A 56,502-nucleotide genomic window follows, 5' to 3' on the forward strand; every position below is an offset into this window, starting at 1 on the left:
TTAGAGGAATGTATTTTTAAGAAAACCTGGTTTTGTATGATTTTCTATTCTATAAATATCCTAGTATAGAAAAAAAAAAATTTTCTTTTGCGTTCTGATTCCATAAATCTTGACTGGAAGGATGAAATTATTAAATGTTGAACCTCTAAATATTAATTAGTGAAATAAAGGATTTGTTAAATTGTTATAAAATTCAAAAAATGGTTTGACATTAGTAAAAATGGAAGCTTATAATCAACGTAAGATTTCAAATTCAAAAACCGAGTTTTATATTATAGAACAAATTACTATTAAAAGTAATCGTTTAAAAAGTCATAAATCAACTTGAAAAACGCAATTAGAGGTGAAGTGTTTTCCTTACTCCGAATAAAACAAAAACGGAGTTTTATATTATAAAACAAAATAATTTTGGCTTATACAAGGGTGAGGAGAAGTTATTAAGATAGGTCACAAATGATAACGCTTACAAAAAACTTTTGGGAGGGTTTTTATTGAAAAAAAGAAAGCTTTTTGTATTATCCACAAGCTTAACTCTAGCAATGGCATTCCTTTTATCAGGATGTGGTGGAGGCGAGGGAGAAAAGACCAGTGGATCTGGAGTTGAAAAGAAAACGATAAAAGTGGCAAATTATTTTGCTGAAAATCATCCTCAAAACATTGCATTGAAAGAAAAATTCAAAAAAATGGTTGAAAAGGAGAGTAATGGTGAACTAGAGGTTCGGATTTATGCGAACAGTACATTAGGTGCAGAAAAGGAATTTTATGACGGCGTCAGAAATGGAACGATTGAAATGGGTGTTCCAGGACTAATTATGCAGTCGGACATTCCTAAAATGGGTGTTCCGGAATGGCCCTTCCTATTTAGGGATTACGACCATGTAAAGAAGGTATTGAATGGACCTATCGGAGAGGAATTGACAGAAGAGCTTGATCCAAAACATGGAGTGACACCGCTTGCTTGGAGTGCAAATGGATTTAGGATGTTTTCGAGTAATCGTCCAATAAAGAGTATGAAAGATTTTGATGGACTTCGACTCAGAATGCCGAACATCCCGAATTACATAAAATTAGGTGAATCATTGGGAGCGAACGTTAGCCCATTACCTATTTCAGAAGTTTTTACCGCACTTGAACAAAAGGTAGTTGATGCTCAAGATAATCCAATTGCCACGCTGAGATCCTCGGGGTGGAATGAAGTTCAAAGTGATGTACTGGAATCCAAGCATATGTTCAGCCCCAATATTTACATTATCAATAGCAAATTCTATAAAGGGCTAACAAAGGAGCAACAAAAAATCATACAAAAAGCAGCAAAAGAGTCGGCAGCATATGAGTTTGAATTGATGGAAAAAAGTTATGAAGATGACAAAGCATATCTTAAGGATAATGGAATCAAATTCACTACGCCTGACGAAGACTTTTTAGAAAAAATGTTAAAAGCATCTCAACCTGTTTATGATGACGTCTTTAAGGAAAATGACTGGGCGGAGGAGCTCGTCGGAAAAATAAAAGCAGAATGAAGCAGGCGCTCTAGATAGGAAGGGGGAGATGTATAGGTGAATAAAATATCCAGAATCTTGGAAAATTCGTTAAACATTATTATGGCAGCTGCTTTAGCAATAATGGTCGTGCTCGTGTTTGGTAATGTAGTTCTTCGTTATTTCTTTAATTCAGGAATTACTTGGTCAGAAGAAATGTCAAGGTATCTCTTTATTTGGTTGACGTTCCTCGGCGCCATCGGAGCTTTCAAAAACAAAGAACACTTAGGTGTCGACATGGTCATTAAACGGCTCCCGAATAAAATGAAAAAAGTGGTACTTGTTATTAGTGATTTGATGATGTTATTCGTTCTTCTCTTAATCCTGGATGGAAGCTGGAAAATGACTATGATAAACATTGATAGTGCTGCACCGGCCACTGGAATGCCACTGGCTTTTGTATATGGTACAGGTATTCTTGTAAGTATTTCAATGGGCAGTATGATCATTTTCAATTTGTATCGGATTTTCTTCAATAAAATTAAAGACGAAGAATTGGTGATGATAAGTGAGTCAGAAGAGCTAATTTCCCTCCATGCTGATGATTTTGAGTCAGATATTAGGATAGTTAAGGAGGAGAAGCAGGGATGATAGGTGTATTTGTCGGATCTTTACTGGGAGCCATGGGACTTGGAATACCTATTGCATTTGCCTTACTTGTTAGTAGCGTAGTGCTTATGTACTTTCTTGGTATTTTTGATAGTCAAATTATCGCACAAAACCTAATCAGTGGCGCGGATAACTTTCCTCTAATGGCTATACCGTTCTTTATGCTGGCAGGAGAGGCGATGAATCGGGGCGGTTTATCACGGCGTATCGTTGAGATGGCAATGAATTTGGTTGGCCATATCAAGGGAGGCCTTGGCTATGTTGCGATCATTGCGAGTGTGTTGTTTGCGAGTTTATCAGGATCTGCTGTTGCCGATACGGCAGCGCTTGGGGCTATATTAATTCCAATGATGGTGAAGTCTGGTTATGATGTGAACCGTTCAAGTGGGTTGATTGCATCAGGTGGTATCATTGCCCCGATCATTCCGCCAAGTATTGGCTTTATCATTTTCGGTGTCGCGAGTGGTGTGTCCATTACAAAGCTGTTCATGGCAGGAATCGTTCCAGGTATTTTACTAGCGGTTGGACTTACGGTTACCTGGGCCATTGTTGCACGAAAAGATAAAGTCGCCGTTAACCCCCGAGCTTCAGCAAAAGAAATACTTACTTCTTTTCGTCAAGGCATTTGGGCTCTATTCCTGCCCGTCATTATCATTGGTGGATTGAAATTCGGTTTATTTACACCTACTGAAGCGGCAGTGGTGGCTGCAGTCTATGCAATATTTGTCGGTCTTGTAATCTATCGCGAAATGAAAGTGAAAGATTTGTATGAGGTCTTTGTCCATGCAGGAAAAATGACGAGTGTTGTCATGTTTCTAGTCGCTGCAGCACTCGTGTCATCCTGGCTGATAACTGTAGCCGATTTACCTGGTCAGGTAATTGGATTGCTTGAGCCATTTATGGATCATCCATTCCTTCTATTAATAATGATAAACCTATTGGTTATCGTAGTCGGAACTGCTATGGATATGACGCCGACAATCCTTATTCTAACACCTGTCTTGATGCCATTGGTGGTCGCTGCAGGTATTGATCCAGTTTACTTTGGTGTCCTGTTTATCCTGAATAACGCCATCGGTTTACTTACACCACCTGTCGGAACCGTTTTAAATGTCATGTGCGGCATAAGTAAGATCAGTATGGAAGATATCATGAAGGGGATTTGGCCTTTCTTGCTCGTTGAAGTGATTGTATTGATCTTGTTGATTTTGTTTCCTTCCTTAGTGCTGGTTCCTCTAGAATGGTTTACCTCCTAAAGGAATTTATCAAGTAATTGGTCTGTATGCTGATATTCAACTTATTTAATAGGAGGAAATGAAAATGAATAATTTGTTCAAACGTTTGGCGGTTGGAGTTTTACTGCCGGCAGTACTGCTATTAAGTGCTTGCGGAAGCGGACAAAATGAAAGCGCTTCAGCTGACGGTATTCAGAAAAGAACAATCAAAGCAGGGATCGGAAATAGTAAAATGCATCCACAAGGAAAAGGAATGGAGAAATTTAAAGAACTGGTTGAAGAAAAAAGCGGGGGGAAAATGAAAGTCCAAAACTTTTTTGATGCCACCCTCGGAGATGATCAGAAAATGACAGAAGCTCTTCAAGGTGGCTTACAGGAAGTAACTGTTCCTTCAACCTCACCACTTGTTGGTATGATTAAGGAATTTGGAATTTATGACTTCCCATTTGTCTTTAATAATGAAGAAGAAGCTTATACAGTACTTGATGGTGCAGTAGGCAAAAAACTTTTGGATAAATTACCGGAACATGATTTAGTAGGTTTGGGATACTGGGAAAATGGTTTCCGAAACTTAACCAACAGCAAACACCCTGTAAAAACGGCTAACGATTTCAAAGGTCTTAAACTTCGTACCATGCAAAATGAAGTGCATTTAGATGCATTTTCAAAGTTAGGGGCGAATCCATCGCCGATGGCCTTCTCTGAAGTATTTACTGCACTGGAAACAGGCACTGTTGATGGTCAGGAGAATCCACTCGCAACAATTCAAACGCAAAAATATAATGAAGTGCAAGAATACTTAAGTCTTACAAATCATGTTTATACACCATTTGTATTCCTTGTAAGTAAAAAGTTCTGGGATGACCTATCAGAACAAGAGCAAGAAATCATGAGTGAGGCCGCACAAGAGGCTGGAAAGTATCAACGGGAAGTTAACCAAAAAGAAAATGAAAAAGCACTTAAGTATCTAAAAGAAGAAGGAATGAAAATCAATGAAGTAAAGCCGGAAGAAATTGAAAAAATGAAGAAAATCATCCAACCAGTGACGGACGAATATGCTCAAAAATTCGGGCCGGATCTTGTAGAGGAAATGATGAGCGAAGTTGAAAAAGTACGCGGTAAATAATCCAGACTGTTTGGAGGATTGAAAATGGACATTATCTCTGAACTTTTACGTGAAATCCAATTACCGAAAATGGTCAAAGTGAGGCAGAAATTTCATACACCTCAAATCGCTGATGTAGCTGGTGAGGTGAAGAAGGCGATAAAAGAAGCAGGTGTTTTATCAAGAATAAATGAAGATGACAGGGTGGCAATTGCAGTAGGAAGCAGAGGGGTGGCGGACCTTCCTACTCTAGTAAGAGAAACGGTGGCTGCCGTTAAGGAGGCTGGCGGCAATCCTTTTATAGTCCCTGCAATGGGAAGCCATGGGGGGGCTACAGCGGAAGGACAAATCGATGTGTTGCTTCAGCTGGGTATTTCAGAAGAATCGGTTGGAGCGCCAATACTGTCATCGATGGAAGTTATTAAACTGGATGAATTGCCAAATGGGCTCCCTGTCTATATTGATAAGCTTGCATATGAATCAGATAAAATCATAGTCATTAATCGGATAAAACCACATACGGCATTTCGTGGACCGGTTGAAAGCGGACTAATGAAAATGATTACAATCGGTTTAGGCAAGCAAAAGGGAGCCGAAGCTGCACATGCATACAGCTTTAAGTATATGGCGGAACATGTCCCTGAAATGGCGAAAATCTCTTTAGCAAAAGCTCCTATCATATTTGGTCTTGCGACTATTGAAAATGCCTATGATAAACCAGCGAAAATCGTCGCAGTCCCCGCAGAGGAACTGGAGGAAGTGGAACCGGGACTATTGCTTGAAGCAAAATCAATGATGCCAAAAATCCATTTCGATTCGATCGACGTACTTATTGTAAATGAACTCGGAAAGGATATTTCGGGGGATGGAATGGATCCGAATATTACGGGTAACTTCGCCACTCCATATGCTACCGGGGGGCCAGACGTTAAACGGACCGTTGTACTTGGACTTACTGAAAAAACTCACGGTAATGCAAACGGCATTGGCATGGCTGATATGACGACGAAGGCCGTCATGAATGAAATCGAATGGGAAAAAGGCTATGCCAATGCACTCACAAGCACAGTGACAGATGTAGTAAAGCTCCCAATGTTTTTAGATACGCAGGAATTGGCTGTTAAAGCTGCTATCAAAACGTGCAATGCCTTCGATTTGAATAAAGTGAGAGTGGTAAGAATAAAAAACACGCTTGAAATCGGTGAAATTTGGATTTCTGAAAGCATGAAGGAAGAAGCTTTAAAAAACAAAAATATAGAGCTCCTTTCAGAACCAGAAGAATTGGCACTAGACTAAAAACCTTCGTTAATATTTTTAGAGAATGGAAGAATCCATTTGAAATCAGAAAAGGAGTGCTGAAATGACACACCTATATCCACTAATTGATAACGAAATAAACCCTTACCGCGATAATGTACAGGGAAAAGCAAATGAACCCATTACGGTTGCGGGTCTGTTGGACCGTTCGAAGCTGACGCTTGGCTCCACATATGAAGGGGGGAAGCCTGATTGGACGCTTGAAGAAATTTATATGCGGCTCGAGAGGAATGCCCCGCGTATCGCAATTATCGGTGGTTCGTCCGATCATCCGGCCCATATAATGGATTATCAAACGTCGGCACGGGCAGCAATCCGCATCTGGCAAAACGGCGGCGTGCCGTTTCATTTCTCGACACCGGTAATGTGTGATGGAACTGCGCAAAACAATCAAGGAATGAGTTACTCTCTCCAGAGCCGAAACGCGGTTGCACAAATGGTTGTCAACCAGCTAGAAGCTCACAGTTATCATGGTGCATTCGTCATTCAAGGGTGTGATAAGCAGCCTCTTGGTGTTGTAAGTGCACTCGCACATGTTGATCGTGTTCGCCGAAACCGTGGTGAAGCTCCCTTTTTCGCAACATTCGCGCCTGCTCACGTATTAGAAGGCGGTTCGATTCCAGCTGACGTGATCGAGGAATTGGAAACTCTTGCGAAAAAAGCGGAAAATAAAGGAGCTACTGATGTAGCCGTTGATTTACGAGATACGATGGCATATATATTGCAATGTTCATCGAATACTGCATTTCAGGGTGTGTTTGAAAGGGCGTATGAACGTGGAATATTGACGAAGGAACAGCATAAATATTTTGAAATGAGACTTGCTGTCGCAACATGTGACGGACAGGGAGGTGTATGTGCCTTCAATGGTACGGGTAATAGTTCACGTCATTTAGTGGCAGGCATGGGTCTCGTTCATCCAGCCGTGGAGCTGTTAACCGATCCACCAACACAACGCCAGATTAACTCGGTGCTTGATAGCTTTGCCGGCATGATAAATGAAGAGCGCTACGGCGTGGCCAACATTGTCGCTGCGAACATAAAAAATGCAATCCGTATTCACAGCGCCTCGGGTGGTTCTACTAATTTAATGATGCATATTGTTGCAGGCATGCTTTATGCAGGATTCAAATTCAGCTTATGGGACCTTGACCGCATACATCATTCACATCCAATTCCTGACTTATTTGATTACAGTTTGACAGAAGGAAGGGACATTTATTCACTTGCGATGCAGTGTTGCAGCGGGACAAGCAGGGGAATGGAAACACTTTTTTATGAACTTATCGAGAATGGTGTACCAATGGATCAGGATGCGCCGACTGTCGCAGCAAAAACCTGGAAAGAACGTCTTTCGATTACAAGTAGCCTAAAAGCGGTTAATGTAAAGAAAAATCAGGTCATTTTATCCAATCCACGCCGTGGATTCAGCGGTGTAGATGTATTAAAAGGAAACTTCTTTGAAAGCGCCGTTGTTAAAATCAGCGGAATGCCGACACCTCAGCTTGACCAATTCGATGATAAGCTGGCATTTGTCCTTTATTATGAAAATGAAGATGATGCAAATAAAAGCCTGCTCGATTCAAATCTGCTTTCAAAAATAAAAGAGCAAAGGCTTTTTGAACATAATCTATTGCTAGAATCTCTTAAATACAACAATGAGCCGGAATGGTCTCTTCTAAAAACTGCTTCCTATGGGGAGTTATTTGACAGGATGGTTGAAGAAGGCACATTGAAAATTGCCGTCATTATCTCAGGGCAGGGGCCAGTAGCATTCGGAATGCCGGAAATGTTTACACCAATGCAACACATCAATGCAAATCGTGTTATGAAAAAAATCGCTACAATCATAAGCGACGGCCGCTATTCAGGAGTCACATATGGTGCTGCTATAGGACATATGACACCGGAATCGTATGAAGGCGGCGGTATTGGTTTACTTAAATCAGGGGATGTAATTCACCTTCAGCTTCGTAATCGACGGATTGATTTTGTAGATGCTACTCAACTTCATTCAGGAAAGGTTGTTCATGATTTTGCAGATCATTTTAAAGAAGAAAGACAATCATTGGCAGCTGAACGTAAGCAGCGGATGAAAGTTAGACAAAAAATGGTTGCGGCCAGCAACAGGATGTTTGGAAATACAGATGCAGCAAATGGTGTTGTTCCAATCGCTGTAATTGAGGATGCGGTACTTGATTATGAACAGGATATATTACTCCAAGGAAAAAAAGTTGAAATAAAGTGAGGAATGCTCGTCATAAATCCGATAAGATAAAGGTAGACAGAATTATAAAAGGAGTGAGGAACGATGCCTATCATCCAATCGGTGGAGCGTGCCTTGAAAATATTGGATTTATTTGATGAGCGTGAGCGCGAACTAACTATCACAGAGATAAGCAAGCGAATGAATTTACATAAAAGTACGGTTCATTCACTATTAAAAACTTTACAGGAGCATCACTATATTTCACAAGGCGAAGAAAATGGAAAATATTCGCTAGGATTAAAGCTATTGGAGAGGGGAAGTGTTGTTGTGACCCATCTCGATTTGCGCAACGTAGCAAGAAAACATCTTGAATGGCTTTCAGCAACAACGAATTTAACACTGCACCTTGTCATATTAGACGGGCAGGAAGGCGTCTATGTTGATAAAGTGGAGGGCACTGGGGTAACGGTCCTCTATTCCCGTATTGGCCGACGTGTTCCGATTCATACGAGTGCAGTTGGCAAATCTCTTGTTGCAACCAAAACGGATAGTGAAATGGATTTGCTCTTGGACGGCTATGATTATACGGGACCGACCGAAAAATCGATTAGATCCAAGGAGCAGTTTTTAGCGGAAATCAAAAAAGCCCGCATTAATGGCTATTCAATGGATAATGAAGAAAACGAACCGGGCATTTACTGTCTTGCTGTACCGATAAGAGATTATTCAGGAAAGGTAATCGCTGCAATGAGTGTATCGATGCCTGCTTCGAAAGTAAATGAAGAAACACATGAGTATTATGTACGTCTCTTAAAGGAATGCAGCAGTAAAATTTCGCAGGAGCTCGGTTATGAATATCAAAAAATATAAATGAGGCCTGCCATTTAGGAGGAACTAGAAAATGAGAATTATTCGCTATGTAAAGGAAAATCAGAAACAACTTGCTGCCGTGACAAACGAAAACAATGTGGTGGATCTTCCATTTACAGATTTTATGTCGTTGATTACAGCGGCACGCCATGATAACAGAACGGCGTTTGACATTGTAAAACAAATTGTCGCCGAAGGGGAAAAGCGGCCGTTGGAAGGTCTTCAATTAACAACGCCTATCGATGCACCGGAAGTATGGGCATCTGGCGTTACGTATAAGAAAAGCAAGGAAGCACGTAACTACGAAGCAACACAAGGAAAGCTGGACCGCCAAACTTTCTATGACAAAGTTTATGATGCAGTGCGTCCTGAGATTTTCTTTAAATCGACTGCAGCAAGAACCGTGGGCCCGAATGATCCAGTATACTTGCGTTCTGATTCAAAATGGCAAATTCCGGAGCCGGAGCTTGGTCTTGTCATAGATAAAGAGGGAACGGTACTCGGATATATCGCAGGTAATGACATGAGCTGCCGTGATATTGAAGGTGAAAATCCGCTTTATCTTCCACAGGCAAAAGTATGGAAAAACTCTTGCTCCATTGGACCGGCCATCTTGTTAAAAGAGGCTGTTCCGGATCCATATGAGCTTAAAATCATGTGCCGTATTTATCGAAATGAAGAAAAAGTATTTGAAGGTGAAGCGAAAGTAAACCAACTGAAACGAAAATTGGAAGAGCTTGTCGACTATTTAGTCTTAGATAACACTGTTTTTGACGGATCAGTGTTACTTACAGGTACATGCGTGGTTCCGCCAAATGAATTTACATTGAAAGGCGATGACCGAATCGAAATCGAAATACCAGGGATTGGAGTATTAAACAATCCGGTTATCCAAAGTAAAGCAGTTCAAACAATTTAAGGGGTGACAAAATGGGCGAGTATAAAACACTTTACTTAAGTACGAAAGATAGTGTAGCTGTCGCTTTATCCGAAATCCCTGCAAACACATCAGTAGTTGTGAAGGCAGACCTTGAAGAACTTGTCGTACCCATTCTTGAACCGATTCGTTTTGGACATAAGTTCGCAGTCAAAGCCATCGAACAAGGAGCAGACATATTTAAATATGGGGAAGTCATAGGGGCAGCCTCAGCTTTTATTCCCGCTGGTGCACATGTTCATGTACACAATTTAGAAGGTAAAAGAGGAAGGGGTGACAAAATTGCTGAATGAAAAAATGCAGTTTTGGGGCTACCGCCGTCCGGATGGCCGCGTCGGAGTCCGGAATCATGTACTGATTTTGCCAACGATAACATGCGCAACCCAAACTGCACAGCGCGTCACAGAATTGGTGAGCGGAACCGTCACATTCATTCATCAGCATGGCTGTGCGCAAGTGGGCTCTGATTTTGATCAAACGGCCAGAACCTATGCGGGAATGGGGATGAATCCAAATGTATATGGTGTCATAGTACTCGGTCTTGGCTGTGAAACACATCAGGCGCACCGTATTGGAGATGAAATTGCTAAATGCGGTAAACCAGTGGAAACTGTATCGATTCAGGAACATGGCGGCACTCTTCAAACCATTGCCGAAGTAGCTAAAATTGCGGTCAAAATGGTCCAGGATGCCTCAATGGTGCAGCGGGAATTATGTGATTTTAGCGAGCTGATTGTCGGCACGGAATGCGGTGGGTCTGATGCATGTTCCGGCTTATCGGCTAACCCGGCAGTCGGACGTACAAGCGATTTGGTTGTTCAGCAGGGGGGAACCGCAATATTAGCGGAAACGACTGAACTTATCGGTGCAGAGCATTTGATCGCTAACCGGGCGGCAAACGACCAGGTAGCCAAAAAAGCTTATACGGTTATTAAAATGATGGAAGACCGCTCGATTCAAATGGGCGTAGACATCCGCACCGGAAACCCGAGTCCGGGAAACATTGAGGGAGGTCTCAGCTCAATCGAAGAAAAATCACTGGGGGCAGCGACAAAATCAGGCACAACCAGGCTGGAAGAGGTCATTGATTATGCCCAGGTGCCCACAAAAAAAGGGCTCGTATGGATGGATACGCCTGGCCACGACATTGAGCAATTGACGGGTATGGTCGCAGGCGGTGCCCAAATCGTTCTCTTTACAAGTGGAAGAGGGACGCCAACAGGTTCTCCTATAACACCCGTCATAAAAATCTCAACTAATACTCCAATGTTTGACAGGATGAATGAAAATATGGATTTAAATGCAGGTACGATTGTTGATGGTTTAGAAACCGTTGATGAGGTGGGAAGTCGCATCATGCAAGAAATTCAACATGTTTCAAACGGAAAACTAACAAAAGCGGAGATCTTAAAGCAGCATGACTTTGGTATTTGGAGAATTGGACCGACATTCTAAAACGAAAAAGGAGCTAAAGATTATGATATCAACTACATTTGCAACGAAGACATATAAAAATTTCATTAATAATGAGTGGGTGGATGCATCTTCTGGAAATACAATCGAAAGCATTAATCCTGCGGACAAAGAACCGGTTGGCTACGTTCAAAGCTCAACCGGAGATGACTTAAACAAGGCTGTAGCTTCTGCGCATAAGGCAAAGAGGGATTGGCGCAGGCTCGGGCAGTCTGCACGTGGGCAAATCCTTTTCAAAACGGCTAATATATTGGAAGAAAATCTAGATGAAATTGCCGAAACCATGACTCGCGAAATGGGTAAAACGTTACCTGAAGCAAAAGGGGAAACGGCACGAGGTGTTGCGATCCTCCGTTACTATGCTGGTGAAGGGATGCGGAAAGACGGCGATGTTATACCATCATCCGATAAAGATGCCCTAATGTTTACAAAACGCTCCCCACTTGGTGTTGTCGGGATAATCACACCATGGAACTTCCCGGTTGCAATTCCCATCTGGAAAATGGCTCCAGCTCTTGTATATGGCAATACAATCGTATGGAAACCCGCTACGGAAGGGGCCGTTACAGCAGCGAAAGTCATGGAATGCTTTACCAAAGCAGGCTTCCCAGAGGGTGTTGTGAATTTTATTACCGGTAAAGGATCAATCATTGGCCAGGGGCTCATCGATCATCCGCTTTTAAATGCAATCACCTTTACCGGTTCTGAAAGTGTCGGTCAGAGCGTCGCAAAATCAGCTTCCGCCCGCGGCATAAAATATCAGCTTGAAATGGGAGGCAAGAATCCAGTCATCGTGACGAAAGATGCAAACATCGACCAGGCAGTCGAGGCGGTCATCAACGGTGGATTTCGTTCCTCCGGCCAAAAATGCACAGCTTCTAGCCGTGTGGTTGTTGAATCATCGGTCTATGATGTATTTAAACAAAAACTAGTTGAAGCAGCAGCGGAAATAACGGTTGGCAACGGCCTTCAAGAGGGAATTTGGATGGGTCCATGTGCAAGCGAAAGCCAGTTCAATACGGTGAAAGAGTACATTGAAAAAGGCAAGCAGGAGGGTGCAAAACTCATACATGGCGGGGAGATATTAACTGGCGGTGACTATGATAGGGGCTTTTTCATTACACCAGCGATTTTTGAAGATGTGACGACGGATATGGTGATAGCGCAGGCAGAAATTTTTGGACCAGTTATCGCGCTTATGAAAGCTAGCGATCTTGTCGAAGCGATAGACATGGCAAATAATACGAAATACGGATTGAGTGCTTCAATCTTCACATCAAATATTAGCTCGATTCTGGAATTCATCGATGAAATTGAAGCAGGGCTTGTCCGTATTAACGCAGAAAGTGCGGGCGTGGAATTGCAAGCCCCATTCGGAGGCATGAAAGCATCGAGCACGGGTTCGCGAGAGCAAGGTGAAGCGGCGAAAGAATTTTATACAGCCATAAAAACGGTTTTTATTAAAGGTTCTTAATAAGAGTAAGAGAGGTTTCCATGTTTGAAAATCTCTCTTTCTTCCAAAAAAACAATGCGAGGTGCTTGATGAAAATCATAAAAATTTCTTTATACAAAGTTCCACCCCGCTGGCTGTTTTTAAAAATCGATACGGATGAAGGCATTTCCGGCTGGGGAGAGCCTGTCGTGGAAGGCCGTGCTGAAACGGTTAAAGCAGCAGTTAACGAATTGACCGATTATTTGATTGGGAGAAATCCGAACGACATTGAAGACATCTGGCAAACACTTTATCGAGGTGGATTTTACCGTGGGGGGCCAATTTTAATGAGTGCCATTTCTGGCATTGAGCAGGCACTATGGGATATAAAAGGAAAATACTTCAATATTCCTGTATACCAAATGCTCGGCGGTAAAGCACGCCAAAAAATTAAAGTGTACTCATGGGTCGGAGGAGATCGACCAGTGGATGTCGTTGCTGCTGCAATCGAAAAACAGAAGGAGGGCTTCCTTGCTGTCAAAATGAACGCATCAGAAGAAATGAATTACATTGATAGCTTTTCGAAAGTAGAGGCGGTCATCGAACGCGTTGCATCAATTAGGGAAGCGGTTGGCAAAGACTTTGGCATTGGTGTGGATTTCCATGGAAGGATTCATAAAACGATGGCAAAGGCGATTGTGAAAGAACTTGAACCGTACCATCCAATGTTCATTGAAGAGCCGGTGCTTCCGGAAAATAATGAAGCACTTCGTGAGATTGCCTGGCATACTACGTGCCCGATTGCGACGGGTGAAAGGATGTATACACGCTGGGGCTTTAAGCAGCTTCTTCAAGATGGCTATGTGGATATTATTCAGCCGGATCTATCCCACACAGGTGGTATTTTAGAAGGAAAAAAAATTGCCGCGATGGCAGAAGCCTATGATGTAGCGATCGCTCCGCACTGCCCGCTCGGTCCGATGACTCTCGCTTCATCAATTCATTTGGACGCAACGACACCGAATTTCATTATTCAAGAGCAAAGCCTTGGTATTCATTACAACGAAGGCATGGACATTCTCGATTATATGAAAAATCCAGAATTATTCGACTATGAAAATGGTTATGTGAACATTCCGGATAAACCGGGTCTTGGTGTGGAAATCGATGAGGAAAAAGTGAAGCAGGCAGCAGAAACCGGACATGATTGGAAAAACCCCATCTGGCGTAATGAAGACGGGAGTATCGCTGAATGGTAATAAAAGGAGGAAAAACAATGGACTTTCATGGCATCATTCCACCGGTAGTCACCTTATTTGATGAAACGGGAAACTTAGATATGGCGCTGAACAGAAGCTATATCGACCTATTAATCTCACGGAATATAGACGGTATTTTATTGATGGGAAGTTCAGGTGAGTTCTCATCGCTTACAACAGAAGAAAGAAAATTATATGTACGCGAAATGATAAAGCATATTAACAACCGAGTGCCTGTTATGGTCGGGGTGGGGCATACCGCATTAAAAGAGGTGCAAGAACTGACTTCTTATGCAGAAAAGCATGGAGCGAACGGCGTTCTCGTAGTCAACCCATATTACTGGAAGCTGTCTGACGAGCAATTATACCGACATTTTTCCAGTGTAGCGAATCATACTAATCTGCAAGTTTTCATTTATAATATACCGCTCCTGACAGGTCAAAATTTATCAATCGAATTGATTAAAAAATTAGCTGAAGATCATTCAAACATTGCTGGAATTAAAGAGACGGTCAGTGATTTCGGGCACCTTCGTCAAGTGCTGGCGGAAGTGAAGAAAGTTCGCAGTGATTTCCGCGTCTTCTCTGCATTTGACGAACACTTGCTTCCGGCTCAAATGATTGGTGCAGCGGGAAGCATTAATGGAAGCGCTGTCTTTGCGCCGGAAATTTCCGTTGATTTATATCAATCGTATCATAAAGGTGACCTTGCTGAAGCACAGAAAAAGCATCAAGTGATTTCAAAACTGATGGATGTGTACAATTACGGTCCGACATTTTTTACTGCCATGAAAGAAGCAGTTCATCAGCGCTGGTTTGATGTTGCGGCTGGACACCGTGCACCCTGCGACGTATACCCTGCTGATTTGAGCGACAAAGTAGCTGCTCTTTTAAAAAATATAAATATGAAAGAAGGCGTCCAAAAATGAAAGAATCACGAGACTTGCTCGAACAATTAGGCTACCCATCAACTGATCTTAAAGACCTTCCTACATCAACGAAAACATTTCCAGACGGTGCTCAATACCGCATTGAACTCCCAAGCGTAGAAGGTCCAATAGCACTAAAAGAAACATTGAAAGAAATTGACCGACTCGGCTTGACTATTCACCGAATATCTCAAGGCAGCGGTATCATGCTTCAAACGGATGAAGAAATTATAGAAATGTGTAAAATGACAGCAGAGCGAGGCATGGAACTGAGTTTGTTTGTCGGTCCCAGGGGTTCATGGGATGTCAGTGCGGGACCGCTTACGCCAGGAGGCAAATCTCAGGGAATCCGCCATGAGGGCTCCGATCAGCTTGTTTATGCCATGGAAGACCTGAAAAGAGGGGCTGCACTAGGTCTTCGCGGTGCGTTAGTTGCGGATGAAGGACTCCTTCTTTTAACGAAAGAAATGAAAAAATACGGACATCTTCCGGAAGACTTTGTTGTTAAAGTATCGGTTCAAATGGGGTCAGCCAATCCAGTATCCGTCAAATTAATGGAAGACATCGGTGCGGATACCTACAACGTGCCACCTGCATTAACGCTGTCTAAACTTGCAGCGATCCGACAATCAATAGACATTCCAATTGATTTATACGTTGAAGTTCCGGATACCTTCGGAGGCTTTCTTCGCTATTATGAAATACCGGAAATAATCCGTGTGTTGGCGCCTGTTTACATCAAATTCGGCCTTCGTAATCACCCAGATGTATACCCCTCAGGGAAACAATGGGAAAGTACGAACATCTCACTCACAAAGGAACGTGTACGCCGTGCCGCAATTGGTATTCAAATGATCGAACGATACTATCCAGAAGCAAAAACATCGAAACTCGGTGCAAAAGGACTCGGAATTGCGAAAATTGAAAAGGCAGCAGCGAAATAGATGATATTAACGTGAGGGATCCCCTCTGATATTCACGTATTTGTTACTAAAAAGGAGTTGGGCACAAATGTCCTTTAAAATATTATTAACGGATTACGAATTTGAACATTTGAAATATGAAGAAGAGATTTTTCAAGAAAGCGGTCTTGAAATCGAATTCATCAAAGCGCAATGCAAAACTGAAGAAGAAGTAATGGAGCAGGCAAAAGAAGTGGATGCAATTTTAAATCAATATGCTCCTATCTCACGCCGAGTTATTGATTCGCTTGAAAACACGAAAATCATTTCCCGTTACGGTGTTGGCGTCAATACAATTGATCTCAATGCGGCTAAGGAAAAGGGGATTACTGTCGCCAATGTACCGGATTATGGCATAGAAGAAGTATCGAATCATGCATTGGCACTTTTACTTTCTTCGGCGCGGAAAGTGACACTGTTAAACAAGGAAGTGAAAAAAGGTAACTGGGACTTTAAAGTGTGTGTCCCGATTCATCGCTTTAACGTGCAAACTGTTGGGGTTCTAGGCTTTGGCCGGATTCCGCGCCGTTTCATTGAAAAGGTGAAACCGCTCGGCTTTAAAACTGCTGCTTACGATCCTTTCGTATCGGCGTCCGACATGGATGCGGTTGGGGTTCAAAAAATGGAACTCGACGAAATTATAGCAGAAGCCGATTATTTGTCGATCCATGTGCCCTTAATTGATGATACATACCATCTGATTAATGAGGAGCGCCTTAAACAAATGAAGAGAAATGCGGTTATCATTAACACGGCACGTGGACCGATAATCGATGAAAAAGCACTTTCTGATGCACTTGAAAAAGGAGTAATTGCAGGTGCAGCACTTGATGTGACAGAGAATGAGCCGGTCAGCACCGATAGCCCGCTGCTCACAATGGACAATGTCATCATTACGCCTCACAGCGCCTGGTATTCAGAGGAAGCAATGGTTGAACTTCGTCAAAAGGCAGCGAGAAATATCGTTCAGGTGCTAAACGGAGAAATAACACCATACGCTTTGACTTAGGAAGGGGGAAAAAATATGAAAATAGCGACTTTTTCCGTACAAACCGAACAGCACATCGGTCTTGTTAAAAATGATCAAATTATTAGTTTAACGGCTCTCGGTCCAGAAGAATTTCCAGCTTGCATGAAAAAATTCATAGAACGAAGCAGCGAGTTAAGAACACGTGCTGAACAGTTAATTGAGCAACGGGTTAATGACGATGCAATATTCAATCTGTCAGAAGTAAAAATCCTCCCGCCAATCGCAAAGCCGGATAAAATCATTTGCGTAGGACTTAACTATTTTGATCATTGCAAGGAAACGGGGATGGAGCCTCCTGAATCACCGGTCATTTTTTCAAAATATTCAAATGCCATTGCCGGTCATAATGATGCGATTGAAATTCCAATTAATTCAACCGCGGTCGACTTTGAAGCAGAGCTTGCATTTGTCATTGGAAGAGAAGCGAAACATGTATCAGAAGAAGAAGCGAATGACTACATCTTTGGCTATACAATCATGAATGATATTAGCGCCCGAGACTTGCAATTTCAGGATGGCCAGTGGTCGAGAGGCAAAACGGCGGACACATTTGCTCCATTTGGTCCTGTTATCGTGACACAAGATGAAGTGGGTGACCCCCACAATCTAGCGATTTCGCTTGAATTAAACGGTGAAATTATGCAGGATTCAAATACAAGCAACCTAATTTTTACGGTTCCGAAAATCATATCATTTTTATCACAGTCCATGACACTAATGCCAGGTGATTTGATTGCAACTGGCACGCCACCAGGCGTTGGAATGGGAAGGAATCCGAAAATCTGGTTGAAAAAAGGTGACCGGATGAACGTCAGTATTGAGAAGATCGGTACGCTTTCTAATCACGTAATAGCATGACAAGAGAAAGTAGGTGATGATATGGATGTTGTAACCATCGGAGAAACAATGACAGTGTTTACCCCGAACGAAGAAGGTCCACTTCGCCACGCCCGTTCTTTTTCAATGAAGTTTGGCGGTGCGGAATCCAATGTCGCGATCGGGTTAAGCCGACTCGGTCATAGGTCACGCTGGATTAGCCGTCTCGGCGAGGATGAATTTGGCGATGCCATGCAATCGTTCATTCGCGGAGAAGGCGTTGATGTCTCTTATGTAACAAGAGACCCAGATGCGCCTACCGGAGTTTTTTTTAAAGAATTCAGACGGCTGAATGATACTAGAGTTTATTATTACAGGAAAGATTCGGCAGCTAGCAAAATGACAGCGGAATTACTACCTGATCTTGCCATCCAAGACGCAGCTTATCTCCATATTACCGGAATTACCCCTGCACTAGGGAATTCGTGTCAGTCGCTCTTGGATAAAGCGATCCGCATTGCTAAAGAAAACGGAACAAAAATCGTCTTCGATCCGAATATTCGCTTGAAAATATGGACGGATGAAAATGAAGCACGTCACATCATAACAAAGTACGCCTCGAAAAGTGATATCGTCATGCCCGGGGTGACCGAAGCCGAATTTTTATTCGGCTCCCATACTCCGGAGTTATTTGTCGATCATTTTCATGAACTCGGTGTCGAAACAGTTTTACTTAAATTGGGCAAAGAGGGCTCTTTAATTTCAGCCCCGACTGTACCGAAAACATACGTTCCTGGATTCTTTGTGGAACGGGTCGTGGATCCCATCGGTGCTGGTGATGCTTTTGCATCCGGTGTACTTTCCGGCCTGCTTGATGGACTGCCGCTAGATGAAGCTGCAAGGCGTGGAAATGCCATGGGAGCAATGGCAACGATGGTAAATGGCGATGTTGAGGGTTTGCCGGTCCGTGCCGACCTCGCTTTGTTCATGAGTGGCGGCACTGATGATGTGACGAGGTAGAAAGGTGGAAAAAATGACTAAACTTGAAGAGCTTAAACATGGGAAGCTGGTCGCCGTCATTCGCGGTGCACGCCCAGATCAAATTATACCAATTGCCCGGGCCCTGAAAGAGGGCGGCATCCGAACGCTAGAAATAACAGTGGAAACTCCCAAAGTGTGCCATTTAATTGAAAGAGTGAAAGAGGAGTTCGGTGATGATATCATAGCGGGTGCCGGTACAGTATTGGATCCTGAAACGGCCCGTGCGGTCATCATGGCAGGGGCGGAATTCATCTTTTCTCCAACCGTCAATGTCAAAACGATTAAAATGGCGAAGCGCTATGGCGTTATTAGTATTCCTGGTGCGCTCACACCAACCGAAATATTGACTGCTTATGAGCATGGAGCTGACATTATCAAAGTTTTCCCGGCAGATGCACTGGGTGTTAGCTACTTTAAAAATCTTAAAGGACCGCTTCCTCACATTCCCCTTATGCCAACTGGCGGTGTCAACCTTGACAACCTTGCATCTTTTTTTAAGGCAGGGGCCATCGCGGCGGGACTTGGTGGTTCATTGATCAATCCTACGAAATTGATTACGGGTGAAGATTATACCAGGCTGACAGAAACGGCAAAAAAATTTTCAGCTATCGTACAAAAAAGCTAAAGCAATCCGTCGCTTATATGAATTTCAGTCCAATAGGCGGTGGGAATGAAAGTATGAATGTGTTTATTTCCTCCTTCTAACCAATTTGATGTATCTCTTTCAATCTTTTAGTAGTCCATCAAGGGTTTTATTGCTGGTGGACAGTAGATAAATTCAGACAAACCAGAAAGGGGAAAAGTGCTATGTTACAAGAAAAGTATAGAAATCTGCAGGGGATTCTCCAAAAAATGGAGTCGGTGGTGGTCGCTTTTTCAGGAGGGGTGGACAGCACTTTTTTGCTAAATGTTGCTATTGATACTTTGGGTTATGATAATGTGTTAGCCATTACAGCAGATTCGGAAACCTATCCGTCGAGTGAGTTGAAAGAAGCCATTATGCTATCAAAATGGATTGGTGCCAACCATCGAGTCATTCAGACTTCGGAGTTGGCCATTCCTGGATATTCAGAAAATAATCAGAATCGCTGTTACTTTTGTAAAAGTAGTTTATTTGACCACCTGCTTCCTATTCTTGAAGAATATGAATTTAATAATATAATTTATGGAGTCATCGCTGATGATGCTAACGAATTTCGTCCAGGCATGAAAGCAGCTAAAGAAAAAGGAATCAGGGGACCTCTTCTAGAAGCCGGCTTATTCAAAGAAGAAATAAGAGTATTGTCCAAGCAAGCAGGTTTGCCAACCTGGGATAAACCATCATTCGCTTGCCTATCTTCACGCATTGCATATGGCGATATCATTACGAAGGAAAAATTGACGAAAGTGGATAAATCAGAAGCTTACTTAAAATCATTGGATATTCATCAGGTAAGAGTCAGGACGCATGAGGATACTGCCCGAATTGAAGTTGAACCCGTTGATATGCCGCGAGTGCTCCAATACCATGTGGCGATCACGAAACGACTGAAGCAATTTGGTTATAAGTATGTATCAATGGATCTCACGGGCTATACAAGTGGAAGTATGAATATAGCACTTAAAAAGGAAGAAAAGTTATGATTGATGATATTTTAGAGCAGGTTCAAAATGGTTCATTGACAGTAGCTGAAGCAAAGGAAAAACTTGCATCATATGAAAATTTAGGGTTTGTAAAAATTGATCATCATCGTAAAAGGAGACAAGGCTTTCCCGAAATTGTGTTTGGAGAAGGTAAAACAGCTGAGCAAATTTTAACGATTGTACAATCACTGCGGGCAAGGAATGATTCTGTGCTTGTGACTCGAATTTCTCGGGAAAAAGCAGTATTTGTACAAAAAGAATGCAGTGAATTTGAGTATAACGATATGGCACGGACACTTGCTTGGGTTAAAGAAAAACCCAAATCCGTTGGTTCATATATTGCAATTGTGTGCGCCGGTACATCAGATTTGTCCGTTGCTGAAGAAGCTGCCGTGACGGCCGAAACACTAGGTGTTCCAGTCAGGCGTATATACGATGTTGGTGTTGCTGGGCTGCACCGCCTCCTTGATAATATAGACGAGATACGAGAGGCTACCGTATCAGTTTGTGTAGCGGGGATGGAAGGGGCACTCCCAAGTGTGTTAGGAGGCCTTGTCACGAATCCAATTATTGCTGTTCCGACAAGTATCGGTTACGGTGCCAATCTTAACGGTTTATCGGCACTTTTATCAATGCTTAATTCATGCGCATCGGGTGTAAGTGTGGTGAACATCGATAATGGATTTGGTGCAGCCTACAATGCAGCGATTATATACAAACTTGTACATAAAAAGGAGATCAATGATGATGAGGACATTATATTTTGACTGCTTTTCCGGCATAAGCGGAGATATGGTTATTGGTGCATTGATTGATGCAGGTGCAGACCCTTTACAAATGGAAGAAGAGTTAAAAAAGCTGAATATAGATGAAGAATATAGTCTGTCATGGGGGAAAGTCGTCAAAAATGGCATTACGAGTACTAAATTTGATGTTATTCTTACCAGTAAATCAGAGCAACCACATGAACACAGCCACAGTCATGGACATGAACACAGCCACAGTCATGGACATGAACACAGCCATAGTCATGAAACCGAACCCAACCATAGCCATGCACCTCACAATCATCATGGTAGCCGCACCTACAAACAAATTGTAGAAGCTATCAATGAGGCAAACCTTAATGAATCGGTAACAAACATGTCTCTCGCCATATTTAAGAAGATTGGTGAAGCGGAAGGGCACATACACGGGCTTCCGCTTGATAAAGTTCACTTTCATGAGGTAGGAGCTGTAGATTCAATAATAGATATAATCGGGGCTGCAATTTTAATCGATCAGCTAGGTATTGAATCAGTTCAGTCATCAGCCATTCCAACGGGATCTGGACATATACATATTGATCACGGTGTATACCCGGTTCCTGCACCTGCCACACTTGAAATATTAAAGGGGGTACCGATTGCCTCAAACGTTATTCGTTCTGAATTAGCAACACCGACCGGTGCTGCCATCGCTGCGGTTTTAGCTGGAAAATTTGGCACGCTTCCAGCCATGACTGTCGAATCGATTGGCTATGGTGCGGGGACAAAAACATTTGAAAATCATCCGAACGTCCTTCGCATTATTATAGGGGACATCCAATGAAGCGCCCACCTGATCATGAGCATCTTGATGGACAAATGGTAAAAATGGAAGTGAATCTAGATGATATTTCCGGTGAATGGCTTGGTCATGTAATGGATTTGTTGTTTGAATCAGGAGCAAATGATGTATTTTATACTCCAATCTTCATGAAAAAAAATCGACCGGGGGTGTTATTGCAACTTCTCTGTTCACAGCAGGAGATTTCGAAAATCAAGAAGATATTATTTGCTGAAACAACGACTCTCGGTATACGCTACTATCCTCTTACCGTGCACAGGCTCGAACGATCTTTTTTACATGTAGACACACAATGGGGGCAAGTGACGATAAAGAAAGGGTACCATGAGGGCCAACCCATACAGCAGGCACCTGAATATGAAGATTGCCGTAAAATTGCCGTTCAGAACAATATTCCTCTTAAAAGGGTGTATGAAGAAGTATGGAAGTGTCTCGGGGAGGTGGTAGAGAAATGAGCTTGGTGTCGATTCTTACATTAGGATTCCTATTGGGGATAAAGCATTCGTTAGAGCCGGATCATGTTATTGCAGTAGCAACCACGGCAGGAAAAACGAAAAAATTATCACGGTCCACTCTAACGGGGGTGTATTGGGGAATAGGGCATACATGTACGCTGTTTCTTATAGGTATGCTATTCATTTGGATGAAAGGGGAAATTCCAGAGTCGTTAAGCATGTCGCTGGAATTCGGTGTTGGTATCATGCTTGTTATGCTAGGGGCGAAAAGTTTATTTAAAGCTCGCCCTGATATCACGAACGACAAAGATAGATTTCGTCCTTTTTTGGTGTCCGCTTTAATTGGGTTCGTCCATGGTCTCGCGGGCAGTGCTGCAATGGTCATTCTAACGATGTCGACCGTAACCGGTATAGGTGAAGGATCCATCTATATCATTATATTTGGCGCAGGGACGATTATTGGCATGCTGTGCTTTACAACTTTACTAGGCATACCGTTTGCTTTGAATGGAAAGGACATCGTTTTGAACCGAATCTTCATCAAAATGGCGGGAGCTTTAAGTTTTGCATTCGGACTTTATTATATATACAAATTGGGTGTAACAGAAGGCTTGTTTGCAATCTGGGCTAATTGATTTATTTTTAAGCATGACTGGAATCTCAGGCTGTCTGTAATCTCCGTAGACAGTCTCTTTTATATTTATTAATTCAACAAACAATAAGTCTTCAAGGAGGTTTCTCAGAAAGAAAAGGGCCATAGCTGATAAAAAAGCTTGTCATAATGGGCACACTTCAATGGACATGTCCATGTGAATTTAGGGGTATATTGTAACGGATATGAATCTCCAATTATTATTCTGCAAGTATGTTTCAAGGGCTTATAATCATCTGTAGATGGAGGAGAGGGTGGACAACATATAATAAGACCCTATGACACTGCTATGCCATTGGGATGGTAGTGTCATAGGGTCTCTTATTCTGGTACGAAGAAAGTTACTGAATCTAGGGGCTGCCGTTGCCGCTAGGCAGATATACGTTTATTTTTCCTTTGAAGAATCCATATTTCAATTGCACCGGAGCCAAGCAATACCCCCGAAACAATGAAGATAAGTCCAATGAAATGTGCAGGCACAATGGCTTCATTAAGGAAAAATGCTGCCCCTAACAAAGAGAATAAGGTGTTTAAGTTAAGAAAAATGGATGATTCGGCTGCGCCTACCTTCCCAATGGCATAATTATAGCTCATGTGCCCGAGGGCAGTAGCAAAAATGGCGGAGAAAATGAAAGCTCCCCAGATGGAGGGTGGTGCAGTTGACAGTGAAGATAAGCCCTCTGGTTCCTTCCATAAGCTGATGGCAAAAAGAATAAAAGACCCGATCAGCATCATGTAGCCGGTTAGTAATCGTGGATCCATTGTTTTTGAGGCTTTATTGATAAGTATGAAACTTAATGCCTGTGAAAGTATGGAAAGTAAAATATCCACATCCCCCAGATTAATAGAATGAAGTCCTCCACTTCCTGCCATAACGGTAAAACTCACACCCATGGCACCGCATATAAAGCCAAAAAGCCTGATTAAAGTGGGCTTTTTACGAAAGAATATCATGGTCAAGATGACAGTCAAAATTGGCCCCATGCCCAAAATCAGTCCAGCATTCGATGCAGAAGTCTTCGTCAATCCCTCAGCTAAAAAATAATGATGAAAAACGACACTCAAAAGTGCTCCTCCAAAAACGTAAAAAAGTTCACTCTTTTTAGGAAGGCGTATTAGTCCAAAAAAGAAAAGGAAAAGAATGACTATAAGAGAAGCAGTAAAAATTCTCAAAGAGGTTATTGTTACGGGCTGTGTATTCGCAACTAAAATTTTAATAACCGAGACATTTAACCCCCATGTAATCATTATTCCGGTAAGTAAGATGTATATTTTCAAAAGACTCATTCCAAACAACCTTTCAAACTTATTTAACAATTGATATATTATACAACTTTCTCCAAATTAATAGCAAAGAGTAAATTTGATAGAAAGCTCTTGGATGAAAAATCAGAAACTCTTAATCATTAAAAAAGAGGGAAGAAATAAGTCCTTCCATTTTACCGTAATGTGGTTTTTCACCATAAATTTGGGTGGAAAATAATATGAAATATACCAAATAAAAATAAAATTATAAATTATCAAACTTTTCTATTGTTTTTGGTAGGGTTTTCATTTACAATTTCCTTATGATTTACCAAACCGGTTTAGTATTTAACTAAATCGATTTAGTAATGAAAATGATATGATCAAATGTTTTTTGTTTTTATTTGTGATTGTTCGAAAGAAGGAGGTACTGTATTGTCATCAAAATATGGTGTTTTAACGCTTGGCGACGCCATGATTACGCTAAATCCGGAAGAGACAGGACCTTTAAGATTCGTTAACCGTTTTGAGCGAAAAGTAGGAGGCGCTGAACTGAATTTTGCGATTGGCTGTGCAAGGCTTGGCATGCGGGCAAAGTGGATAAGCCGCTTAGGCAAGGATGAGTTCGGTAAAGTTATATATAATTTCGCTCGCGGGGAAGGCGTGGACATGAGTGATGTTGCCTATGTAAATGGATATCCAACATCTCTTAACTTTAAAGAAATCCGGGAAGATGGTTCCGGAAAGACATTTTATTACCGCTATCAATCTCCCATTTTAACTTTAAACCCGGGAGATATAACAGAGAAGATGTTTGAAGAGATTGATATAGTCCACCTAACTGGAGTGTTTTTGGCTATAGATCCCAAAAATGTGGATATTGCAAAGAGGGTCATGGATATTGCAAAACAAAAAAATATACCTGTTTCTTTTGATCCGAATATCCGCTTAAAGCTATGGTCCATCGAGGAAGCAAGATCAGTTTATTATGATATTTTTCCATATGTTGATATTTTGCTTACAGGTTTGGATGAAATAAGATTGATCATCGGAACGGACTCTAAAGAATCTTTGGCGGAATTCGCAAAGGTGAATGACATTGATCAGCTTGTCATTAAGGACGGGAAACATGGTTCAAAACTATATACCGAAAGTGAATGGCATGAAAAAGAAGCATTCCCGGTTATACCTGTTGATACTGTTGGTGCGGGAGATGGTTATGATGCCGGTTATATTTACGGATATCTTCATGGTTTATCTATTGATGAAAGATTGACATTCGCAAATGGTGTAGGAGCTCTTGTCACCACTGTTGCAGGGGACAATGAAGGGTTACCGTATTTGGATGAAGTAATGCCTTTCATACAGAATGAGGCTGTTATAGAAAGATAGATGACTGAAAGAAATGAGGGGAGAAAATGGCAACAGTAACGATACAAGCCGAGGAAGCAAAACGATTAGTCATTCAACAGCTGGCCAAAGTGGGTTTAAATGAAGAAAATGCCGGGAAAATCGCGGAAGTATTGGTTCATGCCGATCTCAGAAACGTCAATTCCCATGGTGTTTTGCGAACAGAGCATTATGTGAACCGTTTACAGGCAGGAGGCATAAATCCCGATGCCCAGATTTCCTTCCAAAAGACAGGGCCAGTTACCGGTGTAGTTGATGGAGATGATGGGTTTGGGCATGTGATTAGCGACGTGGCCATGGACCATGCAATCGAAATGGCTAGAGATAATGGCGTGGGAATGGTGACAGTTTTTAATAGCAGCCATTGCGGGGCACTAAGCTATTTCGTTCAAAAAGCCGCTGATGCAAAGTTGATTGGCATCGCGATGTCACATACCGATAAAATTGTGGTCCCATTCGGAGGAAAAACATCATTTCTTGGTACCAACCCAATCGCTTACGGAGTTCCTGCCAAAACGAAGAAACCCTTTATTCTTGATATGGCAACATCCAATGTTGCGCTGGGGAAAATCCTCCAGGCACGCGAAGAAGGAAAGGAAATCCCTGAAGGATGGGGAGTGGATGAAAATGGAGCTAATGTGACAGACCCGAAGAAAGTCGTTTCCCTTTCCACTTTCGGAGGCCCTAAAGGCTATGGCCTATCCGTAATTGTGGATGTGTTTTCTGGATTATTGGCCGGTGCGGCATTTGGCCCTCACATTGGGAAAATGTATGACGACCTTGATAAGAAACGGAAGCTGGGACATTATTTTTGTGTGATTAATCCTTCGTTCTTTACGGATACTGAGATATTTTTAGAGCAAATGGATCAAATGATCGAAGAGCTGCAACAGGTTGAACCTGCTCCAGGGTTCGATCGCGTATATGTACCGGGTGAGATTGAACAAATCAATGAAGAAAAAAACCTGAAACAAGGTATTACGATAGCATCAAGTGTTTATGAATTTCTTACAAAGTAGGTGGGGAAATGAAAGCGGTTCAAGTACGGAAAGCTCATGAACTTATCATTCAAGAAGTGGAAAAACCTCGGATTTCAAACTCGACGGATGTCCTTGTGAAAGTAAAAAGAGTCGGGATTTGTGGATCGGATATGCATATTTATCATGGTACGAATCCTCTTGCTACACTGCCGCGAGTCGTTGGGCATGAAGTAGCGGGAGAAGTTGTGGAGATAGGTCAAGGTGTCACTGGCATAAAAGTGGGGGACCACGTAGTTATTGAGCCCATCAGTTATTGCGGGGAGTGTTACGCCTGCCGTAAAGGCCGCCAAAATGTTTGTGAAAAACTTTCCGTTTTTGGGGTGCATGAAGATGGTGGGATGAGGGAATGGTTCGTCCTTCCGGAGAAACAATTACATGTTGTGGATCCCGCTTTAGCTTGGGAAGAAATAGTATTGGCTGAGCCATACACAATCGGCGCACAGGCCGTTTGGAGAGGCGAAGTGGAGGAAGGGGAAACAGTGCTTATCCAGGGGGCCGGGCCTATTGGAATTTGCATATTAAAGATGGCAAAGCTTCAAGGAGCATCAGTGATGATCACGGATTTAAGTGATGAGCGTTTGGAATTCGCTAAAGAAAGCGGCGCCGATATCACCGTCCATGCTGGAAAAGAAGATGTTCAAAAACGAGTGGAAGAATGGACGAATGGCGAAGGGGCGAACGTCGTCATTGATGCAGTATGCTTGCCGATGACATTCGAATTGTCCTTCGATGTCGTGTCAACGGCGGGGCGGATTGTCGTACTCGGTTTTGATGAACGTCCTTCATCGGTTTCCCAGCTACCAATCACAAAAAAGGAAGTATCGGTGAAAGGGTCCAGATTGCAAACCGATCAGTTCCCGAAAGTGGTAAAACTTTTAAATGAAGGAAAACTCAGACATGAAGGTTTAGTTACCCATACATTTTCGCTCGATGATATCCAGGAAGCATTTAATTTTGTTGAAAATCATCCCGAACAAGTTCGAAAAGCGATCATCGTTTTTAATTAAAGGGGGTAGGAGTTATGGATAAACATTCAATCATACATCGAATAACGGAAACGAAAGTTGTAGCTGTTATCCGGGGACAGGATGCAAAGGAGGCGGCACAACTTTCTAAAGCAGCTGTGGAAGGCGGTATTCAGGCAATCGAATTGACTTATACAACACCGGGAATTGAAGAAGCTTTCAAAGAAATGAAAAATACGGATGCACTATTAGGAGCAGGCTCTGTACTTGATTCTGAAACGGCTCGGCATGCGATTTTAGCTGGCGCCAATTTTATCGTCAGCCCCTATTTTGTCAATGGCGTAGCAGAACTTTGTAATCGATACGGCATTCCCTATATGCCTGGATGCATGACCATTAGAGAAATGGCTACATCATTGGAAGCAGGTTGTGATGTTTTGAAGTTATTTCCGGCAAACCATTTTGAACCTTCTTTCATTAAGTCCGTTAATGGTCCACTGCCCAATGTAAGGATCATGCCAACCGGCGGAATTAATTTGGATAACATGAAGGACTGGCTGAATGCAGGCGCGGTAGCAATCGGGATCGGCAGTGACTTGAACAAAGCCTATCAAAATGGCGGCTATGAAGCCGCAGTGGAATTAAGCCGAAAATACATGCAAAAAATTGCGGAATAATGGAGGTGCATGATGAACATTACATTTAGATGGTACGGGAAAGACAATGATACCGTTACATTGGAGCACATTAAACAGATTCCTGGAGTGAAAGGGATTGTCTGGGCACTTCACCAAAAACCTGTTGGTGAGGTATGGGAAAAGGAAGAAATTCAAGAAGAAATTGAGTATATCCAATCATTTGGTTTTCACACGGATGTCGTAGAAAGTGTAAATGTCCATGAATCGATTAAATTGGGTAATGAAGACCGCATGATATATATAGAGAAATACAAAGAGACGATCCGGAATCTTTCGGAAGCTGGAGTGAAAGTCATTTGTTATAACTTCATGCCGATCTTTGATTGGACTCGGACGGAAATGTTCCATCCTTTGGAAGATGGCTCAACTGCCCTGTTTTATGAAAAAGCGAAAGTGGATACGTTAGAGCCGCAAGATTTAATTCGTACAGTAACGGAAGCTTCAGATTTAACTTTACCAGGTTGGGAACCAGAAAAGATGGATAGAATCTCTGAATTATTCGAAGCTTACAAAACTGTGGACGAAGAGCAGCTATGGGCAAATCTTGAAATATTCCTAAAAGAAATATTACCTGTTGCCGAGGCTTGCGGTATAAAAATGGCAATACACCCGGATGATCCACCATGGTCCATTTTTGGCTTGCCAAGAATCATCACCGGAGAGTCGAGCTATGAAAAATTGATTTCGATTTCGGATTCACCATCGAATGCATTTACCTTGTGTACAGGATCGATGGGGGCAAACCCTGAAAATGATATGGTTCAGGTGGCTAAAAAGTATGCAAACCGTTCGCCTTTCTCCCATATACGCAATGTGAAGATTTATGAAAACGGTGACTTTGTGGAAACATCCCATCATACCCAGGATGGATCGATCAATATACAGGGCGTCGTGGAAGAATTGAATAAGCAAAATTATACTGGTTATGTCAGACCGGATCATGGCCGCCATATATGGGGTGAAGTTTGCCGCCCAGGTTACGGTTTATATGACCGAGCATTGGGAATCATGTATTTGCTCGGATTATGGGATGCATATGAAGCTACTAAATTAGGTGAAAAATCATGATTCCCATTCATGAAAACTTATCGAACAGGGTGGCAGTGATCACTGGAGGCAGCGGTGTTTTATGTTCCAAAATGGCGGTGGAATTGGCCCGTCATGGTGTCAAGATAGCTATATTGAACAGAACGGCGGAAAAAGGGCAAGAAGTGGTCGAACTCATTGAACAAACTGGGGGGACTGCGATTTCCATCGCGGCAGACGTTTTGGATAGAACCTCATTGGAAAATGCAAAAGGGAAAATAATAGAATCGTTCGGAAGAGTGGATCTATTAATAAATGGTGCGGGAGGCAATCACCCTGATGCCATTACAGCTCCAGAGAAATATGGGGAAGAAGCAGAAGGAAAATCCTTTTTTGATTTGGATGAAAATGGTTTCTCCCAGGTTTTTGCCAGTAATTTCACCGGTACATTTTTGGCCAGTCAGGTTTTTGGGAAAGAGTTATTGCAAGTGGAAGCACCTGTTATCGTAAATGTATCTTCCATGAGCGCCTACGCTCCAATGACTAAAGTACCAGCATATAGTGCTGCCAAAGCTTCGATAAATAATTTTACCATGTGGATGGCTGTTCATTTTGCCGAAGAAGGTTTACGGGTGAATGCCATTGCTCCAGGATTCTTTTTGACGAAGCAAAATCGGAATCTTCTGCTTAATGAAGATGGCAGCCTGACGGCAAGATCTAATAAAATAATTACTTCAACACCCATGAAGCGCTTTGGGCAGCCTGAAGATTTACTTGGTACCTTGCTTTGGCTAGTTGATGAATCCTATTCGGGCTTTGTCACAGGAATTACGGTACCAGTCGATGGGGGCTTCATGGCATACTCAGGTGTCTGAATTCGGGTCCAATAAAAAGGCAAACAAGTGACCGTGATTAAATTAGTTCCACGGTATGGGAAATTGACTTTTTTACTGCATCAGAAGTTGATTGTAAAGCTTTCCTTATTATAATAGAATATTCCTTATATATCTAAGCCATTTTGGTAATAGAGAATTGAAACCACACGACAGGAATGAATGAATTGAAAACTATTACAATTACTGATGTCGCCAATCACGCGAAAGTATCAAAAAGCACAGTTTCCCAATACCTGAACAAACGTTACGAATATATGAGTGAAAAAACCAGGAAAAAGATTGAAGAAACAATAGAAGAGTTAAACTATCAGCCTAATATATTAGCACGCAGTTTAAAACAAAAATCCACTTTTACCGTTGGGGTGGTGGTTGCCAATATTCTTCACACGTTTTCAACTCAGGTTATTAGAGCTATAGAAAACTACTTTTATGAACAAGGGTTCCATATTATCGTATGCAATGCAGATGACAATCCTGAGAAGGAAAAGAATTATATTGAAATGCTAAGAGCTAAACAAGTTGATGGGATCATCATATTCCCCACAGGGGACAATCTTGATTTATATCAACGTATGAAGAGTGATCATTTCCCGATTGTTTTCATGGATAGGACGATCGAAGAATTGGATATTGCAACAGTCATGCTCGATAATCACCTTGCTTCCAAGTTAGCGATCGACAGGTTTATTGAAAAGGGTTATGAAACCATTGCAATCATAACCACCTCAATAATACGCGATATTAGTCCTCGTATCGAACGGATCCAAGGGTACAAGGATTCACTTGCGACACATGGGATACCATTTAATTCTGAATATATTAAAACAGTGAACGCAGATGAAATTCCGGTTGCACTTTCAGAATTTTTCGAATTGGAAAAGCCGCCTCAAGCCATTTTGGCAGGAAATGATATCGTACTTAATGAAGTGTTGCGTTATATGAAACAGCACGAAATCAATATACCTGATGACATAGCGGTCATAGGGATCGATGATGTGCCCTATGCCAGTTTCTATACACCGACCATCACAACGGTTAATCAGCCAGCCATTGAAATGGCCAACTTGGCAGCAGAGTTACTGCTTAGTCAAATCAATAAAACAGGAATAGAGGATACAAGCGTGCATCGCTTGAAACCGACTTTGCTTTCAAGGAATTCTTGCTAGAACCCGATGTAAGAATTCCTGTGAAAAAGAAAGCGCTTTTTTACGGGAATTCTAAACCGATTTAGTTAAAGGTCATATAGGCTTTACTCTTGGTTATTAAATGGAAACGTTTCCAAAAATGCTGCTGCATTTATTGAAACGTATAGGGGGGTATTTTATGTTTTCAAATGGTAGAGGAATGGTTATCGTTTTCTTGTTCTTGGCAGGTGTAATAAATTATCTGGACCGATCTGCACTGTCCATTGCAGCTCCGTTCATCCAAGATGATTTATCCTTAACAGCAACACAGATGGGGATTATTTTTAGTAGCTTTTCAGTTGGTTATGCCATATTTAATTTCCTTGGAGGAATGGCGTCCGATAAATGGGGTGCAAAGCTTACGCTTTTCGTGGCGATGATCGTTTGGTCTTTATTCAGTGGTGCACTTGTACTTGCTGTCGGTTTTGCCAGTATGATAGTCATCCGCATCTTGTTTGGAATGGGCGAAGGCCCTCTTTCTGCAACCATCAATAAGATGGTGAATAACTGGTTCCCAGCGAATCAACGGGCATCTGTCGTTGGTTTGACGAATAGTGGGACGCCGCTTGGTGGCGCCATAGCAGGTCCGATTGTTGGATTTATTGCCATCTCATATGGATGGAGAGTTTCTTTCATTGCCATAATGGTGATTGGCCTTATATGGGCGATTTGCTGGTGGAAGTTCGTTAAAGAAAAACCAGAAGAGTCAAAAGAACAGAAACATACTGGTAAATCTTATGTAGCCGCAACATCGGAAGGAAAGTTGAAATTCACCTTTTATTTAAAACAAAAAACTGTTTTATTTACAGCTCTAGCCTTTTTTTCTTACAACTATATTCTCTTCTTTTTCTTAACTTGGTTCCCAAGCTATTTGGTGGATGCACGCGGCCTAAGTGTAGAAAATATGAGCATCATTACTGTGATTCCATGGATTTTTGGATTCATCGGACTTGCTTTGGGTGGATTCGTGTCGGATTTCTTCTCTAAAAAATTCGCTCAAAAAGGTGTTTTATTCTCACGTAAGCTCGTGCTTGTAACATGTTTATTCTTATCGGCGGTATGTATCGGATTTGCCGGACTGGTATCCACAACGGTCAGTGCGGTAACGCTTGTCGCACTTTCCGTCTTCTTCCTATATTTGACTGGTGCCATTTACTGGGCAATCGTCAACGATGTTGTCGACCCTGGTAATGTTGGATCTGTTGGAGGTTTTATGCATTTCTTGGCAAATACAGCAGGTATCATCGGACCGACGTTAACAGGATATATTGTCGATACCTCAGGCACATACACAGTTGCATTCTTGCTTGCAGGAGGATTGGCCATCGTTGCATCGCTTGCAGTCATCCGTTTTGTAAGACCGATAGTAAAGCCTGCGTAATAGATTGTTAGAATGGAAGTGTCTCCCAAAGGAAATATCAAGGGAAGACACTTCCATTTTTCATGAATTAATATTTTTCATGTTTACTAGGCATGCTTAGCGCATCCGATTTTCTTTTCGAAATGTTGCAGGTGTTTTTTTATTGTATTTTTTAAAGGTGCGAAAAAATTGGGGCATGCTTTCAAAACCACACATCTCAGCAATATGGGCAATGGTGTGATTCGTTTCCAGCAAAAGTTCCTTTGCCTTGATGATTCTTTTCGTATTTAAATATACTATTAAGCCAATTCCGGTCGTGTCCTTAAAAACTCTGCTGAAATGAGCGGGACTGACCAAAGCTTTTTGTGCAAGTGTCGTCAAAGTCAATGCTTCATCGATATGTTCATTAATATAAATTAAAATATCTTTGATCCATTCTGAACTATAGCTATTGCCCTCTGGTATATCTTCTTTGCCATTTATCCGGGTACGGTATAAATCAAGTATGATTTGATGAACGGTCAGCAAACAAGCATGCCTCGAGCCCATTGATTGGCTAGTGGTTTCTTGCAGGATGAGTTGTAGCTGTTCCTCCATCTTTACTTGTTTATTTTTCGGCAATGATATTTTATAATTCTTACTCTTTTTTGTCAGGTCAAACAAATGTAAATATGAAAAAGAATCATCAACCATATCTTTATATATCAATGTGGGACTGAAAAAGATAATGGTGGAGGTAACAGGGTCGTCCTTATTGGGTAAAGCCCTATGAATTGTATTATTAGGGATCAGGAATACATCCCCTTGCTGCATATCATAAAACACATCACCGATAAAAAAGGTCCCCTTACCGTTATAAACATAAACAATTTCATAATAGTCATGCATATGATCGGACAATTCATTCTGGGGACTTTTCGTATCCTGATAGACAAAAGAAAATGGGAAGAGTAAATCATGATTTAATGCATTATGAATTTTTTTCATTTCGTTCATCTCCTGAAAGTATAATACAACAAGAATGAGTATATTTATAGCAAAATATGCAATTTATATTTCAAAAATTGATGTTAAAATTAAAATAGATTTAAAAATTAAAAAAGTTCAAGCGAAAAATGAAAGGGCTTTCGGAATGGATTGACGTTTGGTTTTGAACGTCTTCACTCATGATAAGGAGGGGACAAAATGAATAAATTTGTTCAATTGCATTCAAATGATGATGTTGTTATTTCCTTGGAGGGGATTCATAAAGGACAGAGCCTCCAGATTCAAACGGAAGACAGGGGCATGATCCATATAAAGGCAAGTGATGACATTCCTAAAGGGCATAAAATGTTAGTGAAACCGATAAAACGAGGGGAGGACGTAATCAAATTCGGCTACTCGATCGGAAAAGCTAAAGAAGATATCTCGATTGGCGATTGGGTTCACACCCATAATCTAGCATCCGGTTTGCATGGTATATTGGATTATTCCTATCAACCTAGCAGTCAAAATACAAAAGAGTCAAGTCAAGATCATACCTTCCAAGGATATATCCGTGAAAATGGTGAAGTGGGTATCCGAAATGAAATCTGGATCATCAACACGGTTGGTTGCATCAATAAAACATGTGAAATTCTCGCTAAAATGGGAAATGAGCAGTTTAAAGATCGACAAATCGATGGGATTCAACACTTTTCCCACCCATACGGCTGTTCTCAATTGGGTGATGATTTGACACATACACAGAAACTTTTAGCTGCCTTGGCTCAACATCCAAATGCGGCAGGGGTTTTAGTTGTAGGGTTAGGATGTGAGAACAATCAAATCGAAGCATTTAAAGAGGTCATAGGCGAATTTCCTCCAAATCACATTAAATTTTTAAAAGCCCAGGAGGTTCAAGATGAATTGGAGAGCGGCTTACGTTTAATGGGAGAATTAGTGGAATATGCCGAAGGATTCGTACGCAAGCCCGTACCGGTTTCAAAGCTGAAAATAGGCTTAAAATGCGGGGGTTCCGATGGTTTTTCAGGCATTACAGCTAATCCATTGGTTGGTGCGGTTTCCGACCTTATTGTAGAAAATGGCGGGACCACGATATTGACAGAGGTTCCTGAGATGTTTGGAGCGGAAACGATATTGATGAACAGGGCAAGAGATGAAGAAACCTTTAATAAAATCGTTGGCCTTATTAATGATTTCAAACAGTATTTCATTCGCCATGATCAGGAAATTTATGAAAACCCTTCACCTGGAAACAAGGAAGGCGGCATAAGTACGCTGGAGGAAAAATCTCTTGGGTGCACGCAAAAAGGCGGCCATGCCACTGTAGTGGATGTTAGCCCATATGGTGAAAGGGTAGTGAAGCATGGTTTGAATTTAATCAATTCTCCTGGAAATGACCTGATTTCGGTGACGGCTTTGGCAGCAGCAGGTGCACATATCGTTCTGTTCACTACGGGAAGGGGAACACCATTTGGCGGACCGGTGCCAACCGTGAAAATAGCAACGAATTCAGATTTAGCCGATCGTAAAAAACACTGGATTGATTATAATGCAGGGCAACTGATTGAAGGTCAAAAGATCGAGGAATTAAAGGACGATTTATTCCAATACATTCTTGAACTTTCATCAGGTAAAAAGAAAACGAATAATGAAAAATTCGGTTATCGGGAGATAAGCATCTTTAAAGAAGGCGTCATTCTCTAACAGGTGTAAATATCTATTAAGATACTAAAAAGGAGTGTTATTCAGTGAAAAGTATTGTTTGTGAACAACCTTTTGAATTTAAGATGATCGAGACGGAAAAACCGGTTCCAAATTCAGGCGAAGCTTTGGTTCGTGTGCGGCGAATAGGAATTTGCGGTACGGATATTCATGCCTATGGTGGTAATCAACCCTTTTTTAGCTACCCTCGAATACTTGGACATGAATTATCCGGTTATATTGAATCCATATCGGAGAATGAATCAGGGCTGAATGTCGGAGATCAAGTATCGATCATCCCCTATATGGAATGTGGAAAATGCCTGGCTTGCAGAAGTGGAAAAACGAACTGCTGTACGGATATGAAAGTTTTGGGTGTACATGCTGAAGGCGGCATGAGTGAGTGGATGACGGTTCCTTATAATCATTTGGTGAGAACAGAGGGTCTTACACTTGACCAATCCGCAATGATAGAGCCTTTAAGTATAGGGGCTCACGCAGTTAGGCGCGCTGCTATTCAAAAAGGGGAATTTGCACTGGTAATTGGTGCTGGTCCAATTGGCTTGGGAGTCATGGCATTCGCTAAAGAACAGGGTGCGAAGGTAATCGCAATGGATGTAAATGATGAACGCCTTGCGTTTGCTGGCAAATGGGCAAATGTCGATTATACGTTGAACGTTTTGGAGAATCCAATGGAGGAATTAGCCCAATTGACAAATGGAGATATGCCAAGCGTGGTATTTGATGCGACAGGCAATGCTAAGTCAATGATGGATTCATTTAAATTTCCTGCTCACGGCGGAAGGTTGATTTATGTTGGGTTAGTTAAAGCGGATATTTCCTTTAATGATCCTGAATTCCACAGTAAAGAGCTTACATTAATGGGAAGCCGTAATGCAACAAGGGATGACTTTGATTATGTCGTGAATACGCTGAAGAATGACAAGCTGGATATGGGACAGTATATTACACACCGCACACATTTGGATGAAATGATCAATCAGTTTGAAGGGTGGTTAACTCCTGAAGCTAAAGTGATCAAGGCTATCGTCGAAATTTAAGCATTATGTATGCTGTCATAAGGGCAACCTCTTAAATCGCACTCCGAATTGGATATTTCTGTTAGAAAGGAGTTCTTTGGTCATGAACTTTAATAAAAGCCAACTGAAGGGTCTGAGTAAAGATACAAAAGCTGTCCAATATTCACATATGATGGATTTTCCCATAAAAGTATTGCAGATTGGGGAGGGGAATTTTCTTCGAGGCTTCTTTGATTGGATGATTCATGAATGTAATAAACAAGGTCATTTCATGGGAAGTATTGCAGTTACCCAGCCTCGCCGCGCCGGAAAAGGGAAAATAGAGGAAGTGAAGCGGCAAGATGGCCTGTATACATTAATGTTACGTGGTTTTCACCAAGGGGAGAAAATGGAACATACAGAGATCATTTCCGTTTTTTCGAAGGTAATTGATCCATATGAAGATTGGGTGGAATTTTTAGCGTTATCAGAAAACCCTGCATTGGAATTTGTAGTTTCTAACACGACTGAAGCAGGACTCAAATACCAGCCGATTCCTTTGGAAGAAGGAATCCCGATTGAATCTTTTCCAGGAAAACTGACTGCTTTTTTATATCATCGTTATCTGCATTTCAACGGAGATGCGGAAAAAGGACTCACCATGCTTCCATGTGAGCTTTTAGAGAGAAATGGTGATTCATTGAAGCAATGTGTTCTTAAGCATAGCAGGGATTGGGATTTACCAAAGCCCTTCATGGAGTGGGTGGACCGGGACAATCTATTCTTAAACTCGCTTGTAGACCGTATCGTTACAGGATTCCCAGCTAATGAGGCGGAAAAACTATTTGCATCATGGGGATATACGGATACTCTGCTAAATACGGCAGAACCCTATCATTTATGGGCTATTGAAGGTGACCCTTCTATTGATGAGCGTCTTCCCTTACAACAATCCGGATTAAATGTGCGTTGGGTTAAAGATTTAGTGCCTTATCAAATGAGGAAGGTACGGATTCTTAATGGTTCACATACCTTGATGGCTCCTTTAGGCATTTTATCTGGATTGGAAGAAGTAAAACAGGCAATCGATCATCCTGATTTCAACCGATTCCTGAGCAATGCCATCGAAAAGGAAATAATTCCTTCATTACCTTTTGATCAAAATGAGATGATGCTATATGGGGAAAGTGTTCTTGAGCGATTTAAGAATCCTTTTGTACATCACCTCCTGGCCGATATTTCGCTGAATAGTATTTCGAAGTTTAAGGTTCGTCTCCTGCCTACGTTAGAGGAATATCATAGGGCGAAAGGCAAGCTACCCGACTGTATCGTCCGAGGTTTTTCGGGCCTGATCCGATTTTATAAGGTTCATGATGTAAAGGGGAGTTATATTGGTAAAAGCTTCGCGGGTAAAGTCTATGTTGTTAAAGATGATATAAAGACTATTGAATTTTTCAAGGAACAATGGCTTGGTTATGAGAGGGGAGGGATCCCGCTTAGACAATTGATAGAAGCCACCTTAAGTAATCAATATCTATGGGGGAAGGATTTGAGCGGTATCCCGAACCTAGGAAATGAATTATGCCAATATCTAGAAGGAATGATTGATGGAGATTATCCGTTGAAAGGATTCGGGCAAAGTTAAGTTCATGAATATCCTGCCTATCTCTTATTTTTTTCTTTATTTTATTTGTATTTTTGGTATACTGGATAAGTGATATAATTACTTGGTAGTTTCCTAATGGAAGATATCAAAAGAATTACATATTCTTTATTCCCGTGAAGGGGAGTAGCGTCAGGGATAACCTGAAATAAAGTCGTCATTACGTGGAATTCCACCGGCTTTATTGGCCTAATTCATTTAGTGCTTAGCGAGACCTTTGCCATATATGGCAGAGGTCTCTTTATTTTTGTATAAAGGAGGAAAATATGTTGGATTTTTTAACAGGTGAATTCATTTCAGGACTTTTAGCGATCATTATGATAGATTTGGTTCTAGCCGGTGATAATGCGATCCTTATTGGATTGGCTGCAAGAAAGCTTCCAAAAGATCAGCAAAAAAAGGTGATAATATGGGGAGCGGTCGGGGCAATAGTGATAAGGATCATCGCAACGCTGCTGGTTGTTTGGCTCTTAGAGGTGCCTGGACTGCATTTAATAGGGGGATTACTTCTTGTATGGATTGCTTATAAGCTCCTTATCGAAGAAGAGGAACATGATTTGAAGCCTGCAGACTCTATGTGGGCTGCCATAAAAACTATCATTATTGCGGATGCTTTGATGGGATTGGATAACGTCCTAGCGGTTGCAGGTGCATCTCATGGTAACTTCACTTTAGTGGTGATCGGTTTACTTGTATCTATCCCAGTAGTGATGTATGGAAGTACTTTGATCCTGAAACTGATTGAACGTTTCCCAGTCATCATAATAATTGGTGCGGGCATACTAGGTTGGACAGCTGCTAAAATGATTGTAGCTGAACCCTTCATGCAAGACTATTTTGCAAATCCCTTCATTAAATATGGATTTGAAGCGATAGTGGTGATTGGAATCCTGGTTGCCGGGACTTCAAGACAGAAAAATATAGAAAAAGAAAAAGCAAACAGAGAGAAAATGCAAATCGAACGTAATGGATAATGGACACAAAGGGACCTTTCGAAAATGAAAGGTCTCTCTTTTTTTCTATGCCCCAATGATAAAAGTTTCAAAACAAGAAAAGGGAGTACCAAAGTCCGCACTATGGTACTCCTTTTTGCGAATATTTATGGAATCGATAACATGCATTCCAATCACGATACCCGAGACAAATGATCATATGGAGCGTTCATTCTTTTATTAGTTTAAGTTAATCCATACACTTTTGACTTCCGTATAATTATCCAAAGCATAACTGCCCATTTCCCGTCCGATTCCACTTTGTTTATAACCGCCAAATGGTGAAGCTGCATCGAAGGCGTTATAACAGTTTACCCAAACTGTACCTGCCTTTAATTCATTAGCCACATAATGGGCTTTTTTTACATCTTGTGTCCATAAACCAGCAGCCAATCCATATTCAGAGTTATTTGCACGGTTTATCACATCATCCAAATCGTCAAATGGCATGGCAGCTACAACAGGACCGAAGATTTCTTCTTTAGCGATTGTCATTTCATCTTCAACGCCTGCAAATATTGTAGGTGTTACAAAATAGCCCTCTCCTTGTCCGTAATTGCCCCCGGTAACCACTTCGGCTCCTTCAGACTTTCCTTTTTCAATATAACTACCCACTCTTTCCAATTGTTCACTGGAAACCAAAGGCCCTATCTGGGTAGATGGATCAAGACCGGCCCCTTGTTTAATGTTTTTTGCATGTGACACTAAGTCAGCTACCACATTGTCATAGGATTTCTTTTGAATGTACAGTCGGGAACCGGCACAGCAAACTTGTCCTTGATTAAACATGATGCCCATTAAAGCACCAGGAATGGCTTTACTCATATCTGCATCCGGTAAAATGATATTAGGTGATTTTCCGCCTAATTCCAACGAGATTTTTTTCACAGTTCCCGAAGCTTGGCGCATGATCATTTTCCCTACTGAGGTTGAACCGGTAAAGGCAATTTTATCGACATCTGGATGGTCTACAAGCGGTGACCCTGCTGTTTCCCCAAATCCAGGTATGACATTAAGAACGCCAGGAGGAAAACCTGCTTCAAGCGCCAATTGACCTAAATATAATGCTGAAAGCGGCGTTTGCTCCGCTGGTTTTAAAACGATCGTACATCCGGTTGCTAGGGCTGCGCCTAATTTCCATGCGGCCATAAGTAGAGGGAAATTCCAAGGGATGATTTGCCCTACCACTCCAACTGCTTCATGACGGGTATAGTTGAAGTAATTCCCAGCAACAGGTATTGTTTGTCCTACTATCTTAGTGGTCCATCCAGCATAATAACGGAAGTGATCGATTGCAAGGGGGACATCGGCATTAGTCGTTTCGCCAATTGGCTTGCCATTATCCAGGGTATCCAATTGTGCTAACGCCTCTTTATGTTCCTCCATGAGGTCCGCTAATTTATAAATGAGGCGACTGCGTTCCGATGCACTCATTTTTTTCCAAGGACCGTTGTCGAAAGCCTTACGGGCTGCTTTGACTGCTTTATCGACATCTTCCGGACCTGCTTCACTCACAACCGCTAAAACCTTGCCGTTTGAAGGATCAAGAGTCTCAAAGGTTTTTCCTGAAGCAGCTTCCACCAATTCCCCATTAATCAAAAGCTTTTTAGTGCCCTTCAAGAATTCTTGCACTCGTGGATTTAGTTTAATAGTTTGTTCCATGTATAATACCCCTTTTCATTTGGATTTAAGGTTCCATCATAAAATCTGTTGAGACAATGGCGTTCCTCTAAGTAAAGGATTAGGTATAAGCTTATGTTTTCGATACATTTCTCTTTAGCTGACTTGCAGCATGTCTGAATATCTTTAAAAACTTGATTACTTGATTTCGTTCCCCCCTTATCAAAAAGGAATCAATTTCTCGACATGTAATTATGCAAGACTTATGCCAATAACAAAAAAACAATGAAACCAGTTAAAGAAGATAGTAGAGGGATATGGGAAGGTGCCGTTCTGTTCCATATTGGAACAAGCAGGTGTTCCAATATGGAACAAAAAAGTGAAGTAGTTCGCAGATGGCTGTCTTCACTTTGGTGAATATCTGAATTTTCTGTTATAATTAAATTGAATGAACAAATCCTAAATACTCTAAAATATTAAATTGCATATAATTTCATTAATGAAATTGAATAAAAAACAGTGGCCATTTTACTGGATTATACATACGGGAGGATTATTCAATGTCTGTTAATATTAGCGCGGATAAAGGAACCATACCGGCATTTATTCAAGAATCATGGCAGCGGTGCATTTCGAAGGGGCTTCAGCCAAGCAGGATGGATAAGGAAGATATGCTTGGTGCATTTGAGTTGGCCGAATACCACGAACGATATGCAGAACTCCTGTACCATTCTTCCCCCATTTTAGAAGAAGTTTATCGCTCGATTAATGGTTTGGAGTCCATATTATTACTTGCTGCTCCTGAAGGATATATCATCGAAACAGTTGGAGATCCAGCTTTCATTCGCCATGCAGATAATGTTTCCCTGAGAAAAGGGGCAAATTGGCTAGAGGAATCAAAAGGAACAAATGCAATAGGAACTGCCATAGTAGAAAAAAACCCAGTATTGATTCATGGCAGTCAACACTTTCATCAGGATAACCATTTCCTTACTTGTGCCGCATCGCCCATTTATCACCCCGATGGGCAGCTGCTTGGTGTTTTGAACTTAAGCAGTCATCAACAGAATTATCATCCTTTTTCCATTAGTTTAGTTCAGAGGGTGGCTGATAGCATCAAACAAGCACTATTATTGTCCCATACTCAAAAAAAGGAGAAAAACCTTTATTATATTTATGATTCATACCCTGATCCGTTAATTACCCTTGATAAAGAGGGGAAAGTTACAGATCTCAATTTAGCGGCGTCGCATGTTATAGGCACATTGAGAAAACCGGTATCGAATATAATATCAGGAACAGACCCACTTGTTTTAGAACAGAAGGTTTCAATTAAAGACCAGGAGTTCTTGGTACAAACCCTCGGCAATAATATAGAACATCAATCCTCCGTGATCGTGCGGTTAAAAAAACAAAAATTGATTGATGGTTTAACAACTAATCGTTATCAATTTACTGATATAATAAGTAATGATCCGCAAATGAATCAAACCATATCCATTGCTAAAAGAGCTGCAGCACTTGATATCAGCCTGCTAATCACTGGAGAAAGCGGAACGGGAAAAGAACTGTTCGCTCAATCCATTCATGGGGTTAGCTTAAGAAGTGATAAGCCATTCATCGCCATCAATTGCAGCGCAATTCCCGAAAACTTATTGGAAAGTGAGTTATTTGGGTATGAAAAGGGTGCCTTTACTGGCGCAAAAAGCGGCGGGCATAAGGGGAAGTTCGAAGCGGCTGATGGCGGAACCCTGTTTTTGGATGAAATCGGGGATATGCCGCTTCAAGCTCAAGCGACACTGCTCCGAGTGCTTCAGGAACGATGTGTGACGCGTGTCGGCGGACATGCTTCCATTCCCATCGATGTAAGGGTCATTGCCGCCACCAACAAAGACTTACAAAAAGAAATTGAAGCTGGAGAATTCCGTGCAGATCTATTTTTCCGTCTTTGTGGATTATCTTTAAAACTTCCAAATCTAAGGAGTCGTAAAGATTTATTGCTGTTAGCAGAATACATTTTAGCGGATTTACCTTATAAGAGTGAACATACCGAACTAACTGACGAAGCTAAAACATTCATTTTGGAATATTCGTGGCCAGGAAATTTCCGCGAATTACAAAACGTGCTCGGTCAGGCTGCATTCCTAGCTGATAATGGCCCGATTAGAAGGGACTTGCTTGTAGCACTTTGTCCTGTATCTTCCATTACACATGAGGAAGGGGCAAATGCCGATCGAGAACCAAGAAACTTTCAAGAACAAGAAACCCAACTTATCAGAAATGCATTGGAACGAACAAATGGAAATATCAGTAACGCCGCGAAACAACTCGACATCGGCCGAAATACGCTTTATAGAAAAATGAAAAAATATGGAATCAACTATCAAAAGTAAGAGTTTCATCGTATATAAAAAAACATGAATGATGCGTTTCCTTTTTATGACAATATCGAATTTCCGACCTGATTTGGTCGAATCTTTGTTATCGCAAGTAACTATATGCGGACCAGCATACCTTATCTCTTTATAAGCTACATTTCACCTTGAAAAACAATAAATAATGAAGTGCAGGAAATCAAAATCTCATATAGAATGATGTTATTGATATAGTATCTAAAATTCCGCAAGGGATGTGTGGTCAATAGTATGAAGTTGTCATCTGAACATACGAAGTATAAACATGTATTGATTCAATATTTGGAAGAAAATGAATCTGCGTTTTTAAATGAATGGAATGAGACTATTAAGATCAATGAAATAGACCCCTACAAAGAAAAGATTAAAGAAAATGGTTATGGGATGTACTCACTGGTCATCCAAACGTTCAAGGAAATATTGTCTGATGATGTGCTGATAAAATTGGCTTACCAGGTTGCAAAAGAACGTCTTGAAGCAAATATCAACATTGGGGATTTTCTATATAATATCAATTTGGGGAGAAATATCATAATTAGAAATGTTTTTGGGGCCAATATCCCAATTAATTATATGAAGAAATTCATTAATGACATCAACTTGCACTTTGATACGTTCAGCTACCATGCAGTAACTAGATATACGAATCTTACAAATGAAGTGATTGAGGAAAAAAAGTCTTATATTAGTGAAAACCACAAAGATAAATTAGCGGTACTGGGTCAGATATCATCAAGTTTTGTACATGAGTTCCGAAACCCTCTTACAGCTATCATGGGGTTCAATAAATTACTGAAGAGGGAGAACCCGAGCTTGAAATATTTGGATATCATTGATTATGAGTTAAATCAGTTGAATTTCAGGATAACCCAATTCCTCCATACCTCTAAATCTGATTTTAATGAGGAACAAAGAGAGGAAATTTCCGTGTTAAAGTTAATTGAAGAAATACAAGAACTGACATATGCAAATATAGTGGATGCCAGCGTTAATGTGGAAATAAATATTTATCCAAACTTTGTCATGACAGCGAGCAAGGATGGGTTAAAACAGGTGTTCTTGAATCTTTTTATAAATTCCATTGATGCCTTAAAGGATAAGGAACATCCTAGAATTTTGAGGATAAACTCTATAATTGAGGCGAATGAAAGAATAATCCGAATTTCAAATAATGGACCGGCCATTGCCAGTGAATTGATAGAATCTATTTTTGAGCCTTTTGTCACAACGAAGGAGCTAGGAACGGGAATTGGATTATACGTATGTAAAAAGATTATTGAAAGTAATGATGGATATATGAATTGTGTCTCCAATGAAAATTTAACTACATTCAGCATCCATTTCCCAAAAGTTCAGAACTGAATATATAATGGGTTAATATATCATATTGTGACTTTACATACAGCATTATATACATATCGATATTTTTCGACGCTTGTACATAGTTCTTTGATTAATAGTAGAAGGGCATTCCGGGTCTGCCGGTAATTTACATAAAATCATTCTCAGTGAAAATAAATCTATTTGGAAGGTGCCAAGAAATCATTTTGGATTTTAGCATCTTCTTTTTTATCCCTGTTATTTTTCAGTATATATGTGTGTCGAAATTTCAAAAGAAAACAATTAAATTGTCATTTTTGATTCGATTGTGAATCGAAAAGGGTTAATAATTAATATTTGAATCGAAAATTGAATTTTTGATTCAATATCGAATCGTTTTAAATTCATAAAAGCGTTAAACACTACTAAAATAACTATCCTTTTTTTGGCATGGATATTGCTTTTATAATATATGAATAAAATTTTTAGTGAGAGAGGGTGCTTTTATAAAAAAAGAAGAGTGAGGAAGGAATAATAGAGCTGGGTAACTATATTTTTACATAAAAGGACTTCACTCAACAAAAAGCAAAAAGTGCAATCAACCAGAACATTGTACTTTCCGTGTATTTCGTTGAGGGGCTGATGGTAGTAAAGAAGGATTATAAAAAGAAAGCGGATACAGTTAATAGAGTATATGCTGTGCAATATACATATATCGATTGTGAATTTGGCCTCATTAAAACTATTGATGAAACGGGATAAGACTGTAACCTTTTTTTGAATGAAAGATTTCTACTAGGGTACCCATGAGCAGTGGTTTACTGCTTACAAAACGGTAAATAGACAGTTTTAAAGGATGGTGACAATAGTGGCACTTCAAACAAATGAATTGAAACATGGTCTCAAGACCAGGCATGTCACAATGATTTCTATTGGCGGGGTAATTGGGGCAGGACTATTTATCGGAAGCGGAACAATAATAAATTCAGCAGGACCTGGTGCTATTATATCGTATATAATCGCAGGATTGATGATCGTGCTTATAATGCGCATGCTGGGTGAAATGGCTGTAGTAAATCCTGATAGCGGATCCTTTTCAACATATGCACATCAAGCATTTGGTCCCTGGGCCGGATACACGATCGGCTGGTTATACTGGTTCAACTGGGTTATCATCATTGCTATTGAAACTACATTATTGGGTACTATGATTCATGATTGGTTTCCTGGTATACCTATGTGGGCTGCTAGTCTATCTTTCCCTATATTAATGACGATTACTAATATCTATTCAGTCAAAGCTTATGGGGAATTTGAATACTGGCTAGCTTTCATGAAAGTGGCTGCCATTGTAATATTCCTCTTCCTGGGTGCCGCCATGATTTTTGGATTTGTTCCGGGTTTTGATTCACCAGGCCTTTCAAATATTACTGGGGATGGAGGATTTTTACCAAAAGGTTTTCTGCCTGTCCTTCTTAGTGTGATATTCATTACTTTCTCTTTATCGGGAAGTGAGGTAGCTGCAATTGCTGCAGGAGAGTCTGAAAACCCTGAAAAAAATATTATTAGAGCCATAAATAGTGTTGTATGGCGTCTCCTTCTTTTCTTTGTTGGTTCAGTGACCGTGTTGGTTCTCGTAATCCCCCAGGGGGCTGAAGATTTACTAAAAACCCCCTATGCCAGCGTATTTGATATGGCAGGCCTGCCGGCAGCGGGTCAAATCATGAATATCGTAATCTTCACTTCATTGCTTTCTGTTTTGAATTCAGGGCTATATACAAGCTCCCGTATGTTATATTCTTTATCAAAAAAAGGTGATGCACCGAAAATCCTTTCTCGTGTGAATAAGAGGGGAATCCCGATTTGGGCGTTAACGGCAAGTGTTTTCTTTTCTTATGTGTGCACGACATTTAAATTTGTTTCTCCTGATAAATTGTTTGCTTTTCTCGCAAACAGCTCTGGAGGAGTCACTATGATCATGTATATCTTTATCGCCTTTTCCCATCTATATTTACGGAAAAAGACGGAAAAAGAAAATCCCGGGACACTCAAAGTGAAAATGTGGCTATTCCCTTATTTAACCTACGCGACTATTGCCGTATTATTTATTATATTCGTTGCTCAGGCGTTTATTGATTCCATGAGATTGCAATTCTTTCTTACAACCCTTCTCACGATTCTAGTAATTGGGTCATACTTCCTGTTTTATCATAAGAAAAAGGTAATAACTCCTGAACAAGAAGCAACACTAAAAAAAATTCACGTTAAGGAAGGGTAACGGATGTAGTCGATTTTGTGTAATTATAGAAAGAAAAGATTGACTATTCTAATAAAACGCTGCTCTTCAAACAACCGTTTTCTAGCAAAAGGATATTATGGTAAACAGAACAAGGGCTACGGCTGTATTGACCCGAAGAGAAAATGAAATGATCGATCAAACCTTCTTTAACGCAAAATCCAGCCAGCATATGAATTCCAAAAGTCTTTTTTGAAGATGGGGAGACTCCTGTGGGAAAAGCGCGTCCAAGGGAGACCCCACAGGCGCAAAGAGCGCCGAGGGCGGAACGCCCGCGGAATGCGAGTACCCTACGTTCCAATCAACGTTCAAGTTTTTACAAACCCTCAAAAAAACATAGACAAACTTAATTTTTATCTAGTTTGTCTACAGTCTGAGCTGCTCTTAATGGGCAGCTTTTTTTCTGGTTCCATAAATGATCACATACATTTAATGGGGGGAATTTAAGCGTGTTCGTAATTGTGACTGCTATCAACCCCATTATGATGCTCATTCATTTGCAACTTTGAAATCCTTTGCTAGAATATAATCTATAGAAAAGATTAGGAGTGGTGACTGTGGCTGAAACTCCAGCTGAAGATTTGATTCATTATATTGCACCAAAAGGAGAGTATATCTCTTTTTTAGATGATACGGACTATATCGCTAAAGGATTGGAATGGAAATTATTCACTGCCCGTTCGGTAAAAAGAGAACTATTATATAAAAGCGGCAGTTTTCAAGCAAAAGTCAAATTAGCAGGCTATGAACAGTATGGAAATGGTCTAGACACTGTAGTCGTTGAATTTGAAAATGGTAAGCTTAGTTGCATTCACCCTTCCTATTTAAAGGAAATGCAAAGCTCCAGTTTCGGAAAAGAATTGTTGAGTGGACCGGTTTCCGAAACATCTGCAGATCCAATTGAAACTGAACAGGTAATGGAAGCACCAATTACGGAAAACTCTGATCAGCTAAGTGAAGAACCAAAAAAAGCAAAAACCAAAACTAAAAAGACGACAGCAAAACCTAAGTTAGACTTACCAGGGGAAAAAGTGCATTTCACTGCAACCGTCAAGGAGTTCACGGCGAAAATGAACCATTTCACTGGTGAAGAAGATGAAGTCATACTCTTGGAGAATGTCAAAGTGACAACGGAACCTGAATTGACAATCGGCGATGCTTGGTGTGGTTATAGCAAGACATTAAAAAAAGCTGAGCTCGAAGAAGGGGACGCAATCGAATTTGATGGAAAAGTGGTCGACAAAAAATACAATAAAGAAATACGGTATAAAGTAAATAATCCATCTAAGTTAGTGAAAAAGGGGATGGAAGCTTAAAAGCATAAGTTCTTGAATGAAAGGGAGTAAGCTACCGCTTACTCCCTTTTTTTGTTGTATTAATCAGTTTTCTAAAGAAATGAATGCTCATTGTGAACTTATTAGAATAGATGAGTCCATTCCTGGAATATATTCGTTTGTGGGAGATACAACATATAACCATTCTCCAATCGTATAGTTAAGGGTTTCGCTTTTGTGGTTTCATATATTCCAGTGTTGGGGATAATACATTATGATAATGGATTTATAAAAAGATTAGGGGGGGTTTATATGAAAGAATTATTTCGGTTATTAAAACAAGGTAATAAATCGGCGTTCATTGCTGCCTGTGTGAATAGTATCATCGCTGTGCTAAAGGGGATTGCTTATTTCATGACAGGGAATGTCGCTATGTTTGCTGAAACTTTACATACTTTGGGCGATGCTGCGAATCAGTTTTTCGTCTTCATTGGATCCGCACTAAGTAAAAAGTCACCAACTGATCGATTCCCTGATGGTTTTGGACGTTTGGTTAACCTCGTATTATTAGGGGCAGTATTGGTTGTCGGGATTATGTCTTATGAAACGATTAAAGAAGGGTTCCATCACATTTTGCACCCTGTAGAATCAACTGGTATCCTTATTAACTTGTCCGTCCTTTCCTTAGCGGTTGTGTTGGAATCATATGTATTATTTAAAGCGATGAAAGAAGTGGTGCATGAGACTGGAATCGAAGCTAAAGGAGCAGCCGTCATATTTAAGAGCTTCGCTGGTTTAAAAAGAGCAAAACCGGCGACGAAATTAGTATTCATGGAAGATATGGTAGCAACCGGTGGTGGGGTACTAGCGATAATTGCCATTTTATTAGCAAACTTCACGCCCTTCATCCAAGCGGAAGGCGTTGCTTCCGTCATGATCGGTCTCGGTATGTTCTATGTGGTTGGTAGGGTATTTCTTGATAATGCTGCAGGTGCTCTTGGGGAAGCCGATATTGAAATGCGACAAAAAATCGGAACTATGGTCATGGATGATCCAGACGTAAGGGATATACAGAAACTTGCCGTAATAAAAGAAGGGGAAGACTTTCATGTTGAACTTGAAGTTGAACTTGATCCCCATATTTCAATCGCCCAGGCGGATGACATTAAAGATCGGCTGTTTAATGAGATATTCAAGGAAAGAGGAGTAACGGATGTCATTATAGAATTTGATGAAAATGATGGTTTCCCAAAATGGGAAGGCCAGATAAAAAAAGAATTGAATGAAATGAAAAAAGAAAGGGAGTAGACGATGTTTAGAATGGCAGAATATAAAGTGGCCGGATAAAGATATTTGGTTGATTATAAAAATCATGAAACGAATGGCAATGCCTGTTCAATTATTCACGTACTTTCCTTGCGTATGCATTATAAGCTATCATGGACTTAGTTACATAAAGAAGGATTATGGAAGGGTGAATAAGAATGAAGGAACAAGGTATTAAGCTGGTTGCACTTGATATGGATGGCACGCTTCTCAATAAGGCTGGAGAGATATCCCAAGAAAATCGGAGAGCGATAAAAGAAGCAGAAAATCAAGGGATTTTTGTTGTATTGAGCACAGGAAGATCCTACGCGACATGCAGTGATTTTGCAAAGTCAATGGAACTCCAATCATACCTCATTACCGTTAACGGAAGTGAAATATACGATAATCAAGGAAAACTGGTGGAAAGGAATATCGTCGATAGTGAGTCCATACAATGGATGTGGGAATTAAGCCAAAAACATGGTACACATTTTTGGGCAATTAGTTGCGATAATATTTACAGGGCTGAAATGCCTGAAAAAATCCATGATTCGCAATGGCTTAAATTCGGTTTTGATACAACTGATGATGACGTCCGCAAAATTATCATGGATGAACTGGTATCAAAAGGAAACTTTGAAATAAGCAATTCTAGCCCAACGAATATTGAAGTGAATGCCATGGGCGTCAATAAAGCGAAAGCGATAAAGCTTGTATGTTCATTGCTCGATATTACGATGGATAATGTTATGGCAGTAGGTGACAGCCTTAACGACCTTGCAATGATTTCTGATGCAAAAGTGGGTGTGGCAATGGGAAACGCCCAAGAAATTGTGAAAGAAAAAGCAGATTGGGTTACAGCAACAAACGAAGAAGATGGTGTGGCTAAGGCCATTCGTAAATGGGCGCTTTCAAATTGAATCGAAACTGTATATGGGATGCATTCCATATACAGTTTTTTCATTGACATGGCGCTTCATGACAAGTTAATTCAGCTGCTGAATTAATTTCTTGAAAATTGTGTATTTTAGAAGTATGATAATCTTGTAGTGTTATATTTTGGTAATATATTAAAATGGGAGGTTTCATAGATGACAAGAAGTTTGCCTGAACAGTGGTGGAATCAATTATCTTTACCAGTTATCTCAGCACCTATGTTTTTAATATCCGGTCCTGAGTTAGTGAAAGAATGCTGCTTGAATGGGGTGATCGGCTCTTTTCCAGCACCGAATGCGCGGCCGATTGAGGTACTGGATCAATGGATGAGTGATATAAACGACACATTGATTGCCGCTAAGGATAAAGAACCTGGCTCAAAGATTGCTCCATGGGCAATGAATATGGTTGTCCACCGTACATATAGCCGTCTTGAAGAAGAGCTGGAATTGGTCAAAAAGCATCAGCCTCCCATCGTCATTACATCATTAGGTTCACCAAAACATGTGGTGGATGTCGTACATAGCTATGGCGGGTTGGTCTTTTCGGATGTCAGCTCGGTGGATTTTGCAAAAAAAGCTGCGGAGTCAGGTGTGGACGGATTGATCTTGGTTGCTGCGGGAGCCGGTGGTCATGCTGGTGAGATAAATAGCTTTGCTTTCGTGGACAGCGTAAGGACATTCTGGGACGGAATCATTTTGCTTGCCGGATCCATCAGTACTGGTCACAGTATCTTGGCAGCTCAGGCTGCAGGAGCGGATCTTGCATATATGGGTACACGTTTTATCGTGGCTAAAGAGAGCAGGGCCAATGATGAATATCGTGAAATGCTTGTCGATTCTGATCATGATGACATCATCTTGACTGATGCATTTTCAGGCGTTAATTGTAATATGCTGAAACCGAGCATCAGAAAGGAAGGATTGGACCCTGAACAATTAGCCAAAAAAGAAAAAGTCGATTTTGACAGCATGTCCAAATCATCTGAATCTAAAGCGTGGCGTGATATTTGGTCAGCGGGTCATGGCGTAGGGGCGATTAAAAAAATAGATACCGCCGCCGGCATCATAAAACAATTAGAAAAAGAATATCAGCAATCCTTAAAGAAACTGACCGGGCAGGCGGAAAAATTAAAAGGCATTATATCAAAATGATATGTAAGCGCTTCATTTAATTATGCTAATATAGCTAATTAAAAGGGTATCCATAATGGATACCCTTTTTTTGCCATGAAATATAGAGGGAATTTTAACAGCCGATGATAAGGCCTTAATCAATAAAAAGGCAATCTAAACAGAATATAAAGAGATAAATAGTAGATATAGGATGTAAGACAGTGAAAAAGTATTGATAAAAGAATGGATAAATGTTATATTATTTTCGTGTTAATGACCAAATGAATGATATAGTCATTAGTTATTATTTGCTTGAAAAGTAATATATATTAATGATTAAGATAGTGAATTTTTAAATATATTGCAGAAGCAAATGAGTTAAATATGTATTCTTCAATCCGTTTTTCACCGAGATAGATTAAATAAACGGCATATTCGTCGTATAGGAGGGCTTGGTAGGCGTGTTAAAATCTTTAAAGGGTGAATTTTTAGCCATAATAAAACATCCTATGATACTCATTTCGATAATAGGGATCATACTGGTTCCATTATTATACAGCGGCACTTTCCTGTGGGCATTTTGGGATCCATATGGTAAGGTGGACCAATTGCCTGTTGCCATTGTCAATATGGATGAGGGTGCGGAGTTCAATGAATCGGAACTTACAATAGGAAAAGATTTAGTCAAGGAGTTAAAGGAAAAGAAGGATTTCGATTGGCATTTCGTCAGTCAAAAAGAAGCAAATGAAGGCCTGGAAAAACAAGATTATTACATGAAAATAGAAATCCCGAAAAACTTCTCTAAAAATGCAACGACCTTACAGGAGGACAATCCGGAAAAACTTGATTTAATTTATACGTCCAATGAAGGGTTCAACTATATTTCCACCAAAATAGGTGACGCAGCTTCGGAGAGAATTAAAGGGGAGGTTTCGTCAGCCGTTACGAAAACCTATGCGGAGTCAATGTTCGATAATTTGAACGAAATGGCTGACGGACTCAAAAGTGCCAGTGACGGAGCTGGAGAATTGAAAGATGGAACGGATACAGTGAAGAACGGATCAAGTGAACTTGGTGATGGGATTAACTCGGCTAAAGAGGGTTCCAAAAAAGTCGATGAAGGAATTGATTCCCTTCATTCAGGTTCTGTCGAAATCCATGAAAACCTGGAAAAATTAGCTGAAAAATCATTGACCTTTTCGAATGGAGTCGGTTCGGCAGCTATAGGATCAAAAGAACTCAATCAAGGGTTACAACAGTTTAGCTCTGGTGTTGGACAAATGAAAGATGGGCAATCCGAGCTTTTGCAAGGAGCCAAGAAATCTGAAGCGGGTACTGGTGAATTGGCCTCTGGACTGCAACAGTCGTTAGAGGGCTTCAATCAAATCGAAGAAAAGCTGCCCGCTTTGACAGATGGAGCAAATGGTGTAGCTGCTGGAGCTTCCCAACTTTCAGGTTCATTGTCTGAATGGAGTGCAGCATCGAACGAAGCAAAAGCTGGGGCATCTGAAGTTTCTGCAGGTTTGGATGAGGTAATTTCCGGATTGAAACAACAATCTGAAGCTACGGATGATCCTGCAGAGAAAGCGCGTTTGGAGGGAGTGATTACTTCTCTAACCCGCATCAGTGAAGGTAGTAAAGGAGTATCTGAAGGAGTAGGGGAACTATCGGCAAGTGCAACTGAAATTGCTAAAGGCTCAAATAGTCTTAGTGCTGGAGCTAATCAGTTAGGTGAAGGCACAAGTGCAATAAGCGGCGGTTTCACTCAATTGAAGCAAGCTCAGGATAAACTCGCCAATGGGGCGGATGAACTGAAAAATGGTCAAGGTCAATTGGTATCTGGCTTGACAACATTTGGCGATAGTATAGATTCAGCACAAAGTGGGCTTGGACAGTTAACCGAAGGCAGCAATAACTTGGTAAGCGGGCTTGATCAGCTTGAAGATGGCTCCAAGCAATTATCAAGTGGAACCTCACAGCTTTCCGAAGGTTCGAAAGGTCTGGTTACAGGAACGGATAAGCTGAAGGAAGGTTCATCCAGCCTTACTAGCGGAATGGGAGAACTGGCAAATGGAGCCATTAAGTTACAAGATGGAATCGCCAAACTTTCAGATGGATCTGCAGAATTACATGACGAATTAAGTGATGGGGCAGACGAAGCAGGTAAGATAAAGTCCAATGAAGAAGTATATGACATGTTTGCGAGCCCAGTTAAAGTGGATAAATTACCAATTAATAATGTCCCGAACTATGGCACTAGTTTTGCACCATATTTAATTTCATTAAGTTTATTTATCGGGGCTATCGTTCTGACGATCATTTTCCCGTTAAAAGATCCTGCTGTTAAACCTGCGAGTGGATTTAGCTGGTTTATTAGTAAATACAGCGTCATGGCACTCATAGGAATCTGTCAAGCCATATTGGTGGACTCGATTTTAATTTTAGGTCTTGGAATCAATGTTACGAGCCTGCCGCTATTTTTTGCAGTAAGCATTCTTGCTAGCTGTACATTCATGGCAATCATTCAGTTCCTGGGTTCGGCCTTTGACAATCCTGGCCGGTTCATAGCATTATTGGTTTTGATTCTGCAACTGACCAGCAGTGGCGGAACATTCCCAAATGAATTAGTTCCTGGCTTCTTGCAAGGATTCACACCGTTCCTACCGATGACATATTCTATTAATGCTTTCCGTGCAGTCATCTCAACAGGAGATTATAGCTTCATGTGGCATAATCTTGGCATGTTGGCCATATTCCTCGTTGTGGCATTAATATTATCACTTCTTTACTTTATTTATCGGTATAAGATATTGAACGGCGCATTAAATGAAAAACAGGAAGAAGCAACTGTATAATGATCAAAAAACAGCGACCCGTCATGGGTCGCTGTTTTTTAATAAATATCAGGAAATAAGTGAAATGCAGGGAAATAAAAGTGCCCCTAAAATAACACCCATCGTAAAGAAATGTATTTCCTGTTCTCATTGAATGAGCAATTTTGTGACAAAATTTTGGTGCAGCCTGTACAATGAAGTATTTTTGCAATCAGCTATACCCTTGTCTTTTGAGAAGCAGGTGCATATTTCTTCATTGGATTTTTTGCTATGACTTCCTTTAAATAAGGATGGCCAGAAGGTCCTGGTTTTCTCATGAGTTCCATTAGGTAAGATATATCGTCCATAGCCCTGTGTGTTTGGAAATTTGTGATATTATGTGCCTGCAGTAATGTTAAGAGTTTACTATTCTCAAATCCGTATTGCTTCCAAGGAACATTCCGCATCGTACAGAACCACTTTTGATCATTGATTTCCGGATACATTTGGTAAAGGAAACTTCTATCGAAAGAAGCATTATGTGCGAAAATCGAATCGGTACGGGCAATGAAGGATTTAATTTTTTCATCGTGAAAACTTTTTCCTTCTACGGAGCTGTATGGAATTCCATGAATTCTGTACGCTTGATCATAATTCCTTCTTGCTCCATAGGAGAGAGGCTCCCTTAAAAATGATTCCTGATCAATAAGATTAATAATTTCCCCTGTTTCACTGCTGTATGTAAAGAGTATAAGAGCAAGCTCGATGATTTCATCTGAAGAGGGACGTAAACCAGTTGTTTCTACGTCAAGCACTAAACCTAATCTATTAGACAATTTTTTTTCCTCCAGTTGGGTTACATTCTTCTATTATAGCTGACATAGGATAGCTATTGAAAGTGTAAGGATTGTTTTAAAGTAGCATTTTTAACTTGAAAAAAATAGTCATTCCTGAAAAATGATTGGTAGAGCAAGAGAGAACTAACAATGCTAAAAAAAAGATAGAGTATTGCTTTTTTCAAAGCATTCTCTATCTTTTCTTATCCATTGAAGTTCATAAGCATTGCAAAATGCATTCCAATTCATCTTCGGCAATTCGTATGAATTCTTCGTTTTTTTGAAGACTGAAAATGTTCTTGGATTGTTTTATATAGTGCAGTCCTTTTTCAGGTTGTTGAAGATGAACTAGATTCTTACCAGTTAATAGATGGAGTTCCGCATATAAATATAATGATTCTATCGAATTACAAATGTTGATCCCTTTAAGGGTATAATTTAATGATTCCTGATAATAATGAAGTTCAGTCAATGTTTGTGCCAATCCATGAATGATCTTCAAGATAATGGTACCTTCTTGATTCACATGGGGAATATTCTCGATAAATTCCAGTGCTTCATTGAAGATGTTGATGGCCTCTTCATAATTCTTCGTTTTAAAATGGATAATTCCGATACTATTTAAAACTTCTATCTCCTGTTGATGAAGAATGACCCGTTTACCCATGGTAATCTGAATGGCCTCATTCAATAATTCTATGGCCCTTTGTTTGTCATTGTACAAATAAAAAAAAGAGATACCTTCATGCCATTTCAAGAATTGATAAAACGATATCGATTTTTCCGGTGCAGTTGCCATTTCTTTTTGGACGATTTCATAAATTGCTTCATAATTACGTGTGCGTTTGTATTTGTTAATCAAAAGTTTAATGGTTTCTATGTAATTATAAATCGGTTCATTTTTGGTGGTGAAGAAATACGGCAGGTCAACTTTAAGTTTATCCGCAAAAAGTGCCAATTCATCAATTGTTGGAGAAGTGATGCTTCTTTCATAATCTGACAGGGCATTAGGTTCACATATATCCCTAGCCAGTTCTTCTCTTGTAAGATTTTGTTTTATTCGTAATTCGTTGATAACAGAGCCAACCTCAATTTTCATTACAATTGCTCCTTTGTACCTATGTCTAGAATTCTATTTTAACATAATTTTATTTTTATAAGAACGATAATTGAAAGATAGTATGATATAACTACTTTACGTATATTCCTATAGTATTCATCCAACAAAAAAAATGAAGAACGACTTTTTATTGAAGCGAAAAATGCAAGACGTCTTTTCTATAT

At 40.7% G+C, this 56,502-nt stretch carries 49 protein-coding genes; 44 read left to right on the forward strand and 5 right to left on the reverse strand.

Annotation, left to right across the window (positions count from 1 at the left end; translation table 11 throughout):
• The first annotated feature begins 491 nt into the window (after positions 1-491).
• The 23 genes from FNK51_RS23010 to FNK51_RS23120 all read left to right on the forward strand — a co-directional run bounded on the left by FNK51_RS23010 (position 492) and on the right by FNK51_RS23120 (position 23,083).
• Positions 492-1,520: a TRAP transporter substrate-binding protein gene (locus FNK51_RS23010; protein WP_260399694.1), complete on the forward strand. Its 1,029-nt coding sequence runs from the start codon at positions 492-494 to the stop codon at positions 1,518-1,520.
• A gap of 36 nt (positions 1,521-1,556) precedes the next feature.
• The gene (locus FNK51_RS23015) at positions 1,557-2,129 is read left to right on the forward strand and encodes a TRAP transporter small permease (RefSeq protein WP_260398134.1); all 573 of its coding nucleotides are present in this window, start codon (positions 1,557-1,559) and stop codon (positions 2,127-2,129) included.
• On the forward strand, positions 2,126-3,403 hold the full coding sequence (locus FNK51_RS23020) for a TRAP transporter large permease (RefSeq protein WP_098369467.1): 1,278 nt from the start codon (positions 2,126-2,128) through the stop codon (positions 3,401-3,403). The genes FNK51_RS23015 and FNK51_RS23020 overlap by 4 nt, the downstream gene beginning before the upstream one ends.
• Before the next feature lie 58 nt (positions 3,404-3,461).
• Complete coding sequence (locus tag FNK51_RS23025; protein ID WP_098369468.1) at positions 3,462-4,508, forward strand: TRAP transporter substrate-binding protein; 1,047 nt, start codon at positions 3,462-3,464, stop codon at positions 4,506-4,508.
• A gap of 24 nt (positions 4,509-4,532) precedes the next feature.
• Positions 4,533-5,783 (forward strand): nickel pincer cofactor-dependent isomerase, group 22, encoded by a 1,251-nt coding sequence (locus tag FNK51_RS23030; RefSeq protein ID WP_141994803.1) that lies wholly within the window; start codon positions 4,533-4,535, stop codon positions 5,781-5,783.
• A gap of 64 nt (positions 5,784-5,847) precedes the next feature.
• Positions 5,848-8,052 carry a dihydroxy-acid dehydratase domain-containing protein gene (locus FNK51_RS23035; protein WP_141994804.1) on the forward strand — a complete coding sequence of 735 codons (2,205 nt, stop codon included), beginning with the start codon at positions 5,848-5,850 and terminating at the stop codon, positions 8,050-8,052.
• A gap of 63 nt (positions 8,053-8,115) precedes the next feature.
• Positions 8,116-8,883 (forward strand): IclR family transcriptional regulator, encoded by a 768-nt coding sequence (locus FNK51_RS23040; protein ID WP_098369471.1) that lies wholly within the window; start codon positions 8,116-8,118, stop codon positions 8,881-8,883.
• Between the two features lie 31 nt (positions 8,884-8,914).
• On the forward strand, positions 8,915-9,802 hold the full coding sequence (locus FNK51_RS23045; protein WP_098369472.1) for a fumarylacetoacetate hydrolase family protein: 888 nt from the start codon (positions 8,915-8,917) through the stop codon (positions 9,800-9,802).
• 11 nt (positions 9,803-9,813) lie between these two features.
• Positions 9,814-10,113, forward strand: a complete 300-nt coding sequence (locus FNK51_RS23050) for a UxaA family hydrolase (RefSeq protein ID WP_141994805.1) — start codon at positions 9,814-9,816, stop codon at positions 10,111-10,113.
• A gap of 4 nt (positions 10,114-10,117) precedes the next feature.
• Positions 10,118-11,275, forward strand: a complete 1,158-nt coding sequence (locus FNK51_RS23055; protein WP_141994834.1) for a UxaA family hydrolase — start codon at positions 10,118-10,120, stop codon at positions 11,273-11,275.
• Between the two features lie 22 nt (positions 11,276-11,297).
• The gene (gucD, locus tag FNK51_RS23060; protein WP_098369634.1) at positions 11,298-12,767 is read left to right on the forward strand and encodes an alpha-ketoglutaric semialdehyde dehydrogenase GucD; all 1,470 of its coding nucleotides are present in this window, start codon (positions 11,298-11,300) and stop codon (positions 12,765-12,767) included.
• Positions 12,768-12,835: 68 nt separating this feature from the next.
• Entirely contained in the window at positions 12,836-13,984 is a 1,149-nt protein-coding gene (dgoD, locus tag FNK51_RS23065) for a galactonate dehydratase (protein ID WP_089363374.1), read from the forward strand.
• A gap of 17 nt (positions 13,985-14,001) precedes the next feature.
• Positions 14,002-14,913, forward strand: a complete 912-nt coding sequence (locus tag FNK51_RS23070; protein WP_141994806.1) for a dihydrodipicolinate synthase family protein — start codon at positions 14,002-14,004, stop codon at positions 14,911-14,913.
• The gene (locus FNK51_RS23075; protein ID WP_141994807.1) at positions 14,910-15,857 is read left to right on the forward strand and encodes a U32 family peptidase; all 948 of its coding nucleotides are present in this window, start codon (positions 14,910-14,912) and stop codon (positions 15,855-15,857) included. The genes FNK51_RS23070 and FNK51_RS23075 overlap by 4 nt, the downstream gene beginning before the upstream one ends.
• A 67-nt stretch (positions 15,858-15,924) precedes the next feature.
• Positions 15,925-16,884 carry a C-terminal binding protein gene (locus FNK51_RS23080; RefSeq protein ID WP_141994808.1) on the forward strand — a complete coding sequence of 320 codons (960 nt, stop codon included), beginning with the start codon at positions 15,925-15,927 and terminating at the stop codon, positions 16,882-16,884.
• Between the two features lie 15 nt (positions 16,885-16,899).
• Positions 16,900-17,763, forward strand: a complete 864-nt coding sequence (locus tag FNK51_RS23085) for a fumarylacetoacetate hydrolase family protein (RefSeq protein ID WP_141994809.1) — start codon at positions 16,900-16,902, stop codon at positions 17,761-17,763.
• 21 nt (positions 17,764-17,784) lie between these two features.
• Positions 17,785-18,741, forward strand: coding sequence for a sugar kinase (locus FNK51_RS23090; protein ID WP_141994810.1), 957 nt, complete (start codon positions 17,785-17,787; stop codon positions 18,739-18,741).
• A 13-nt stretch (positions 18,742-18,754) separates the two neighbouring features.
• On the forward strand, positions 18,755-19,387 hold the full coding sequence (locus tag FNK51_RS23095) for a bifunctional 4-hydroxy-2-oxoglutarate aldolase/2-dehydro-3-deoxy-phosphogluconate aldolase (protein ID WP_098369478.1): 633 nt from the start codon (positions 18,755-18,757) through the stop codon (positions 19,385-19,387).
• Between the two features lie 182 nt (positions 19,388-19,569).
• On the forward strand, positions 19,570-20,385 hold the full coding sequence (gene larE, locus FNK51_RS23100; RefSeq protein WP_141994811.1) for an ATP-dependent sacrificial sulfur transferase LarE: 816 nt from the start codon (positions 19,570-19,572) through the stop codon (positions 20,383-20,385).
• Positions 20,382-21,152: a nickel pincer cofactor biosynthesis protein LarB gene (larB, locus tag FNK51_RS23105; RefSeq protein ID WP_141994812.1), complete on the forward strand. Its 771-nt coding sequence runs from the start codon at positions 20,382-20,384 to the stop codon at positions 21,150-21,152. Before larE ends, larB begins: the two co-directional genes overlap by 4 nt.
• A complete protein-coding gene (gene larC / locus FNK51_RS23110; protein ID WP_141994813.1) occupies positions 21,133-21,975 on the forward strand; it encodes a nickel pincer cofactor biosynthesis protein LarC in 843 nt (280 codons plus the stop codon). Before larB ends, larC begins: the two co-directional genes overlap by 20 nt.
• Positions 21,972-22,448 carry a nickel pincer cofactor biosynthesis protein LarC2 gene (gene larC2, locus FNK51_RS23115; protein ID WP_260398135.1) on the forward strand — a complete coding sequence of 159 codons (477 nt, stop codon included), beginning with the start codon at positions 21,972-21,974 and terminating at the stop codon, positions 22,446-22,448. The genes larC and larC2 overlap by 4 nt, the downstream gene beginning before the upstream one ends.
• A complete protein-coding gene (locus FNK51_RS23120; RefSeq protein ID WP_141994814.1) occupies positions 22,445-23,083 on the forward strand; it encodes an urease accessory protein UreH in 639 nt (212 codons plus the stop codon). Before larC2 ends, FNK51_RS23120 begins: the two co-directional genes overlap by 4 nt.
• 386 nt (positions 23,084-23,469) lie before the next feature.
• Here the strand turns inward: FNK51_RS23120 and FNK51_RS23125 are convergent, their stop codons facing one another.
• Positions 23,470-24,387: a DMT family transporter gene (locus FNK51_RS23125; RefSeq protein WP_141994815.1), complete on the reverse strand. Its 918-nt coding sequence runs from the start codon at positions 24,385-24,387 to the stop codon at positions 23,470-23,472.
• Between the two features lie 393 nt (positions 24,388-24,780).
• Between FNK51_RS23125 and FNK51_RS23130 the strand changes: the two genes are divergently transcribed.
• The 8 genes from FNK51_RS23130 (at position 24,781) to FNK51_RS23165 (ending at position 32,945) form a co-directional block, all read left to right on the forward strand.
• Complete coding sequence (locus FNK51_RS23130; protein WP_141994816.1) at positions 24,781-25,737, forward strand: sugar kinase; 957 nt, start codon at positions 24,781-24,783, stop codon at positions 25,735-25,737.
• A gap of 26 nt (positions 25,738-25,763) precedes the next feature.
• Positions 25,764-26,774, forward strand: a complete 1,011-nt coding sequence (gene allD, locus FNK51_RS23135; protein ID WP_141994817.1) for an ureidoglycolate dehydrogenase — start codon at positions 25,764-25,766, stop codon at positions 26,772-26,774.
• An 8-nt stretch (positions 26,775-26,782) separates the two neighbouring features.
• Entirely contained in the window at positions 26,783-27,802 is a 1,020-nt protein-coding gene (locus FNK51_RS23140; RefSeq protein WP_141994818.1) for a zinc-binding alcohol dehydrogenase family protein, read from the forward strand.
• A gap of 14 nt (positions 27,803-27,816) precedes the next feature.
• Positions 27,817-28,437 (forward strand): bifunctional 2-keto-4-hydroxyglutarate aldolase/2-keto-3-deoxy-6-phosphogluconate aldolase, encoded by a 621-nt coding sequence (locus FNK51_RS23145; protein ID WP_141994819.1) that lies wholly within the window; start codon positions 27,817-27,819, stop codon positions 28,435-28,437.
• A 12-nt stretch (positions 28,438-28,449) separates the two neighbouring features.
• Positions 28,450-29,526, forward strand: a complete 1,077-nt coding sequence (gene uxuA, locus FNK51_RS23150) for a mannonate dehydratase (protein WP_098369487.1) — start codon at positions 28,450-28,452, stop codon at positions 29,524-29,526.
• Entirely contained in the window at positions 29,523-30,359 is an 837-nt protein-coding gene (locus FNK51_RS23155) for an SDR family oxidoreductase (protein ID WP_098369488.1), read from the forward strand. The genes uxuA and FNK51_RS23155 overlap by 4 nt, the downstream gene beginning before the upstream one ends.
• A gap of 185 nt (positions 30,360-30,544) precedes the next feature.
• A complete protein-coding gene (locus FNK51_RS23160) occupies positions 30,545-31,546 on the forward strand; it encodes a LacI family DNA-binding transcriptional regulator (protein ID WP_098369489.1) in 1,002 nt (333 codons plus the stop codon).
• A gap of 157 nt (positions 31,547-31,703) precedes the next feature.
• A complete protein-coding gene (locus tag FNK51_RS23165) occupies positions 31,704-32,945 on the forward strand; it encodes an MFS transporter (RefSeq protein ID WP_141994820.1) in 1,242 nt (413 codons plus the stop codon).
• A gap of 96 nt (positions 32,946-33,041) precedes the next feature.
• Here the strand turns inward: FNK51_RS23165 and FNK51_RS23170 are convergent, their stop codons facing one another.
• On the reverse strand, positions 33,042-33,911 hold the full coding sequence (locus FNK51_RS23170; RefSeq protein ID WP_181762325.1) for an AraC family transcriptional regulator: 870 nt from the start codon (positions 33,909-33,911) through the stop codon (positions 33,042-33,044).
• A gap of 198 nt (positions 33,912-34,109) precedes the next feature.
• Here FNK51_RS23170 and FNK51_RS23175 point away from each other — a divergent pair, with 198 nt between their 5' ends.
• The 4 genes from FNK51_RS23175 (at position 34,110) to FNK51_RS23190 (ending at position 39,268) form a co-directional block, all read left to right on the forward strand.
• Positions 34,110-35,615 carry a UxaA family hydrolase gene (locus tag FNK51_RS23175; RefSeq protein WP_141994822.1) on the forward strand — a complete coding sequence of 502 codons (1,506 nt, stop codon included), beginning with the start codon at positions 34,110-34,112 and terminating at the stop codon, positions 35,613-35,615.
• Positions 35,616-35,659: 44 nt separating this feature from the next.
• Positions 35,660-36,673 carry a zinc-binding alcohol dehydrogenase family protein gene (locus FNK51_RS23180; RefSeq protein ID WP_141994823.1) on the forward strand — a complete coding sequence of 338 codons (1,014 nt, stop codon included), beginning with the start codon at positions 35,660-35,662 and terminating at the stop codon, positions 36,671-36,673.
• 82 nt (positions 36,674-36,755) lie between these two features.
• The gene (locus tag FNK51_RS23185) at positions 36,756-38,276 is read left to right on the forward strand and encodes a tagaturonate reductase (RefSeq protein ID WP_141994824.1); all 1,521 of its coding nucleotides are present in this window, start codon (positions 36,756-36,758) and stop codon (positions 38,274-38,276) included.
• A gap of 287 nt (positions 38,277-38,563) precedes the next feature.
• The gene (locus FNK51_RS23190; RefSeq protein ID WP_141994836.1) at positions 38,564-39,268 is read left to right on the forward strand and encodes a TerC family protein; all 705 of its coding nucleotides are present in this window, start codon (positions 38,564-38,566) and stop codon (positions 39,266-39,268) included.
• Between the two features lie 198 nt (positions 39,269-39,466).
• Here the strand turns inward: FNK51_RS23190 and FNK51_RS23195 are convergent, their stop codons facing one another.
• Positions 39,467-40,948 (reverse strand): aldehyde dehydrogenase family protein, encoded by a 1,482-nt coding sequence (locus FNK51_RS23195; protein ID WP_141994825.1) that lies wholly within the window; start codon positions 40,946-40,948, stop codon positions 39,467-39,469.
• A gap of 518 nt (positions 40,949-41,466) precedes the next feature.
• Here FNK51_RS23195 and FNK51_RS23200 point away from each other — a divergent pair.
• The 9 genes from FNK51_RS23200 to FNK51_RS23235 all read left to right on the forward strand — a co-directional run bounded on the left by FNK51_RS23200 (position 41,467) and on the right by FNK51_RS23235 (position 54,424).
• Complete coding sequence (locus FNK51_RS23200) at positions 41,467-43,299, forward strand: sigma-54-dependent Fis family transcriptional regulator (protein ID WP_141994826.1); 1,833 nt, start codon at positions 41,467-41,469, stop codon at positions 43,297-43,299.
• Between the two features lie 252 nt (positions 43,300-43,551).
• A complete protein-coding gene (locus FNK51_RS23205; protein WP_063235023.1) occupies positions 43,552-44,682 on the forward strand; it encodes a histidine kinase N-terminal domain-containing protein in 1,131 nt (376 codons plus the stop codon).
• A gap of 814 nt (positions 44,683-45,496) precedes the next feature.
• A complete protein-coding gene (locus tag FNK51_RS23210; protein ID WP_480339483.1) occupies positions 45,497-46,918 on the forward strand; it encodes an amino acid permease in 1,422 nt (473 codons plus the stop codon).
• 39 nt (positions 46,919-46,957) lie between these two features.
• Positions 46,958-47,065, forward strand: a complete 108-nt coding sequence (locus FNK51_RS27605; RefSeq protein ID WP_480339484.1) for a hypothetical protein — start codon at positions 46,958-46,960, stop codon at positions 47,063-47,065.
• 428 nt (positions 47,066-47,493) lie between these two features.
• Entirely contained in the window at positions 47,494-48,252 is a 759-nt protein-coding gene (locus FNK51_RS23215) for a hypothetical protein (RefSeq protein ID WP_286178841.1), read from the forward strand.
• Positions 48,253-48,522: 270 nt separating this feature from the next.
• Positions 48,523-49,518, forward strand: a complete 996-nt coding sequence (locus tag FNK51_RS23220; protein WP_141994828.1) for a cation diffusion facilitator family transporter — start codon at positions 48,523-48,525, stop codon at positions 49,516-49,518.
• A 176-nt stretch (positions 49,519-49,694) separates the two neighbouring features.
• Complete coding sequence (locus FNK51_RS23225) at positions 49,695-50,438, forward strand: Cof-type HAD-IIB family hydrolase (RefSeq protein WP_141994829.1); 744 nt, start codon at positions 49,695-49,697, stop codon at positions 50,436-50,438.
• Between the two features lie 171 nt (positions 50,439-50,609).
• Positions 50,610-51,608, forward strand: a complete 999-nt coding sequence (locus tag FNK51_RS23230; RefSeq protein WP_141994830.1) for an NAD(P)H-dependent flavin oxidoreductase — start codon at positions 50,610-50,612, stop codon at positions 51,606-51,608.
• A 422-nt stretch (positions 51,609-52,030) separates the two neighbouring features.
• Entirely contained in the window at positions 52,031-54,424 is a 2,394-nt protein-coding gene (locus FNK51_RS23235) for a YhgE/Pip domain-containing protein (protein WP_141994831.1), read from the forward strand.
• Between the two features lie 194 nt (positions 54,425-54,618).
• Here FNK51_RS23235 and FNK51_RS23240 read toward each other — a convergent pair whose 3' ends face one another.
• Together FNK51_RS23240 and FNK51_RS23245 are read right to left on the reverse strand one after the other, a co-directional pair.
• Complete coding sequence (locus tag FNK51_RS23240; RefSeq protein ID WP_098369506.1) at positions 54,619-55,218, reverse strand: exonuclease domain-containing protein; 600 nt, start codon at positions 55,216-55,218, stop codon at positions 54,619-54,621.
• A 217-nt stretch (positions 55,219-55,435) separates the two neighbouring features.
• Positions 55,436-56,317, reverse strand: a complete 882-nt coding sequence (locus FNK51_RS23245; protein WP_141994832.1) for a helix-turn-helix domain-containing protein — start codon at positions 56,315-56,317, stop codon at positions 55,436-55,438.
• Positions 56,318-56,502 lie beyond the last annotated feature (185 nt).

This window comes from Bacillus sp. B4EP4a, assembly GCF_006680105.1.
GTDB lineage: Bacteria > Bacillota > Bacilli > Bacillales > DSM-1321 > Peribacillus > Peribacillus simplex_E.

Bases quoted from the DNA above. Each gene is read 5' to 3' on its own strand.
- FNK51_RS23020 (WP_098369467.1), top strand. From the start codon at position 2,126: ATGATAGGTGTATTTGTCGGATCTTTACTGGGAGCCATGGGACTTGGA.
- FNK51_RS23025 (WP_098369468.1), top strand. From the start codon at position 3,462: ATGAAAATGAATAATTTGTTCAAACGTTTGGCGGTTGGAGTTTTACTG.
- FNK51_RS23030 (WP_141994803.1), top strand. From the start codon at position 4,533: ATGGACATTATCTCTGAACTTTTACGTGAAATCCAATTACCGAAAATG.
- FNK51_RS23035 (WP_141994804.1), top strand. From the start codon at position 5,848: ATGACACACCTATATCCACTAATTGATAACGAAATAAACCCTTACCGC.
- FNK51_RS23040 (WP_098369471.1), top strand. From the start codon at position 8,116: ATGCCTATCATCCAATCGGTGGAGCGTGCCTTGAAAATATTGGATTTA.
- FNK51_RS23045 (WP_098369472.1), top strand. From the start codon at position 8,915: ATGAGAATTATTCGCTATGTAAAGGAAAATCAGAAACAACTTGCTGCC.
- FNK51_RS23050 (WP_141994805.1), top strand. From the start codon at position 9,814: ATGGGCGAGTATAAAACACTTTACTTAAGTACGAAAGATAGTGTAGCT.
- FNK51_RS23055 (WP_141994834.1), top strand. From the start codon at position 10,118: ATGCAGTTTTGGGGCTACCGCCGTCCGGATGGCCGCGTCGGAGTCCGG.
- gucD (WP_098369634.1), top strand. From the start codon at position 11,298: ATGATATCAACTACATTTGCAACGAAGACATATAAAAATTTCATTAAT.
- dgoD (WP_089363374.1), top strand. From the start codon at position 12,836: ATGAAAATCATAAAAATTTCTTTATACAAAGTTCCACCCCGCTGGCTG.
- FNK51_RS23070 (WP_141994806.1), top strand. From the start codon at position 14,002: ATGGACTTTCATGGCATCATTCCACCGGTAGTCACCTTATTTGATGAA.
- FNK51_RS23075 (WP_141994807.1), top strand. From the start codon at position 14,910: ATGAAAGAATCACGAGACTTGCTCGAACAATTAGGCTACCCATCAACT.
- FNK51_RS23080 (WP_141994808.1), top strand. From the start codon at position 15,925: ATGTCCTTTAAAATATTATTAACGGATTACGAATTTGAACATTTGAAA.
- FNK51_RS23085 (WP_141994809.1), top strand. From the start codon at position 16,900: ATGAAAATAGCGACTTTTTCCGTACAAACCGAACAGCACATCGGTCTT.
- FNK51_RS23090 (WP_141994810.1), top strand. From the start codon at position 17,785: ATGGATGTTGTAACCATCGGAGAAACAATGACAGTGTTTACCCCGAAC.
- FNK51_RS23095 (WP_098369478.1), top strand. From the start codon at position 18,755: ATGACTAAACTTGAAGAGCTTAAACATGGGAAGCTGGTCGCCGTCATT.
- larE (WP_141994811.1), top strand. From the start codon at position 19,570: ATGTTACAAGAAAAGTATAGAAATCTGCAGGGGATTCTCCAAAAAATG.
- larB (WP_141994812.1), top strand. From the start codon at position 20,382: ATGATTGATGATATTTTAGAGCAGGTTCAAAATGGTTCATTGACAGTA.
- larC (WP_141994813.1), top strand. From the start codon at position 21,133: ATGAGGACATTATATTTTGACTGCTTTTCCGGCATAAGCGGAGATATG.
- larC2 (WP_260398135.1), top strand. From the start codon at position 21,972: ATGAAGCGCCCACCTGATCATGAGCATCTTGATGGACAAATGGTAAAA.
- FNK51_RS23120 (WP_141994814.1), top strand. From the start codon at position 22,445: ATGAGCTTGGTGTCGATTCTTACATTAGGATTCCTATTGGGGATAAAG.
- FNK51_RS23125 (WP_141994815.1), bottom strand. From the start codon at position 24,387: ATGAGTCTTTTGAAAATATACATCTTACTTACCGGAATAATGATTACA.
- allD (WP_141994817.1), top strand. From the start codon at position 25,764: ATGGCAACAGTAACGATACAAGCCGAGGAAGCAAAACGATTAGTCATT.
- FNK51_RS23140 (WP_141994818.1), top strand. From the start codon at position 26,783: ATGAAAGCGGTTCAAGTACGGAAAGCTCATGAACTTATCATTCAAGAA.
- FNK51_RS23145 (WP_141994819.1), top strand. From the start codon at position 27,817: ATGGATAAACATTCAATCATACATCGAATAACGGAAACGAAAGTTGTA.
- uxuA (WP_098369487.1), top strand. From the start codon at position 28,450: ATGAACATTACATTTAGATGGTACGGGAAAGACAATGATACCGTTACA.
- FNK51_RS23155 (WP_098369488.1), top strand. From the start codon at position 29,523: ATGATTCCCATTCATGAAAACTTATCGAACAGGGTGGCAGTGATCACT.
- FNK51_RS23165 (WP_141994820.1), top strand. From the start codon at position 31,704: ATGTTTTCAAATGGTAGAGGAATGGTTATCGTTTTCTTGTTCTTGGCA.
- FNK51_RS23170 (WP_181762325.1), bottom strand. From the start codon at position 33,911: ATGAAAAAAATTCATAATGCATTAAATCATGATTTACTCTTCCCATTT.
- FNK51_RS23175 (WP_141994822.1), top strand. From the start codon at position 34,110: ATGAATAAATTTGTTCAATTGCATTCAAATGATGATGTTGTTATTTCC.
- FNK51_RS23185 (WP_141994824.1), top strand. From the start codon at position 36,756: ATGAACTTTAATAAAAGCCAACTGAAGGGTCTGAGTAAAGATACAAAA.
- FNK51_RS23195 (WP_141994825.1), bottom strand. From the start codon at position 40,948: ATGGAACAAACTATTAAACTAAATCCACGAGTGCAAGAATTCTTGAAG.
- FNK51_RS23200 (WP_141994826.1), top strand. From the start codon at position 41,467: ATGTCTGTTAATATTAGCGCGGATAAAGGAACCATACCGGCATTTATT.
- FNK51_RS23205 (WP_063235023.1), top strand. From the start codon at position 43,552: ATGAAGTTGTCATCTGAACATACGAAGTATAAACATGTATTGATTCAA.
- FNK51_RS23210 (WP_480339483.1), top strand. From the start codon at position 45,497: ATGGTGACAATAGTGGCACTTCAAACAAATGAATTGAAACATGGTCTC.
- FNK51_RS23220 (WP_141994828.1), top strand. From the start codon at position 48,523: ATGAAAGAATTATTTCGGTTATTAAAACAAGGTAATAAATCGGCGTTC.
- FNK51_RS23225 (WP_141994829.1), top strand. From the start codon at position 49,695: ATGAAGGAACAAGGTATTAAGCTGGTTGCACTTGATATGGATGGCACG.
- FNK51_RS23230 (WP_141994830.1), top strand. From the start codon at position 50,610: ATGACAAGAAGTTTGCCTGAACAGTGGTGGAATCAATTATCTTTACCA.
- FNK51_RS23245 (WP_141994832.1), bottom strand. From the start codon at position 56,317: ATGAAAATTGAGGTTGGCTCTGTTATCAACGAATTACGAATAAAACAA.